The following is a 57,671-nucleotide window of genomic DNA, read 5'->3' as shown; positions in this document are numbered from 1 at the left end:
CGTAAAATGTCCGGAACCGGAATCATCATTTCTCGCGATCATCGTTGAACCGTCATAAGACGCGTTTTTTCCTACAAGAATCGTTGTGCATGCCATGTCAAATACCCTCCAAAACTATAATATGCGGCCGTCACTGTCCGCCAGCCGCGGATACGTCCAGTTTAGTACGCTTCGGAGTTTCTGTCAACTAACTGAGGTACCGCGGCAAAGCAGCACCTCACACAGAACCTCCTGTCAACAGTCTCTTTCAGGTTCATGGTAATCGGCAGCTTCTTCCGAATGCACAGCAGCGCAGAACGCCCCAGGGGAATTTTCTCTCCCTGGGGCATTCTCTTATTTCTTCCAAATATTCAATTACTTAAAGTACTTCACACCACTCTCAAACAGCTTCAGATCCTGCTCGCCTGTGATGTTCTTTGCAACATAGTCGCCGCGTCTCTCAGCATGACCCATCTTACCGTAGACACGTCCATCCGGGCTTGTGATACCTTCGATCGCCATGAAGGAGCCGTTCGGGTTCCAGTATTCGTCCATGGTCGGAACACCGTTAAGGTCAACGTACTGGGTCGCAACCTGTCCGTTTGCGAAGAGCTTGTCGATCCATTCCTTCGGAGCCACGAAACGTCCCTCGCCGTGGGATACCGGGTTTGTGTAAACGCCGCCAAGTTCTGCGCCTGCAAGCCACGGGGACTTGTTGGAAACGACCTTTAAGTTCACCATCTTGGAAACGTGGCGTCCGATGGTGTTGTAGGTTAAGGTCGGGGAATCCGGCTTCTGCTCTACGATCTTTCCTTCCGGCACAAGACCAAGCTTGATGAGAGCCTGGAAACCGTTACAGATACCGAGCATTAATCCGTCACGCTCATTTAAGAGCTTCATGATCTCGTCCTTTAATGCCTCGTTGCGGAACGCAGTAGCGAAGAACTTTGCGGAACCTTCCGGCTCATCGCCTGCGGAGAAGCCGCCCGGGAACATAACGATCTGGGACTCTTCGATGCTCTTTCTGTAGACTTCTACGGAATCGCGGATGTCCTCGGCGCTCATGTTCTTGAATACCTTTGTGATGACCTTTGCTCCGGCGCGCTCGAATGCCTTCGTGCTGTCGTACTCGCAGTTTGTTCCCGGGAATACCGGAATGAATACGGTCGGAGTACCGATCTTATGATTGCAGATCACAACGTTCTCTGCCTTAAATACTTCGTTCTTAACTTCTTCTTTCTTTACCGCGCTCTCTGTCGGGAATACATCCTCGAGAGCTGCGTCCCATGTCTTTAATGCCTCGTCGAGCGCAATGGAGACATTGCCGTACTCGAAGGCTGCCTTGTCGGTAACTTCACCGATGACACGGTAGCTCATCTGAAGATCTCCAACCTTGCCAGCCGGAACCTCGCAGACGATATTGCCCCATGCCGGTGCAAAGAAGTCTCTCGGATCCACGTCATGCTCGATCTTGACACCGAGGTGGTTTCCGAAGGCCATCTTGCTGACTGCCTCTGCGATTCCGTTTGCCTCTGCGGCATACGCGGAGATCACGCGGCCCGCCTTGATATCCTCATGAAGTTTATCGTATCCAGCCATGATCTGGGAATAATCCGGAAGATCATAGGAATCTTTTTTAATTTCAAATACAACGATCTTATTTCCGGCCTTCTTGAATTCCGGGGAGATCATGTTCTTCGCGCTTGCAACGTCAACCGCGAAGGAAACCAGGGTCGGCGGGACGTCGATCTCTTTTCCGCTCTCCTCATCAAAGGTACCGGACATACTGTCCTTACCGCCGATGGACGGAAGTCCGAAGCCCAGCTGCGCATTGTAGGCACCGAGAAGTGCTGCGAACGGCTGGCTCCATCTTGCCGGCTCGCTGCTCATTCTGCGGAAGTACTCCTGGAATGTGAAGCGAATCTTCCTGTAGTCGCCGCCTGCTGCCGCGATCTTAGCGACAGATGTGAGGACTGCATAGATCGCGCCGTGATACGGGCTCCAGCTGGAAAGATACGGATCAAAGCCGTAGCTCATCATGGTCACAGCGTCGCACTTTCCTTCCAGAACCGGAAGCTTAGCGACCATGGTCTGGATCTCAGTCTGCTGATATTTTCCGCCGTACGGCATCATAACGGTAGATGCGCCGATGGAGGAGTCGAACATCTCCACGAGACCTTTCTGGGAGCAGACATTTAAGGAACCGAGCATCTTCAGCCATTTTTCCTTAACGTCTCCTACTTCTTTCTTTTCAAACGGAGTTCCCTCATGGTTCGGAACCTCCAGGGTAACGTCTGTCTCCTGATGAGCGCCGTTTGTGTCGAGGAACGCACGGCTTAAGTCAACGATGGTCTTTCCCCGCCATGTGAGGACGAGTCTCGGGCTCTCTGTGACTGTTGCGACTGTGACAGCCTCAAGGTTCTCCTCTTTGGCGTATCCTAAGAATGTGTCAACATCTTTCGGATCAACGACAACTGCCATTCTCTCCTGGGACTCAGAGATCGCAAGCTCTGTTCCGTCAAGACCTGCGTACTTTTTCGGTACTTTATCGAGATCAATCAGAAGTCCGTCAGCGAGTTCACCGATCGCTACGGAAACTCCGCCTGCGCCAAAGTCGTTGCACTTTTTGATCAGTCTGGAAACTTCCGGACGGCGGAACATTCTCTGGATCTTTCTCTCGGTCGGGGCGTTACCTTTCTGGACCTCAGCGCCGCAGACCTCGATGGATGCCTCTGTGTGTACCTTGGAGGAACCTGTCGCACCGCCGATTCCATCACGGCCGGTACGTCCGCCGAGAAGGATGATCACATCACCCGGATCGGATGTCTCACGGATCACGTTCTTTCTCGGAGCTGCCGCCATAACAGCACCGATCTCCATTCTCTTCGCAACATAGCCCGGATGGTAGAGTTCTTTTACATAACCGGTCGCAAGACCGATCTGGTTTCCGTAGGAGCTATATCCATGGGCAGCCTCTGTAACGATCTTTCTCTGCGGAAGCTTGCCCTTTAATGTCTGATTTAACGGCTTTGTCGGGTCAGCGGCACCTGTGATGCGCATTGCCTGGTATACATAGGTACGTCCGGAAAGCGGGTCACGGATCGCGCCGCCAAGGCAGGTTGCCGCGCCGCCGAAGGGTTCAATCTCTGTCGGGTGGTTATGGGTCTCGTTCTTGAAGTTTACGAGCCACTCCTCGGTCTTTCCGTCGATCTCCACCGGAACGACGATGGAGCAGGCGTTGATCTCGTCGGATACCTCAAGATCTTCTAACTTGCCCTCTTTGCGGAGTTTCTTCATACCCATGATCGCAAGGTCCATGAGACATACGAACTTGTCGTCGCGTCCTTTGTAGATCTCCTTGTGGTCAGCAAGGTACTGGTTGTAGGTATCCTCGATCGGTTTCTTGTAGTCGCCCTCTGTGAATGTCACATTCTTGAGTTCTGTGGAGAATGTGGTGTGGCGGCAGTGATCGGACCAGTATGTATCAAGCACGCGGATCTCTGTCACGGACGGATCTCTGTGCTCTTCGTTCTTATAGTAGTTCTGGATGTGAAGGAAGTCTTTGAAGGTCATTGCAAGGTTTAAGGAACCGTAGAGTTCCTTTAAGGCCGCCTCGTCCATATCCTTAAATCCGTCAAAGACCGCAACGTCTTCCGGCACATCAAATACGGTGACAAGTGTCTCCGGGATCTCCTCGGACGCCTCTCTGGAGTCCACCGGGTTGATACAGAAGGACTTGATTGCTGCGATCTCCTCCCCGGAAAGCTTTCCGGAGATCACATAGGTCATTGCGGAGCGGATCACCGGCTCCTCGTTCTCGTTTAATAACTTTACACACTGCTCTGCGGAATCGGCTCTCTGGTCAAACTGTCCCGGCAGATACTCAACGGAGAATACCACATCCTCCGCGCTGTGCGGGAATGTCTCCTCAAACACATCGTCTACCGGCGGCTCGGAAAAGATCGTTCCGAGTGCCTCTTTATATACGTCCTCAGAAATATTTTCAATATCGTAGCGGACTAACACACGGACGCCCGTTACCCCTGTAATGTCAAGATAGCTTGCGATCTCCTCGCGAAGCTCTCTTGCCTTGATTGCATATTCCGGTTTTTTCTCAACAAATACGCGCTTTACGCTCATAGTCTCTCCTCCTGGAAAACGGCTTTGTCAGATGGTTTTCATTTTGCCTTAATCATAGCACAGGTCAGTGTGATTAGTAAAGTTAATATATTTAATTATTTTTATTATTTATACTTATATATTGATTTTAACTCTGTAAGCTCTGGTTGATCTTGCTCATGCTCAGCGCCTCCATGGTCACCTTCATGATCTCCCGGACCTCGTCCTCGGTCATCTTCATGCGCTCCGCAAGCTCGGAAAGCTTTGCCTCGCGTCCAAGCTCCTCCGCCATGGATTTCGATACCTCCTGAAGCACATTGACGCGGGCTAACATCTCCTCCTCGATATCCGCTTCCTTCTTCTGATCGTTGATGATCTCCTCCATACGGACACGGATCCGGCTCTCCAGAAGTTTTTCAAAACTACCCTCGAACCCTTCATCTGCCAGCATCATGAGCTCCAGACTGGCTTCCTGGATCAGGTCCGCCATCGGAACACCTTTGTTGATGTAATCCTGGACGAAGAACAGGGCGTTCTTTAAGTTGCCCTCGATGAGGCGCTCTCTCGCCGCCTTGTTTCCGTTCCGGATCTCGCCGAGAAGCTTCGCGTTCTCCGCCTCGCTGCATGGCGGGATCGCCGCGATCTCCTCCATATATACGCGGTAGATGTCCTCCGCGCTTAAATCCTCCTCGGAGTTGTTGAACTCGTCGTCAACCTTCGCGTTCTCTATTTCGTTCTCATATCTCATTTTTTCTGCCATAGCCTCTATAAACCTCTCTGATTTTTCTTGATTACTGCTTCAGCTTTCACAGTTATTCTCTCTTCGCAAAGCTTTTTGCTTCTCCTTTGCACCTGTTTTTCTTATTTTTCGCACGACGGATTTCTTCTTCCCGCCCCGCCGCCTTTCCGTAATCATACCATATTTTCCACACGGCTTCCAGACAAAACCACACTTTCTCGTTTTTTCCTCTTTTCAAATCCCTGTTCCTATGATAAAATAGCCTTGTTTCATTAGGAGGACTAATAATGGATATTAACTATGAATTATATAAAGTATTTTATTACGTTGCAAAAACTCTGAGCTTTTCCGAGGCATCGAAATGCCTCTATATTTCCCAGTCAGCCGTCAGCCAGTCTGTGAAGGTTCTGGAAAAAAAGCTGGGCCAGACGCTCTTTATCCGAAGCACGAAGCGAGTCCAGCTCACCCCGGAAGGCGAGATCTTATTTAAACACATCGAACCTGCAATGAACCTGATCCATAAAGGCGAGACCCAGCTCTTAGAGGCCAACACCCTGAACGGCGGCCAGCTCAGGATCGCCGCCAGCGACACGATCTGCCGCTATTTCCTTGTCCCATATTTAAATAAGTTCCATAAACTCTACCCGAACGTTCATATTAAAGTAACGAACTCCACCTCGATCGACTGTGCCCGCATTTTAGAGAATGGACAGGTGGACTTCATTATCACCAACTACCCAAATTCCGGTCTCTTGAACACCCACAGTGTCCGGGCGATCCGGGAATTCCGCGATGTTTTCGTTGCGAGTGCTGACCATTTTCCGTTGCAGGACAAGACCTTCACCCTCGCCGAGCTTCTCGATTACCCGATCATGATGCTGGACCGCAAGAGTACCACAAGTGAGTTCTTACACTCCATGTTCCAGAAGTCCCATCTCGATCTGGTCCCGGAGATCGAGCTCAGCAGCAATGACCTTCTGATCGACCTGGCCCGCATCGGCCTTGGAATCGCCTTCGTGCCGGATTTCTGTATCCCAAAGGACGAAAAGCAGCTCTTTATCTTAAAGCTCTCCGAGACACTTCCGGTCCGCCAGCTTGTTGTGGTCCATAACGAAAACCTTCCGGTCTCCCAGGCCGCGAAGCAATTCATGGATATGCTGTAAGACCTGCAGCAGCCCTTCACCAGACCTGCATATTCCCTGCACCGTCCCGGCAAACGACTGCCCGGATATCCATCTACCTGCCCCGTGACTCCCAGAAGTCCGAAAGGCACTGACCGACGTTCTTTCTGTTTACCATCTGGAAATGCTCCCATTCCCTTGGGAACAGTTCCAGATATTCTTTTTTCAGGAACCTGTCATCGAGAAGCAATATGATTCCCTCGTCCTCCGTCGTCCGGATCACACGGCCCGCCGCCTGTAAAACCTTATTCATTCCCGGATACTGATACGCAAAGTCAAATCCCGCTTCTTCTTTCTCCTCAAAATACCCCCTGAGAACCTCCTGTTCCACGCAGACCATTGGGAGTCCCGTTCCGACGATCACGGCACCGATGAGCCGCTCTTCCTTCAGGTCGATCCCCTCAGAGAACACACCTCCCATGACGCAGAATGCCGCAAGGGAGTGATCCCGGGGCTTTTCAAATTCTTCTAAGAATTCCAGGCGTTCCTGTTCCTTCATGCCCTGTCCCTGGACCAGGAGATCCGCTGGGAAGTCCATGTCCTCCACGGCATATTCCACCTGTTCCATATACTGGTAGGACGGGAAGAATATCATGTAGTTGCCGCTCTTAGAGAGGACCACCTCCCTGATATACTCCGCCACCTTCCGGTATTCGCTCTCGCTGCGCCTGGAGTAGCGGCTGCTGACGTCCGTCGCAACCATGAGAAGACGTTTTTCTTCCTCGAAGGGCGAGTTCGCATAGACCGCGTAGTCGTCCTCGTTTCCGGAGAGCAGTGTCTTGTAATACCGGATCGGCAGCATGGTTGCCGAAAACAGGATCGTGCTGTTTCCCTGGGACATGCAGAGGGAGAGGTTCGCCGACGGGTCCACGCAGAAAAGCCTTACTTTAAAGGAAGTGACTCCCACGTTCTCCGCGTAGATCCGGTAATGGTCATCCAAAAGCTCGTACACGTTTAAGAAATCCCTGAGACCAAAGTAAAAGTCCAGAACTGTATCCCTACCCTCAAACTCCGGAAAATCTTCCAAGAATGTCTCCATATCGGAGAACACTGCCATCGCAGCTGCCGCTAAGGATGTCACATCGGAGAGCAGCTGCCATGTCTCGCACTCCCGCTTCATTCCCAGCATCACCTGGCTGCATTTTTCCAGATTTTTCTCCAAGCGGGGCGCTTTCTGCTTTACGAGGCGCTTTACGGTGAGGAGATCTTCTTTTTTTAATTCGGCGCTGTACATCTCCCTCGCGCGGGAGACCAGATTGTGGGCCTCATCCACGAGGAACAGATAATCACCTTTCTGTCCGTCCGCGAAGTAGCGTTTCAAGCGCACATTCGGGTCAAACACATAGTTGTAATCGCAGATGATCCCGTCGGTCCAGCTGGAGATGTCCAGACAGTATTCAAATGGGCATACCCGGTACTTTTCCGCGTACTGCAGGATCTTCTCTCTTGTCATCTCCTGTTCCAGGTGGAGAATATCGAATACCGCCTCATTGACCCGGTCAAAGTGGCCTTTCGCGTATGGGCATGCGTCCGGGTTGCACTCGCACTCGTCCATGGGACAGAGTTTTTCCTTTGCCGTTATTGTCACCGAGGTGAAGATCAGGCCATGATCCCTTAAGATCCGAAACGCCTCCTCCGCCACGGTCCTCGTCACGGTCTTTGCGGTGAGGTAAAAGAGCTTGTCTCCCTTTCCTTCCCCGATGGCACGGACCGCCGGGAATACAGTGGAGAGCGTCTTTCCGATTCCCGTGGGAGCCTGGATAAACAGGCGTTTTTTCCGGCTGACGGTCCGGTAGACGGATACTACAAGGTCACGCTGTCCCGCCCGGTAAGGGAACGGGAATTCCAGGTGCCCGATGGAGGCGTCACGGATCAGCTCATGGTGGTAGAGGTACCTCGCCCACTTAAAATATTCGTGAACCACGCCGGAAAACCATGTCTCCAGCTCTTCTCTCGAGCGGTCGGTCTGGAATCTTTTTATTTCCTCTGTTTCAAGGTTACAGTAGGTCATCTGCAGGCGGATCCCGTCGAGATCTTTGTCGCAGCAGTAAAAATATCCGTAGCACATGGCCTGGGCGAGATGGACCTCGATGGGCTCCTCCAGCCTTGAAATGTCCGTGTACATGCCTTTGATCTCGTCGATCACCGGGATCCCGTTTTCCGCGAAGATTCCATCGGCGCGTCCCTCCACGAGAAGCGTGATCTCCTGCTCCTCGTCCTGGACCTCATGCTTTAAGGGGACCTCCGCCCGGTAGCCGGCTCCCATCCGCTTCTGGATCTTCCTGTGGATCCTTCCTCCCGCCAGCATGGCATCCTTCTGGGCGTTTCCGGAACAGCGGTTGTCGATATCCCCGGAGCGCAGCACGAATTCCACCAGGTTCCGGACCGAGATCCGGATCGCTTTCCTGTTTTCTTCGCTCATGAGACGCTCCTTTCCTGTGGATATGCTGATCGACCACCGCTCACCACCCCACATATGTTCCTCTTTTTCCTGAATCCTGCTATATGCCGCACATATCGCTCCCGCAAGTATAACATTTTTACAATTTCCTGTAAAGTAATGCCGTGTGTTCACAGAACATATGGCAGGTCATCTGTCAGAAGCTTTCCGTGCTATTTTCCCGTGCTGCCGGAATTTTCACGCTTTGTGCCGCCCGCCGCGCGCAAAAAAAGACAGCCTGCCGTACTTTCATACAGCCGCTGCCTCTTTCTTTATCTTTATGTATATTTTTACGCTACCGCGTGCATCGGATTCTTTCTCTCAAGAAAAGCTTCGAACGGCGCATTCTCGCCGTTATATTCAACGGTGAGGATCTTTGTCAGATCAAGGCTCAGTACTCCGAGAAGAGACTTCGCGTCGATGATCATACGGTTATAAAATACATTTACATCAAAATCGCAGCCGCTTGCGATGCTGACAAACTCCTTCGCCTCGTCTGCGGATACAAATTTTACTTTTTTCTGTTTCATCATGATTCCTTAACTCCTTTTTTGTTAAACCCTTTGATGTCAAATCCTTTATATTTTTACGATTCTACATTTATACCACATTCAAATTCAAGCGTCAATCGACAATTATCACCATCTTTTTGATAGTTTTATGACAAATTTTGTCATTTGTTACAGAAAAGCAGCCAGATTTGTCTGATGTCTCCGTCAACTCCGGATGTTTTCACACAAAAATCCGGCAATCTGCCCGACAACTCCTATTCTCTGTGGAATACAATCAAAAAAGCCGGATGCACAGCGGCAGTCATCTCTGACATTACCATACTATGCATCCGGCAGTCTTTGGCATTTACATATTTACATTAAAATATACTTGAGGATGAAGAGCACCGCCAGGATATACATGACCGGAGTGATCTTCTCCTTCTTTCCGGCAAAGAGGTTCATGACAACATAGGCGATAACTCCCATGGAGATTCCCTCGGAGATGCTGTAGAAGAACGGCATCGCGATGATGCAGAGGAATGCCGGGATTCCTTCTGCCGGATCCTTGAAATCGATCTCCGATACGGAGCCGATCATGTAGAAGCCTACAACGATCAGGGCCGGAGCCGTCGCAAAGGACGGGATTGCAAGGAAGATCGGGGATAGGAACAAGGATAACAGGAACAGGATACCGGTCGTTAAGGATGTAAGACCGGTTCTACCGCCCTCTGTCACGCCGGAAGCACTCTCCACGAATGTTGTAACTGTGGATGTACCGAGGCAGGCACCGCAGGTCGTACCGACCGCATCTGCAAGGAGTGCGCCCTTGATCCGCGGGAGTCTTCCCTCGGAATCCAGCATATCCGCCTTCGCGGACACACCGATCAGGGTTCCAAGTGTGTCGAAAAGGTCAACGAACAGGAACGCGAATACGATAATGATGAATTCCAGTACCGGAACACCCTTTAAGCTGAACTTGAACATGATCGGCGCCAGGCTCGGGATGGAGATTCCGTTGGAAAAATCCGGGAGCAGGTTGTAGAAGCCGAGATCCGGATTCGGGATGTAAATGCCCGCAAACTGGCAGATGATTCCGAGGATCCAGGTGATCAGGATACCCCAGAGAATATTTCCTTTGACATTCTTTACGATCAGGATTCCAGTGATCAGAACACCAAAGATCGCAAGGAGTACGGTGATCCCCGCGTCGCTCATGGACGCTGTGAGACCGTCAGCGAGAGTTTTGTTGTAGCCGTCAACAGAGAACAGACCTACAAGCGTTGCTCCACCGATCACGATCTTCGCATTCTGAAGACCAAGGAATGTGATGAAGAGACCGATTCCAACGCTGACCGCTTTCTTTAAGTTAAACGGGATCGCGTTGAAAATCGCTTCCCTGATGTTGAAGCAGGACAGGATGATAAAGATGATACCTTCCGTGAGAACTGCCGCAAGAGCAACTTCCCAGGAATAGCCCATACCGAGAACGACCGTGTATGCAAAGTAAGCGTTCAGACCCATTCCAGGTGCCAGAGCGAACGGGTAGTTCGCGAACAGTGCCATACAGAGTGTTCCGATAAAGGATGCCACCGCTGTCGCTGTGAAGACCGCTCCGTGGTCCATTCCGGCTGCCGCCAGAATGTTCGGGTTTACCGCCAGGATGTACGCCATCGTCATAAACGATGTCACACCGGCCATGATCTCAGTCTTAACAGTTGTGTTGTTTTCCTTGAGATGGAAAATTTTTTCGAGACTCATTTGTTTCCCTCCAATTTGTTTTATCAGTTTTTGTTATAAAACCGCTACTTTCTATTATACGTGGTACTAATAGAAAAGGCAAGGGAAAGAAATTGGGGGTTCCGAATATGGTTACAGTTCAGCCATGCGCTGGTTTGAATGAGAAAGTGTGTTGCAAGCTTGCTTGCATAAGCACTTTTTCATCCAAATCAGCATATGGTGGAACCACCAAGCTTCTTGTTTTCATGAATATGAAAACAAGAAGATGTAATGGCTGAACTGTAACCGAATATGGCATCTGCTCCACAGGGAACTTTCCCCGCTTCTGCCTCCTGCATCTTCGAATTACTTTCTCATAATGATCTCGTCTCTTCCCGGACCATTGGAAACCATCGTGATCGGCACTCCGATCTCCTCCTCGATGGTCTCGATATACTTCTTACAGTTCTCCGGAAGATCCTCGTAGTTCTTGATTCCGCGGATCTCGCACTTCCAGCCCGGAAGAGTCTTGTATACCGGTTTTGCTTTCTCAAGCTCCGGAGTTGTCGGGAAGTCTTTTGTTACCTTTCCATCGATCTCATAGCCTACGCAGATATGAAGCTCGTCAAGATATCCTAAAACGTCGAGAACCGTGAGGGCAACCTCTGTGGATCCCTGGATCTGTACGCCATATCTTGATGCGACTGCATCGAACCATCCCATTCTTCTCGGGCGGCCTGTCGTCGCACCGAACTCACCGCCGTCACCGCCGCGGCGTCTTAACTCGTCTGCCTCTTCACCGAAGATCTCGCTGACAAACGCACCTGCGCCGACTGCGCTGGAGTAAGCCTTAACGACTGTTGTGATGTTCTTGATCTCGTACGGCGGGATGCCTGCGCCGATCGCGCCGTATGCAGCCAGTGTGGAGGAAGAAGTAACCATCGGGTAGATACCGTGATCCGGATCCTTTAAGGAACCGAGCTGGCCCTCTAAGAGGACATTTTTTCCTGCCTTGATCGCATCGCGAAGGTATTTGGATGTGTCGCATACATACGGAGCGACCATCTCCTTATACTCCATAAGTGTATTGAAGATCTCCTTCGGATCAAGAGCCGGCTGATGATATAAATGCTCTAACATCACATTTTTCAGTGTGCAGACATTTTCGATCTTATCCATCAGTTCCTTCTCATCACCGAATAACTCGTTGACCTGGAAACCGATCTTTGCGTATTTATCAGAATAGAACGGAGCAATTCCGGACTTTGTGGAGCCAAAGGACTTACCTGCCAGACGCGCTTCCTCATAAGTATCGAATAAAATGTGGTACGGCATTAAGATCTGTGCTCTGTCGGACACAAGGATCTTCGGCATCGGAACGCCCTGGCTTGTCAGGTCGTTTAATTCTTTAACAAGGAACGGGATGTTTAATGCCACGCCGTTTCCGATGATGCTTGTTGTATGATTATAGAATACACCTGACGGAAGAAGATGAAGGGCAAATTTTCCGTAATTGTTGATAATTGTGTGACCAGCGTTACTGCCGCCCTGGAAACGGACAATAATGTCGGATTCCTTTGCAAGCATATCTGTGATCTTACCTTTTCCCTCATCGCCCCAGTTGGCGCCTACGATTGCTCTAACCATGTTCTAATATCCTCCTTTGGACGTTTAAACGGAATGCGCGTTCCGCATCCCGGCGTCTTACGCGGTTGTACGTGTCATACTCATGACACTCCCATAGTTTACAACAAAATCATCCATAAGTAAAGACAATATTTATTATGAAGTCCATAATGTCTAATTATGGTTACAGCACACGGGCACTCCATGCCCGCGTACTGTAACAGGATTTTGCCGATGCTTCGCATTCCGAATCGGCAAAATCCGCGGCCATAACAGTATCTTACGGAATTTTCAGTTCAGAAAATTCCTACCCATGAAAAGTAACTAATTATGCACTGCAATTCATACAGGGCACGAACTACAGACGGAAAACATTTTATCCTATACTTTTCGTTCCCTTAAGACCTCTAAGAACCTCTCCCCTGCCGGGGAAATCGGCACCTTCTTATCCGTCACGACGCAGATCTCCCGCTCCGGCATCATCTCCCGGAAGGCGAGCTCGAAGAGCTCCCCGCTCTCGATCTTCTCCTTTGCGAACTCTTCCATCACGCAGCCGATCCCCATGTTCCGGATCGCGAACTGGACGATCATATCGCTGGTGGCCAGCTCAAACTCCGGTTCCAGAATGATCCCCCTCTGTTCCAAAAAACGGTCCATGAACTTTCTGGTACTCGTATCCTTTTCCAGGAAGATACATGGCAGGTGTTCCAGCTCCCTGTACTCCATTCTCTTTCCCTTTAATGTCCAAAACTTATTTCCAGCCACAAAGGTATTCCGGATCTTCTTCACCTCGAAGGATTCCACCTCCGGTCTCGCGTCAAATGGCGTGCTCACCACACCGAAATCGATTTTTCCCTCGTACAGGGACTCGATGGTCTCCGGTGTCGGCGCGTTTGACACCATGACCTTGATATTCGGGTAGCGCTCATGGAAAGTCTCAAGGTACGGGAGCAGGTAAAACTGCAGTGTCATATCGCTGGCACCGATCCTCACCTCTCCCATGTCCATATCCACAAGACGTTTTAACATCTCCTCACCGTCCATGAGGTTTTCCATCCCGCGCTCCACATATGGATACAGAAGCTTTCCCTCTGTGGTGAGCCGCACACCCTTCTGGGTCCGAAGAAAAAGCTTTGTGTTCAGCGCTTTTTCCAGCTGCTTGATCGCCTGACTCGCCGCAGGCTGGGAAATGCAGAGCGCCTCTGCTGCAGCGGTAATGCTGCCGAGGCGCCCTACATAGTAAAATACTTTATAATATTCCGTACTGATGCTGCTCGCATGATCCATTATACGTTGATCTCCGCTTTCACTCCGAGAAGATCCGCGTTTTCCTTTAAGATCGGGCGGACAACCTCATCCAGGAACTCATCTACCTGCTTCGGTGCGCGTCCGACGTACTTCTTCGGATCCATCGTCTTCTTTAACTCATCAAGGCTTAAATTGAAGGACGGATCTGCCGCGATAAGCTCTAAGAGGTTGTTGTCCTTTCCTTCTACCTTCACATTCTTTCCTGCTTCCATGGAAAGCTCGCGGATACGCTCGTGAAGCTCTTGTCTGTCTCCGCCGGCCTTTACCGCATCCATCATGATGTTCTCAGTAGCCATAAACGGAAGCTCGGCCATTAAGTGCTTCTCAATCACCTTCGGATATACCACAAGACCATCCACAACATTTAAGTAGAGATCCAGAATACCGTCGATCGCAAGGAATCCTTCCGGAACGGAGAGACGCTTGTTCGCGGAGTCATCCAGAGTACGCTCGAACCACTGGGTGGAGGCAACAAGCATCGGGTTCATCATATCAGACATCACATAGTTCGCCAAGGACGCGATACGCTCACTTCTCATCGGGTTTCTCTTATATGCCATAGCGGAGGAACCGATCTGGTTCTTCTCAAACGGCTCTTCCACTTCTTTTAAGTGCTGGAGGAGACGGATATCGTTGGAGAACTTATGGGCGCTCTGGGCGATTCCGGCAAGAACGGAAAGCACACGGCTGTCGATCTTTCTGGAATATGTCTGACCGGATACCGGGTAGCACTGGGAGAATCCCATCTTTGCGGCGATCCGTCTGTCTGCCTCGCGGCACTTCTCATGATCCCCGTCAAAGAGCTCTAAGAAGCTTGCCTGAGTACCTGTAGTTCCCTTGGAACCGAGTAATTTCATGGAACCGATCACATGGTCAAGATCCTCAAGGTCAAGGCAGAGTTCCTGCAGCCATAAGGTCGCACGCTTTCCTACGGTTGTCGGCTGGGCCGGCTGGAAGTGTGTGAATGCCAGTGTCGGGAGCTCTTTATACTTATCAGCGAAATCAGAAAGCTCTTTCATCACATTGATGAGTTTTTTTCTGACAAGCTTTAATGCCTCCGTCATCAGGATGAGGTCGGTGTTGTCTCCAACGTAGCAGGATGTGGCACCGAGGTGGATGATTCCCTTTGCCTTCGGGCACTGGAGTCCGTAAGCGTATACGTGGGACATCACATCGTGGCGGACAAGCTTTTCTCTCGCCTTTGCCTCCTCGAAGTTGATATCCTCGGCATGTGCCTTTAACTCTTCGATCTGCTCATCTGTGATCGGAAGACCGAGTTCTTTTTCTGTCTCGGCTAATGCGATCCATAATTTTCTCCATGTGCGGAATTTCTTCTCCGGAGAGAAAATGTACTGCATTTCCCTGCTTGCGTATCGCTCAGAGAGCGGGCTCTGGTATCTGTCGTTCATGACAAAATCCTCTTTTCTAATTCAATGTTTTTGTAGTTCAATATATTTTCACGAATTTTCAGCTAACTATGGGGTTTTGTGGAACATTAAAATTCCCCTTGTTATTTCTCATAACTTCCGCGGATATCTTCTTCCGGCGGATCCACCGGATACTCTCCGGAGAAGCATGCCGTACAGATCGGAAGTCCGTTTGCCATTTCACTTAAGCGCTCCATCTTTAAGTACGCTAACGAATCTGCTCCGATCACCTTGCAGATCTCATCCACGGTACGTTTGTGGGCGATGAGCTGCTCGCTGGACGGGATATCGGTTCCGAAATAACACGGATAGAGGAACGGCGGTGCGGAAATTCTCATATGTACTTCCTTTGCTCCTGCCTCACGCAGCATATCCACGATCAGGTTGCTGGTGGTTCCGCGGACGATGGAGTCGTCAATCATAACGACGCGCTTTCCTTCCACGGCCTCTTTCAATACGTTTAATTTAATACGGACTGCAGACTCACGGCTGCTCTGGCCCGGCTTAATAAAGGTTCTTCCCACATAAGAGTTCTTTACGAAGGCCATCGCGTAAGGGATGCCGGATTCCATGGAATATCCAAGGGCTGCTGCGTTTCCGGACTCTGGAACGCCCACAACGATGTCTGCGTCCACCGGTGAATCCTTTGCGAGGCAGCGGCCTGCGTAGATTCTGGAGTGGTATACACCGACGCCGTCAAAGACGCTGTCCGGTCTTGCAAAGTAAATATATTCAAAAATACATCTTGCCTCTTTTTTCGGGTCATGCATCATGAGATTGGACTTGATTCCATCCTTATTGATCGTTACGATCTCGCCCGGAAGCACGTCGCGGACGAAGGTAGCACCGATCGTGTCAAGCGCGCATGTCTCGGAGGTCAGAATATAGGCATTATCACGCTTTCCGATACAGAGCGGCTTGAATCCCTGCGGATCGCGGGCACCGATGAGTTTTCTCGGGCTGCTGATCACAAGGGAGTACGCACCCTTGATCTTCTTCATAGCGTTTGCCACGGCTTCCTCAGCGGTTCCCACCTTACAGCGCTCTCTCGCGATATGGTAGGCGATGACCTCAGAGTCGATCGTGGTCTGGAAAATCGCTCCGTCGTAAGCGAGTTCTCTGCGAAGCTCCGGCGCATTGACAAGGTTTCCGTTGTGTGCCAGTGCCAGCGTTCCCTTCACATAATTTAAAACGAGCGGCTGTGTATTCTCGATTGTGCTGCTTCCGGCAGTCGAATACCGGACATGGCCGACACCGATGTTTCCTTTTAATTTTTCCAGCTTCTCTGACGTGAATACTTCGTTGCAGAGTCCCATCCCCTTACAGGCATTGACAACACCTTTCGGTCCGTATGTATCGCTCACCGCAATTCCGCAGCTTTCCTGTCCACGGTGCTGTAATGCGAACAATCCGTAATAAATGGTTGATGCAACATCATTTCCGTCCAGATCGTACATTCCGAAAACGCCGCACTCCTCATGCAGCTCGTCTGTTCCCCAGTCTAAAGTAAGTGATTTCTCCATAAATGCTTTTCATCCTCTGATTTATAAGTTTTTGCGATAAAACAGCAGTGTTTCAGTAGAAATTATAATACATACCCTATGGAAAATCAAGAAGAAGTTCCTCTCTCAAGGAGTCCTGTGGACTTCTTTGTGAAACCAGAACAAATTTCCGGCCCCTTTTTCGATCCCGATACCATAAATTTCCCCCTCCGTCTCAGAGGCGGTCCCATCTGGAATCCCTGTTTCAATATCCGGCACCAGGTATGTCTTCTCTGTCATCCTGGAGCACGCACAGGAATACGCGAGCCAGAGGAGTTCCAGCAGTAAAAGGATCCTCGCTGTCTTTACAGCAGCTCTTCTTATCTTTTCCCTTCGGTACCCGTGTCTCCACGGATGGTATGGATGGTACAGATAGCGGATGGCGTTCACTCCTTTCAAAATTCAGGCTGATACTTTTCCACGACTTTTGATAAGTTTTTTCAAGATGTACTCTTATTATATCTGTTTTCGCATATTTTCACAACAGGAAAACTTGTTATCGTTACATTTTAGTTGCTGTGACGGGTAGGAATTTTCTAAACTGAAAATTCCGTACAATACAGTGATAGCAGTGGATTTTGGTGATTTGGAGTGCGAAGCATCGGCAAAATCACGATGCAAAAGAAACAGGGAAATGATCTTCATACCCGTCCTGCAGATCATTTCCCCGCTGTCCTGTCTTTCCGGCTCTTTCTGCCGTGTTGAGTTTCATTCCCCGGCAGTCCTGGATTCCGGTCCGGATATTTAGTTTGCCTTGGTGGTCTCCCCAGCAGTGCCGTTCGCTCCCGCCGCAGTAGTTCCTGACATGCCGGTGACATCGTCCGTCAGGTTGTGGATGCCGTCACCCACGTCATCCACCATATCCCGGAGCACACCGCCACTCTCCCCGGCTGTCTGGGACGGCGCGTTCGTGCTCTGGTTTGTGCCGTTTGTCTGTCTCTCCATTGTGGTTCCCGCTCCCGCGCTCCCCGTATCCGGGGCTGTGGTCATATTATTTCCGTTCCCTCTTCCGCAGGCCGTGATGATTGCCGCGGTCATAATGAGAAGCGCGCATGCTCTGATCCATCTGATTTTTCCCATAAAAATAATCTCCTTTCTACGGCTATTATGTGCCATAGAAAGGAGAAGTATTTTGGAAAAAAATGTATAAAACTTTAACCTCTATCAACCGACCACATCAGCCATATCGTAAAGTCCTGCCGGCTTTCCTGCGAGGAATTTTGCAGCCTCCACAGCTCCCTTTGCGAAGATCTCGCGGGAATAAGCGGTGTGTGTGAAGGTGATGACCTCGTCGCGGCCCGCGAACATAATATCATGCTCACCGACGATGGTGCCGCCGCGCATTGCCTGGATTCCGATCTCCTTTGGATCTCTTGCGACACGCTCGGAGGAACGGTCATATTTATAATGATAGCTGTTGTCGAGGCTCTCATTGATGGCATCAGCAAGGGCGATGGCGGTTCCACTCGGGGCGTCGATCTTGCGGTTGTGGTGCTTCTCTAAGATCTCGATGTCAAATCCTGCTGCCGCAAGGACCGGAGCGACCTCTTTCAATGTCTTCATGAGAAGGTTGATTCCGATGGACATATTTGCGGAGCGAAGGACTGCGTCCACCTTGCTCGCCTCTTTCACATGGTTTAACTGGTCCTCGGAAAGTCCTGTGGTGCATAAAACCACAGGAACTTTCTTCGTCTCGCAGTAGTCCAACAGTCCGTCAACCGCCTTTGCGGTGGAAAAATCGATGATGACATCTGCCTCCGGGCATTCGTCGAGGGACTTAAATACCGGGTATCCGGCATAGTTTTCTGTGTTCATATCCACGCCTGCAACGATCTCGATCGCGTCATCCTTGGAAATAATGTCCGTGATCACATGACCCATCACGCCGTGGCAGCCATTCATAATTGCTCTGATCATGTTTTTCTCCTCGTATTTTATTACAGGATACCGAAATCCTGCATTGCTTTCTTTAATACTTCCTGGTGCTGCGGCTCCATCACTGTAAGCGGAAGTCTCGGCTCGCCTACGTTCTTGCCCATTAAGTTAAGCGCAGCTTTTACCGGAATCGGATTTACTTCGGAGAACAGGGCCTCGATCAGCGGCATTGCCTTTAACTGAATGCGTCTGCTGGCCTCGATATTGCCCTTGAAGAACTCTGCGCACATGTCATGTGTCTGCTTCGGAGCCACGTTGGAGAGAACGGAGATCACGCCCTTTCCGCCGAGAGCCAACATCGGAACGACCTGGTCATCGTTTCCGGAGTATACATCCACATAGCCGCCGGAGAGCTGAAGGATCTTCGCTGCTGCGGAGAAGTTTCCACTCGCTTCCTTGACACCCACAATATTCTCCACATGCCTGCAGAGATCAACGATGGTCTCCGGTGCGATATTCACGCCTGTACGGCTCGGTACGTTGTAGAGGATCGCCGGGATCTTGATGGAGTTGGCGATCTTTGTGAAGTGGGCCTTTAAACCGTTCTGGGTCGCTTTGTTATAGTACGGGGAAACTAAGAGAACGCCGTCTGCTCCTGCCTCTTCGGCCTCAACAGAAAGCTCAACTGCTGTCTGTGTGCAGTTGGAACCTGTTCCGGCAACCACCGGGATTCTTCCGTTTACGACCTCACATACGAAGCGGATCACCTGAATGTGCTCCTCCTCAGATGTTGTCGCGGACTCGCCTGTTGTTCCCATTGCTACGATACAGTCTGTTCCAGCCGCGATCTGTTCCTCGATCAGGCTTTCCAGTACTTCATAATTTACCGTTCCATTTTCCTTAAATGGCGTTACAAGTGCTACGCCGGCTCCTTCAAAAATAGCCATCATGCGTCCTCCTCTTTATTATGTAAAAATTAAATGTCTAAGATAGATTGCGCTCTTTTGCGGAACAAAGAATCCTGTTTCACAAAAAAAGGAGCTGAAATCAAATAAGATGTCAGCTCCCGGATCTTTCAGATTAAGCAGCCCTCCATCTTTTTTCTAAAGATGACAGTCATACGGTTCTTCGCCGCATGCCCAGAAACGGGAGCCTTAGGGATTCACTTCCTGTCTCTTCGGCGCCATCCCCTTTTCTCCGGCAGCCATTTCCCATTATCTGCCGGTCTACTCATGTCAGGCGCAACCTCTACTTATCATTTATGGTATCATCATTCCTGATGATTGTCAACGTCAATGTTTTCCATCCGTGAAATATCGGTTACATATTCTTCAATACCTTCCGGACACACGCGCCCGGTCATGACCAGCTCAGTCTCCTCATCTCTTGACTCAAGAAAACTCTGGAATTCTTCCTTCGAGATAATTCCCTGATCCACGATTCCAAGAATCTCATCCAGGATCAGGACATCGCACTCACCGGTCGTCATCACCTTTCTTGCGAAATTGAAGCCGTTTCGCATGTTCATCAGTTCCTCGTGCTTCTGATCTTCCGGAAGGTCCTCAAACCGCTCTTTGGAGTGCTCAAAACGGAAGAATTTGAGATCCGGCTCGAGACGCTTCAGGACGTCTGCCGCTCCTTCTCCCAGCATACCTTTCAAGAACTGTACCATAATGACCCTTTTTCCGCGGAAAACGCCCATCATCGCGTATCCCAATGCCGATGCGGATTTTCCGTATCCCGGTCCGCAGATCACACGGACTCTGTCACTTGCCATGATCATTCCCTCACTTTGTGTATACCGTTAGCTGAAGCTTTTTAAGGCTTCTATTATGCTATATTATCACATCTCTATCCTGTTTGCAAGAGATTTGCCTGTCTGTCAAAGTTGCCCTCCCTGATGTCTTTAATATGTATTTCTACGACTCCGCATGATCCGCACATTCAAGCTTACTGACGGAGACTTCATAGGCCACACGCTTCTCGCACTCCGTCTCGCTGACCTTTTTCGTGTACTCCCTGCTCTGGACACGGCCCCAGATGAGGATCCTTGTTCCGACGCCAAATCCTGAGGCGTATCTGGCATTGCGGCCCCAGGCGATGCATGGGATATAGTCTGACTTGCCATACGGGCGGTTCACTGCTACTAAAAGGTCTGCGATCTCCCTTCCTAATGGCGTCTTCCGGTAGACCGGTTCTTTACAGATATATCCGTCCAGAAAGATCTGGTTCGTTTTCGTGTAGTCCGTGAACTCCTCCATAAAGCGGACCTCTCTGACAAACACGGACAATACCAGACGGTTCTTCGTCCCCTCGTGGCGGTTGTAGGACCGGAACTGACCGGAGGCCTCCATGGTGCAGCCCTGGTAATCCTTCGTCACATCGATCAGACGCTCTGATATCATAAGCGGAATAATGTCCGCCTGCTCACTCAAACGGTTCACGAGAAGATCCACAAGATAAAAGCCCTCCCCAAACACGGCATGGCTGAATGTGAATCCTGAAACGATCGTTCCAATTACGGTTACTTTGTTGTTTTCCATTCCTTTTTCTGTCATAGTATTTTCTCCTTTTTGATTGTTTTTTCCGCTATACGGCTTTTACCGTATATCTGTATGTAATTAGAACGTAAATTAGAACGGCTTTGTGTCATGTCTTTTCAGGTTTTTATCGACGGAAATCCCGGATTTTTTCGGTATTTCGGCATGATCTTCTATTTTTTCTCAATACAGTGGTGGCAGTGTTACTGTACACGGGTAGGAATTTTCTGAACTGAAAATTCCGTACAATACAGTGGTGGTAGTGGATTCTGCCGCATGCTGTTTTTTTACCACTCTTGTTATTTTTCTCTCTTCATGTTAATATTTTATGATGTTGAGGTCAAAAAGTCTTTTGACCTCTCTGATATAGAAAGAAAGGGCATGACCGACAGGATACCTCCTTCGCGGTTATGGAAAGGTCAGGATCTTATGCTTCGCCTGCTACTCTTCGGACGACAGGTCTATTTGAAATATTCCATGGACGAAATGTCCGTTTATGCCGCACAGGCCTCATTTTTCATCATCATGGCGGCGTTCCCGTTTTTTATGGTGCTTCTGGCCCTGATCCAGGTGGCCCCCATGATCCATGAGGCAGATCTTCTGCGTTTTCTGCTGCCTGCGATCCCGGGCCGGTTCCAGGGGCTTTTGATCTATCTCCTGGACAGCCTGCACTCCGATTCCCCGGCAGCGCTGATCTCTGTGACTGCTCTTGCGGCGGTCTGGTCCGCGGCAAAGGGAATGCTCGGGATCGAAAAGGGCTTAAACCGGGTATTCGGCGTCACATCGCCGCGAAATTATATCCTTCGCAGGGCCCTCTGCAGCGTTTATACCCTGGCATTCTCCCTGATGTGTGTGACGAGCCTTGCGCTCCTCGTATTCGGAAGCTTCCTGCAGGAGATGCTGTTAAAATGGTTCCCGGCCCTGTCCTATCTCTCCGGGATGATCTCCCTGGGACGCGGACTTGTGATGTTTATCATGCTGATGATCTTTTTCACCGCCATCTACACGGCACTTCCGCACCGGAGGCTCTCGATCTGCGGCCAGATCCCGGGAGCCATGTTTTCCGCCGCCGGATGGGCACTCACTTCCCTGGCATTTTCCGTTTACTTCCGGTATTTCGGCACATACGCTGTCACGTACGGAAGTTTGACTGCGGTGATCCTTTTTATGCTGTGGCTTTATGTCTCGATCTGCATCCTGTTTGTGGGGGCGGAGATCAACTGGTTTTTGCTGTTTTATAAAGAAAAGATCATGTCGATAAAAGAAAACGGACTGCCCTGATCAGGCAGTCCATTTTCTTATAATCCGTAGATTCTTTTCGCATTTTCATAAAAGACCTTCCCCCACTCCTCCTCAGGAATCAGCCACTTTACGACTTCGATGTAGTCTCCGTAGTTGGCTAACGGCCAGTCTGTTCCGAACATGAACTTTTCATACTGGCTGCAGTAGGAGATCCAGGTCTTTAAGGCATCAAAATATCCTCTCTGCTGCTCTAAAAGCTTCGGGAAATGGATCTTCCCCTCCAGAAGGCCGGAGAGATCCGTCATCACGTTCTCATTTTTCTCCACGACAGCCGCCGCGTCCAGGAGCCACGGATTGCCGAAATGGCACATGACAAAGTTTACATCCGGATGACGGACTGCCGCCTCGTCCAAGGTCAGCGGATGACTGTATTTTAAGTAGGCGCGGGAACCAGCTGTCTGGCCCATGTGGATCGCCACAGGCTTTTTGTACGCCTTTGCGAGATCATAGAGCGGCTCGTACACCTCATCCGTCACATACATCTTGTTGTATCCGGGATAGAGTTTGATTCCGACACAGGTATCCCGCTTTAAGTTCTCCTCCACCTGATCCAGGCTCTTCTTTTTGTCCTCGCTCACGAGAAAATCACGGTCGATCCCCACACAGTACCTTAGGAATTCCGGGTAGGAATGATCCACCGGGTCCACGCCCCGGTTTCCCATGACGACTCCTCCCTCAATATTGTATTTCTGATAGACCGCCCTTAAGTCTTCCTCTGTATTTTTATGTTCCGCCCGCACCGCGATCTCCTGGAAGTAGGGATTTTCCGGCACAAAGTGAAGATGTGCGTCGATGATCTTCATAGTCTCGCTCCTTAAGTCAATATACAGGAAAAACCCCTGTTTTAAGGGGTTTTCCTCCGTTTACGGGGCCTAGAAGTATTTCTTACTGCCCCACAGATTACACCGTTTCAGATCCAGATATTCGTGATAGGCTTTCTCCAGAATCTGCTTCTCATTTGAGAATTTCAGAAGGTGGTACGCCTCATAATATTTGTAATATCCGGAATCTACGAAGTATTCTTCGCGCTGTGGTTTACTGTAATAACTGTCCGCCATCATTAAATACCAGTGGACTTCCTTTTCCACCGTATCCTGCGGCGTGTTAAATGAATACTGGCTCTTTCCGATGTACTTAATGATCTGGGCCTGGACCCCGGTCTCCTCCTTCACCTCTCTGAGAGCCGTTTCTTTAAACTCTTCTCCTGCTTCCACAGTTCCTTTCGGTAAGACCCAGCCTTCGTACTTGTTTCTGTAGTTCTTATAGAGAACCAGGATCTTGCCGCGAAATATAACCACACCGCCGCAGCTCGTTGCTTCTATCATTGCAATTCCTCCTGACAGGCATTCAAGGGATTCCGCCCGAAAGCAGATTCCGCAGGTGTGTTTTTTACTGAGTTTAGTATACTTCTTTTTACCCGTGTTTGCAACCACGTTTTCACTCGCAGAAATTTCCATAATGTGTTACAGTACACGGGCACTCCATGCCCGCGCACTGTAACAGGATTTTGCCGATGCTTCGCATTCCGAATCGGCAAAATCCACTACCACCACTGTATTGTACGGAATTTTCAGTTCAGAAAATTCCTACCCATGAAAAGTAACCATAAGATATCTTCAGAAGGCCGATCATATATTTCACTGCGGTCCACACCTTACGCCGAAACAGAAAAACTCCGGCAGACCATACATCCGCCGGAGTTTCCTGTCTATGACCAAAGTTCAGTCATTCATTTTTTATGAACGATAACCATTCGGATTCTTGGACTGCCAGTTCCATGCGTCACGGCACATATCGTCGAGGTTTCTCTTTGCCTCCCAGCCAAGCTCCACCTTTGCCTTTGTAGCATCGGAATAGCATGTCGCGATATCGCCTGCACGGCGCGGTTTGATCACATACGGGATCTCTTTTCCAACCGCCTTGGAAAAAGCGTGGATCACGTCAAGAACGCTGTATCCGTGACCTGTTCCGAGATTATAGATATATACCGCCGGCTTATCATCAAATTTCTTTAATGCCTTTACATGGCCTTCCGCAAGATCCATCACATGGATATAGTCGCGGACACCCGTTCCGTCCGGTGTATCGTAATCGTTTCCGAATACGCCCACCTCTTTCAACTTTCCGATGGCAACCTGGGTGATGTACGGTGTCAGGTTGTTCGGGATTCCCTCCGGATCCTCTCCGATCAGACCGCTCTCATGAGCTCCCACCGGATTGAAGTAACGGAGCAGGATCACATTCCACTCCGGGTCTGCCTTCTGCATATCGGTAAGGATCTGCTCCAGCATACTCTTTGTCTGTCCGTACGGGTTTGTGCACTGTCCCTTCGGGCACTCCTCTGTGATCGGAACGAAAGCCGGATCTCCGTAAACGGTAGCGGAGGAGCTGAAGATGATCTTCTTCACGCCATGTTTTCTCATCACATCGAGAAGGATCAATGTACCGGTAATATTGTTGTGGTAGTATTCCCACGGCTTTGCGACTGATTCGCCAACAGCCTTTAATCCAGCAAAGTGGATCACTGCGTCGATCTTCTCCGCATCGAAGATCTTTTCCATCGCATCACGATCCAGCATATCTGCCTTGTAGAATGTCAGATCCTTTCCTGTGAGCTTCTTTACACGGTTTAATGCTTCTTCCGACGCATTGTAAAGATTATCAAAGACAACGACCTCATGTCCCTGTTCCAGAAGTGCCAGGCATGTATGGCTTCCGATATATCCTGCGCCGCCGGTTACTAAAATTCTCATGATGAACCCTCCCATGAATTTTGCCGTTCTGAGATACGGTTATTATTTCGGATCCTTTTCCCCGGATCCTGTCCTCGTTATCATTTTAACACTGCCCGTAATAAAAGAAAATATCATTTTTCTTTTATTCAATACAGATTTCTTTTTTTTACAGTAATTTTGTTACAGTTCAGCCATTACATCTTCTTGTTTTCATATTCATGAAAACAAGAAGCTTGGTGGTTCCACCATATGCTGATTTGGATGAAAAAGTGCTTATGCAAGCAAGCTTGCAACACACTTTCTCATTCAAACCAGCGCATGGCTGAACTGTAACGTAATTTTCTCCGCATACAGCACTTTTTCAGTTCCTCAGACACGTCCCGTATCTTACAGGCACATTTCCAAAAAGCACTCTACTGAAGCCATGCATCAAACAATTTCGCCGCGATCGGTGCTGCCGTATGCCCGCCGGAGCCGCCTTCCTCCACGATAACGCATACCGCGATCTTCGGATCATCCGCCGGTGCGAAACCGACAAACCATGCGTGAGTCTCTTTTCCCTTGTCGAATTCTGCGGATCCTGTCTTCCCTGCCACCTGGTAGGAATCCCGTTTCAGTGCGGATCCCGTTCCCACATTGACCACCTGTACCATCAGGTTCTTTAAGGCATCCGCCTCATTCGGGACCATCAGCTCTCCTGCCACAGACGGGGAAAACTTCCGGATCACATCACCGCCGGAATTTTCCACATGATCCATCAGATACGGTTTCATTAAGATTCCGCCGTTTGCGATCGCCGCGGTGATCAGAAGATTGTGCATCGGGGACATCAATGTCTGTCCCTGTCCGATACTTGTCTGAAGCACTTCCCATATCTCCGCATCCGGCTGCATGGAGAAGGTACTCTTATTGTACGGAATATCGAGAGGCAGGCTTCTGTTGAATAAAAGCTGCTCTGCAAGGTTCCGGTAGCTCGTCAGCTCAAGCTCTGTGCCGAGGTTCGCGAACGCTCCGTTGCAGGAATTTGCAAATGCCTGGGTGAAATCCTGGGATCCGTGTGCCTTCTTGTGATAGCACTGGATCTTGTTGTTCTCGAATGAAAAAAATCCACTGCAGTCATAGTGATAGTCATTGTACGCGCTCGGATGTTCTCTCATATACTCCAGGGCTGTGACGATTTTAAAGGTGGATCCCGGCGGGTAGAGTCCCTGAGTCGCGCGGTTTAACAGTCTCGCCTCCGTACTGTCCCCGTTTACGAGATCATTCCAGTTTGCCGCCACCTTATTCGGGTCGAAGGACGGCTTTGAAACCATGCAGAGGATCTTTCCGGTATCCGGCTCGATGGCGATGACCGCGCCCCGGTTCTTTCCGAAAGCATCCGATGCGATCTGCTGCAGATTTACATTCAGGGTCGTCACCACGTTGTCCCCGATGCTCTTTCTTCCCATGATCTCATCGGCGGTCTGCTCGATGAGGTTCGTGTGAGATCTCAAAAGGTCAAAGTTTGCAAGGGATTCGATTCCTGTCTTTCCCACCGTCGAATATCCTACCGCATGGGCAAACAGGCTGCCGTATGGGTATTCCCGCACCTCGGTACCGTTGGAATCCGTCACCGTAACGGTCTTTGCAAGCACAGTCCCGTCATCCGCCAGGATCTTGCCGCGGGTGACCCGGTCCTGGAAAATAGTGGCTCTGGCGTTATACGGATTATCGATCACCGTATCGCTCTTTACCACGAGAAAATATCCCACATAGATTCCCATTGCGAGAAATAAAAATATTGCTGCATACACAAACCAGAGGATATTCCGGTTTGCCTTCGGATTCGGTTTACTCTTCTTCACTGGAATTCTCCTCCTCCTCTTCTTCCCCGCGTTTTAAGACATAAAGTCCCTGGATGACCTGGAATATGATAAAGGTCGAGACGATGGAGCTGCCGCCGTAGCTCACAAGGGGCAGCGTCACACCGGTGGACGGGATAAACTTCGTCACCCCGCCGATAGTCAGAAATACCTGGGTAATATAAACACTTCCAAGTCCAAACGCGATCAGTTTATAGAACATCGCCTGCATCTTCATCGCGATCAGCATAAACTGCATATAACAGCCAAGGCATAAAAACAGGACGCAGAGCGCATAGAGTGCCCCCATCTCCTCGGAGATCGCCGCGAAAACGAAATCCTTGTCCACAACCGGGATCTTCTCCGGCATGCCCCGGTAAAGACCCATTCCGAACCATCCGCCTGTTCCGATGGCAAACAGCGCCTGTGCCACCTGGTAGCCCTTGTTTGCGATATCAGACCAGGGATCCGCCCAGGCCTCCACACGCCGTCTCACATGTGGGAACAGATAGTAAGCCGCAACCGCCGCCAGGGATCCGCCCGCAATGCCCGCACCGAACCAGAGATAGCTGGATGTGGCAACAAAAAGCATCGTCATGTAGGCGACGAAAAAGATCAATGCACTTCCAAGGTCCTTTGAAAGCACAAGCACCAACACATGAAGTGCCGCCACGACGGTGGTCTTTATGATCGTCTCCCTGTCCGTGGACTGGTAGAACATGGCTGCCACGAAGAACACAAAACTGATCTTCACAAACTCAGACGGCTGTACTGTAAATCCACCGAAGGAGAGGGAAAGCTGTGCGCCGTAGGAAGTATTTCCGATGACGCAGACCACTCCCAAAAGTACCAGCCCGAGTATTCCATAGACCCATGGGAACGTCACAAGCTGCCATACCCGGTCGATGATAAACGGGATGATCCAGGTGATCACCGCTGCCGCCGCCACGATCACGAACTGTCTCATAGCCCGGTCAGGGTTCAGCCTTGTGAGGATAATAAATCCCGTCGCCAAAAGCGTACACATATTGTTGACGAGCAGTCTGGAACTGTTCCTGTAAAACAGTCTCGTAAGGTAAATGTACAGCAGGAAAAATACCACCTGCGCACCGTAAAAGGCTAACATCGTCACAGATTCCGTGTTCAGCCAGATCAGGATATTCGCCAGAAAGTGCAGCATAAACATGCACACAAGCTGGCGTCCGCAGACGCGGTTTTTTCCCTCCTCATCCCGCATGGAAAAGAAGCGGAAATTGTAATAGGTATCCATGGCGATCAGAAGGATCATCAAGTATCTGGATATCTGTATGATCAGATTAGTCAATAATTATCACCTACTCCACTCCGCGCTTAAAGTGTCCGCGCGTAAACTGATTCCTTAAAACTGGCGGCTCCGCCGCTTTTTCACTCATTCCGTATTCCTCAAAGAACGCGTCCAGGATCTCGCCCGCCGCAGCTGGTTCCTCCACCGTGAAGTTCAGGCGGACCGCATTCGGCTTAAGCCCTGTGACCTGTTCGGAGAGTCCTAAAAGGGAAAGCGGCGCAGAATTGTAGATCGTATTGTAACAGAAACGACACTGGTTTACCACCGGGAACCGCATGTCCTTGCGGTCCTTTAACCACATGATTTCCGACTTTCCGGAACATCCAAGCGTTGTTTTTCTGATACACTGGGCGGAGATCATCATCGGAAGATACCCGTATACGATCATCTCTCCCTGAACACCAGAATCCCGGATCTCTCTCTCGTTTAACTCCACAGGGATCGTCAATCGGTCTGCCCCATACCGCTCCATCGCCGCTCCCGCAAGGTGGTTCCAGGAATACATTCCCTGGTCGAAGTACATAGGAAGTTCAATTCCTGCTTCCCGGAGGAATCCCGGTTCTTCCATGGAACCGATACCAAGCGCGTCAAAACCGGCACTCGTTAAAAGCTCCATCTGCTTTCTGAAGTACTGTTCCGCCTCTTTCCGGAAGATCCTCGGCATCATAAGATAACACCGGACTCCCGCCTCATGACAGCGGTCCGCAAGCTTCTTCCACTCCTGGGCGTCAAAGCTCTCCGCCGCAAGATAAATTCCGTATGATCTTTCGGACAGCTTCCGGTACATCTTAAATTTCCCGAGAACCATCTCAAACTGCTGTTTCGTCTGGACAAAGACAGTAAATTCCGGTCTTTCTTCCAAATCAGCCTTTTCAGGCGCTCTCTCTTCTTCCTTTGTCGGTGGAACGGAACTGTTTCTCCGGTATCCGGAAAGGATCTCGTCCTGAAGCTTCTCCAGGACCTCGCGGCGCATCTTATTTAATGCCTGCACCGGCATAAACACATTTCCCTCACACTCCACGGTAAGGTCCGTGAACGTAAACATGGAATCACCGGTCTTTGAGAGCTGTTTTCTGATGCGCTCCGCGTCCATCGGGGCATTCTTTGCCTCCTCGGCGGGCTGGGATTCCTCCCAGGCTGTATTTCCCGCCGTATCCGACACGGAGCAATATCCCGGTTTTCCGACCGCGATGTACGCGCTTCCCGTCACAGGGATCTTCTTTTCCACATTCACATACGTGCGGTCCAGATAGTCGAAAAGTTCCTGGTCCACGTCGCGGTACTCCGGCTTTTCCTTTAAGACCACCATGTCCCGTCCGTTGTGGGTGTGGTAATAGCCCTGGGACTGTCCGCCCCGGTCGAAAAGAGCCAGCAGGGCATCCCTGTCTGCCTTCTCCACATGGTATCCGGCACGCCCCTCCTTCAAGTAGAGGTCCACGTATTTCCGGTAGATACTTACAACTCCTGCCGTGTAGCGCGGACTCTTCATGCGTCCCTCGATCTTTAAGGAACAGACACCCGCTTCCAGGATATCCGGGATCAGATCCAGGGTACAGAGATCCTTTAAGCTTAAGATATATTTTTCATTCTTTTTATTGACATATTTTCCGTTCTGCTCTGCGTCAAAAGGCAGACGGCAGGTCTGTGCGCACCGGCCCCGGTTTCCGCTCCGTCCGCCGATCAGGCTGGAAAACAGGCACTGGCCGGAATAGCAGTAACAGAGGGCACCGTGAACGAAGGTCTCCACCTCCAGACCCGTATCATCATAGATCTCACGGATCTCCTTTAAGGAAAGTTCTCTCGCCGGAACCACACGGACAGCGCCAAGGGCTTTCAGGTCTCTCGCGCTGTATTTCCCTGTCACCGTCATCTGGGTGCTGATGTGGACCGGAAGATCCGGGAAATGTTTCCGGATGTAGGTGAGCGCTCCCATATCCTGAACTAAAACGGCATCCAGTCCCGCCTCATAGTACGGTTTCAGATAGGAATACAGATCTGACATCTCTTTTTCCTTCACGAGCGTGTTGACCGTCATATAAATCCTGCATCCGTGAAGATGCATGAAGTTGATGGCTTTCACCATCGTCTCCTCATCCAGGTTGTTCGCGTAGGCACGGGCACCGAACCGGCTTCCGCCGATATAGACCGCGTCCGCTCCCGCGTTCACCGCCGCCACCATACTCTCGTAGGAACCGGCCGGTGCGAGTATCTCAACCGTTCTGTTTTTCATATTCTCTCCTTTATTCCGCCTTCTTCTCCGCGGATTCCTGCTTCATCTGAAGACCGATCAGCTCATGCTTTAAGCTGTAGATCTCCTTCTCCATCTCATCCTTCTGGCTGCGCAGCATCATCGCCTCCTGAAGTGTCTTAAAATAATCGTCCGCCAGGTTCAAATAGATCATGACTTCCTGGTAATCCTTATTCTGTCTCGTAAATCCCGGCTGTGCCTTTAAAACGGCGATCTTCTCATTAATATAGGCAGCCACCTTCTGCAGGTACTCCGGATCCTCCGCTCCTCCCAGCGTGTAGACATTTCCATTGATCAGCACTTCCGTATAGTTCTTCTCATCCATTTCTAATTCCTCACTTCTTTTGCATAACCGTCCGCCTGTTTTCCAGCCTGTACTCCCTCACGGCTCCACACGATCGATCCACAGATCCGCCGGACAGTTATCATCTATATAAAAATTGTCATTTTTTCTCTATCGTACAGATTTTTCAATTCAGAAAATTCCTGCCTGTATACTGCAGCAAATGTTTTTTTCTATTTCGCCGCATCCAGCCCAAGGTGCTTGTAGGCCAAATCCGTCGCCATCCTTCCTCTCGGCGTGCGCATAATAAGTCCGTTCATCAATAAATACGGCTCATACACGTCTTCCAGTGTCCCGGAATCCTCTCCGATAGACGCCGCCAGCGTCTCAAGTCCCACCGGACCACCGGAAAATTTCTGGATCAGGGTGAGAAGCAGGGTCCGGTCATTATTGTCGAGACCAAGCTTGTCCACATCCAGGATATCCAGGGCAAAATCCGCCACATGTCTCGTGATCACACCGTCGTATTTTACCTGTGCAAAGTCCCTCACTCTCTTTAAGAGGCGGTTTGCCAGTCTCGGCGTTCCCCTGGACCTTCTTGCGATCTCAAAAGCTCCTTCCTCGTCGATCTCAACGCCCAGGACCTTTGCGGAGCGTTTTACGATCACGCAGAGTTCCTCCGGTGTATAAAATTCCAGCCTCTGGATCACACCAAAACGGTCCCGGAGCGGAGCTGTTAAAAGTCCCACTCTCGTTGTTGCTCCCACAAGTGTAAATTTCGGAAGATCCAGTCGGATCGAGCGGGCGGATGAATCCTTTCCAAGCATGATATCGATGGCAAAATCTTCCATCGCCGGATACAGGACTTCCTCCACCTGGCGGTTCAACCTGTGGATCTCATCCACAAACAGGACATCTCCCTCCTGGAGATTGTTTAAGATCGCAGCCATCTCTCCCGGCTTCTCGATCGCCGGCCCGGAGGTCACCTTTAAGTTCACCCCCATCTCGTTCGCGATGATTCCGCAGAGCGTTGTCTTTCCAAGGCCCGGCGGGCCGTAAAAAAGCACATGATCCAACGCCTCCCCGCGGCTCTTTGCCGCATCGATAAAGACCTTCAGCGTGGACTTTATCTTCTCCTGACCGATATAATCTTTTAAGTACTGTGGGCGCAGGGTCCCCTCTATTTTTTTGTCTTCCTCAGTTTCTTCGGTCGTAATGATTTTTCGGCTCATAACATTTCCTATCTATTTCTTCTATCAGACAGCCGTCTCCGGCTGCCATTTTTACAAAGTTTCGTAACGATTCAGTACCCTCACAGTTACGCGCAAAAATCCATTCTAAATCGGCTGTGCCGATAGGATTTTTGCCTTCTAGTCTAAGTTTTCTTACGGTCAGCGCAGTAAATGCGCAGACCTACCGAATAGTTACAAAGTTTCATCCTATAAGAATGCCAGATGCTTTAACGCGCCCTTCAGCACGTCCTCGGAAGTCATACCTTCTGTGATCGCAACCTTCTTTACTGCGGTCTGCGCCTCGGACGCGGAATAACCGAGGGCCGTAAGCGCTTCCACAGCCTCTTTTCCAGCTTCCGCCATTCCAGAGAGATCCGTTTTCGGGCTCTCCTCCAGATCTGCACCTGCAAATAATACGTCTTCTGCTTTTATTTTATCTTTGAGATCCAGGATGATCCTCTGGGCTGTCTTTGCCCCGACGCCGGGCGCCTTCGAGATTGCCTTCGCGTCACCGGAGATTACAGCCAGACGCAGCACATCCGGTTTCAGCGCGGAGAGGATTCCCAGGGCACTCTTCGGACCGACCCCGTTCACCCCGATCAGCTGGCGGAACATCTCAAGATCCTGCCTTGAGAGGAATCCGAAAAGACTCATTCCATCCTCACGCACGGAAAAATACGTGTAGATCTTCACTTCCTCCCCAAGACCCGGAAGCTCCCCGAGGACCGATGACGGAATAAAGATCCGGTAGCCAATATTTCCCGCCTCAACAACGACGGAATCTTCCCTCTTTTCTTCCAAGGGACCGCGTATATATGAAATCACTGAATGAACCTCCCTTTTCCTCATCATGTCATGATGCATGTCGTAATCATACCATAGCCGCCATTTAAGTGCAAGTGGAACCGCCGCGGGAATCGAACATATTTTCGATTTTGCTGTTTTTTGAAATATCTTCCCGGAAAACGCCGCCAGGCTTCTCCTTCGTTGACTTTCCATGTTTTCGCGGGTATAATCAGAAAACACAGAAGCAAAAATTCTGCCGCCTGTTCCATTCATGATTTGCCATATGCAGTTTTCCGAGCAGTCACCAGCATTTTTATGAACCCCAGGCGGATCAGCAATATAAGTATAAGGACTATCACATGATCACTATAGAAAAAACATTCCCTGGCACCATCGCCTATCCGTTGGAGCGCCTTGGCGATCCGGAAAAGCTTGTCTTTTTTGATATCGAGACCACCGGCTTCTCCGCCGACTACAACACCGTATATCTCATCGGCTGTATCTGGCCGGAGGGAGACCATCTCCGCTTCATCCAGTGGTTTGCAGACACGAAAGCCGCGGAGGCCGATGTCCTGACCGCATTTTTTTACTTTATAAAGGATTTTCGCACTCTCGTCCACTTTAACGGGGACATGTTCGATATTCCTTTTGTCACGAAGCGCGCCAAGGCCTTAAAGCTCACCCCCGCCTTTGACAGCGTGGAAAGCGTCGATATCTTCCGCCGGATCAAGCCCTTTAAGAAGCTCCTTGGTCTGCCGGACATGAAGCAGAAGACCATCGAGCGCTTTCTTAAGATCGGACGCAAGGACCTCTATAACGGCGGCGAGCTCATCGAAGTCTACCTGGACTATCTGAGGACTCACGATCAGGAAGAAAAACATCTTCTTCTCCTCCACAATGAGGACGACTTAAAGGGAATGCCTTCTCTCCTTCCCGTCCTCTTCTATCCTGACTTTTTCGCCCAGGATTTCACCCTGGACGCGGTGCGGGAAACTCCCGGCGAGACAGACCGGCTGATCCTCTCCCTCTCAGGGGACCCGGTGACGATCCTTCCGTCCCCGGTGGCTGCCTCCGTCCCCGCCTACGCTTTCCGGGCAGACAAAGACCGGATGGAGCTTTCCATCCGGGTCTACAAAGGTACATTAAAATATTATTATCCGAACTATAAGGATTACTACTATCTGATCTACGAGGATACCGCGATCCACAAGAGTGTCGGCGAATTTGTCGACAAGGACGCCCGGATCAAGGCGACAAAGGAGACCTGCTACACAAAGAAGGACGGCACCTTTCTCCCCCAGCCCGCAGATATCTGGGTGCCGGAATTCAAGACCTCCTGCAAGGATAAAACAGGATTCTTCGAAGTCCGGGAAGACTGCTTCTCCGATGCGGAAAAGCTGAACCGGTATATAAAAGAGATCTTCTCATTTCTCAAATAAAACCCGCTAATCCAGTATCTTCACACATCAGCCCTGCCGCCTGCGTCAGCTGCAGACGGCAGCGGTTGTGCTGCAAATCTCATTCAATGCGAAAACGTGCTTAGACACATTCCAGCACCGGGCGCGAGTGCTTATTTCTAGTAATCCCCGTCCTTAAGAAGCTTCCTGATATATGCAAACGTCTTTCTCTCTCCCTTTTCCTTCAACATCAGCAGGATCTTATCCAGACATGCCTTCGTCTCCGGATGCATGACGATATATTCCTTATTTCTAGAAAAATATGTGTAGGGTGCCGCATCCGTGTAGTTCCTTCCCTGGTAGATCTTCGAGGCCGCGATCCGGTCCATGACCATCTCCGCCAGGTAATTCACTGGCATCTTCACGCCGACGATCTTCCAGTGGTCCTCCGCTGTGGACACATCGGTCCAGTACTCGAAGTGATGCTTATTTCTCCCCTTGTGATGGAGCCATGCGGAGGAATATCCCTTTTCTTCCTTCTCCGCCGCGTTTGGACTTCGCGTTCCCTGATAATACTTCACGCCGGTCTTAAATTCCTCCCAGGAATACTTCGACAGATCGTGGAGCAGCCCCTGTTTAAAAAGTCCAACCTGAAAGCAGCCTTCCATGACCACCAGCTTGTGATGGGTGATGGTCAGAAAGTGATGCCAAGCGTTGTGGAGCAGCCGTTTTTCTTCCTCATTCAATTTAACAGAACTCATATTTTTACTCTCTCGTTGCCCTCTTAAGCATATCTTCCAGCTCATCCACAGAGAACTTATAATGCTTGTTGCAGAACTGGCAGTTGACCTCGATCTCTCTGCCCTCGTTGATCATGTCCTGGATCTCTTTTTTTCCGATGCTGATGATCGCCTTCTCCACTCTGGAGCGGTCGCAGTCACAGTGGAACTGTACCGGCATCTTTGATAAGATCTCAAGTCCGAACTCGCCGAGGATGTCTGTCAGGATCTCCTCCGGAGTCTTTCCCGCATTCAGCAGTGCTGTGATGGAAGAAATTCCGGAAAGCTTCGCCTCGAGCTTGTCAATGATCTCATCGGAAGCGCCCGGAAGAAGCTGGATGATAAAGCCGCCTGCCTGACGGACCGTGTTGTCCTTATTCATTAGAACACCGAGGGCAACGGAGGACGGAACCTGCTCAGATGTGGCAAAATAGTAGGTCAGATCTTCCGCGATCTCACCTGTGACGAGCTGTGTCTGTCCCACATACGGCTCTTTTAAGCCAATATCCTTGATAACGCTCAAAACGCCAAGGTCCAGGGAACCGCCGACATCGAGTTTTCCCTGTGCATTCGGCGGAAGCATTACATCCGGATTGAACGCATATCCTTTCACATCTCCATGACCGTTGGCTGTGACAAGAAGTCCGCCCAGCGGACCGCTTCCCTCAATTCTAAGTGTTAAAAGGTCCTTCTCCCCTTTTAAGTCAGCGCCCATCATGGCAGCTGCTGTCATGAGACGTCCTAAGGCAGCCGTAGCCACCGGGCTTGTGTTGTGGGCATTCTTTGCGTTCTCCACCATATCTCTTGTCGTTGCAGCAAAGGCGCGGATCTGTCCCTCCGCAGCCGTCGCACGGATCATATAATCGTTCATGCTCTATTTCCTTTCTTTTCCATATTCTCTCGCGATCACATAAATACGTTCGCTGTCCTCCCGCGGCGGATTCTTCGTAAATGCATCGTAGGCGGCAACAAATTCCATTCCCGCTTCGTGGATGGCACTCTTCACCTCTTCCAGGGAATAAGCCCGCTGATAATGTGTCTCATGGTACTTTCGGAAGAGATCCCCGTCCTCACGGACAAAGATCGACAGATCATAGATATTGATCTGCTCCTCCTCATCGTACTGGTTGTCCCAGATAAAGCTGGAGTCATCCCGGTCTTCCGCGATCGTGTTGTCTCCCATGATCTCCCGGTATTTGTACTCCGTATTCATGTCGAAGATAAACACTCCGCCCGGATCCAGGTAATTGTTAACCAGGCGGAATACTTCTGTCAGATCCTCCGGCTCTAAAATATAATTCATACAGTCACAGATGGAGACCACCGCCGCCACCGTGCCATAAAGTTCAAATTCCCGCATATCCTGACAGAGATACAAAATATCTTTTCCGGACTGTTCCTTCTTTTCCAGGGCAAGCTCCAGCATCTCCTCGGAGTTGTCCACGCCGATCATATCATAACCAGCGTCCGCGAGAAGCTCCGTGAGACTTCCCGTTCCACATCCGAGATCGAGAAGAATTCCCTCCGTAACCCCCTGTTCCTTTAAAAGCCCTGTCAGATATTCACACCATTCTTCATATGGAATATTATCCATGAAAGTGTCATAGACAGCTGCAAAACCTGTATATGCCTGCATTTTATCTCCTTGATCAGCCTCAGTCCGCGTACAATAATGAAAAAGCCACTACCCGCAATAGGTAATGGCTTACGTTTCATCTTATGCGTTGCGGCCGCAGCACTTTTTGTACTTCTTTCCGCTTCCGCACGGACACGGATCGTTCGGGTAGATCTTGTGGCCTTCGCGGCGTACGGTTCCGGAAGCTTTCTGCTTCTTGTAAAGCTCTGTTCTTGTCTCAGCGGAAAGGATCTCAGACCACTGCGGAAGCTCATAGAGCCAGGAAGCCTTAGCTTCTACCATATTGTAGTAAAGCTTTTCCGGATCGATCTCAATCTTAACAACGGTATCCTCTGCCATTGTGTCGATCGGGTTCTCATATCCCTTTAAGCTCTCATTGATTCCATCAAGGAAACCAGTCATAACGAGAACTTCTGTGCCATACTTCTCAGCAAGTTCTTTTACAGTTCCCTCAACAACTTCTGTCGGGTTGGAAAGGATCTTCTCGTAGATGCCTTTTTCGATCGTAAAATACTTTGTCCAGAGTTCTTCTTTCTTTTTATCATCGAGACCATCGCCGTAAGCGAGGCTTCTCCATGTTTCAAGTAATGTTGCCATATCAGTTCCATCCTTTTCGTATACTGTTTCTATTTCTTTTCCGCACCATCCATTTTCAAAAGGGCAGACTGGTACAGAAAACGTCTAATGCACATTATAACATAGGATATTTTTTCTGTAAACAGGAAAATTTTTTGTGCATTGGAAATATTAAATGTGACAGGTCCGGTACGTGTTCTGTACCATTACTGGGCATTCTGCTTCGTAATATACCCCTCATCATCGATCACCGCCTCCGGAGAGATGCTTCTCATGTAATTGATGATCCGCTCCTTCTCCGCTCCTTCTGCCTTCGCCACGCGGCAATTCGACTGCTTCGCCGGAATAAACCGCAGGGATTCCAACCCCTCATCTCCGATCACCGCCTCCACGAGGCAGGAATCGAGCGTCTTTGAGTTGAAGAGATAGTTCCCGAGACTGTACACCACCGGGACATCTCCCTGGTAGCCAATGGGCTGCAGCACATGGGGATGGTCTCCAATGATCAGGTCCGCTCCTGCCGCCGCGATCTGGGGCGCCTGCTCCTGCTGCCAGTGATCCAGCTTATCGGTTCCTTCTGTCCCCCAGTGGATGTATACAATGACGAAATCACTGTCCGCCTTCGCCGCGGAGATCACCTCCAGAAGTTTATCGATCTCCAGGCACCGGAATACCCCCGGAGTTGTCTCCGTTGCCCCTTTGGTGTCCGGCGGAAGTGTCCGCTCGATCTGGGTTGCGGAGACGAAGGTGATCTTCCTTCCGTTTGCGATAAAGGATACCGGTTTCACCGCTTCATCCAGGTTTCGTCCCGCTCCCACATAGGGCATTCCGATGGCTTCCAGGGTGTCCAGGGTGTCTGTCAGGGACACTTCGCCGTAATCATAGGCGTGGTTGTTCGCCAGGGACACGAGATCCGCTCCCATGTCAAAGAGCCAGGACGCGTACTTCGGATCCGCACGGAACGTAAATTTCTTTCCCGCCGTGGGCGCTCCGCCCGTCGTATACGGAAATTCGTTGTTTACCATAAAGATATCGGCGCTCCGCATGATGGATAAGAGATCCGCGGAAATTCCACCCTCGATCCCCTGCCCCCTCTTTAAGAGGGATGCCATGATCGCGTAATGGGAGTCGAACAGGATATCTCCCGCAAAGACGATCCGCGTTTTTCCCGTCTCCGCTGTCTCTTTCACGTAGATCTTGTTCGCCGCCATGACTTCCGGGTCCTTTAAGAGGTCCGCGTAAGGATCCGCGGATCCTGTCTCCGCCTCGGAAGATTCCGTCTCATTCTGCTGCAGGACAACATGAGGTTTTTCACCGCCTGTTTTGCTGTCCACGCTCTCCTGTGTAGTATCACTATCCTCCGCAGGCTCAGCCGTTTTCGTCTCCTGACTTACCTCAACCGCAGCCGTCGTCCGCACGGTCCCCGATGCCACACTGCTGCATCCGCCAAGCAGAACGACCGCCAACAGGACCGCTCCGCAAATTACCGCTATTTTTCTTCTCATCATACACTCCCATAAGCAGAATTCCTTTAAATTCCACCATTTTCCCTTTTGTTTTTTCTCCCTAAAGCTTACCAGATTTTTTCCTGTTCCGCAACATTACTATATAGAGAAAAAGGCGGCAAAGCCGCCCATTCGCAGCTCCACCGCCTTTATCCATCCTTTTATCGTAACTATTCAGTACCTTCATAGTTACACGCAAAAATCCATTCCAGATCAGCTTCGCTGATGGGATTTTTGCCCTCCAGCCTATGTTTTCTTACGGTCAGCGCAGCAAGTGCGCAGACCTACTGAACAGTTACCTTTTATCCTAACTTTTATCCTTTACTGCTTCTCAGCCTTTCACCGCAAGACTACCAGCTGTGATCGCCTTTCCAGACTTTCTGTCAAACAGAAGAATGTCCGTTCCCGCGATATCAACACCTGTCTCTTCGCCAAGTTTAAAAGTAACACCGCCGAAGATAACGCCTGTCAGCAGGTACTTTCCGATCCTGAGCTTCACGGTAGATTCCATGCCGGTCGGCATCGCACCGTAGATCGTGGATGCGATGGATCCGTCCTTTGAGAGTTTCAGCGTCTCCGGACGGATCGCCAGAACGAAGTCCTCGTTGGTGATCTCCGGCTCTTCCTCCACCGCATAGTCAGACTCGTCGACCTTCGCGATATGGTACTTGAATACCTCATCCTTATTGCTCTTCTCAACGGCCTTCTTATCCTTTAGCATCTCAATCCTCTGAGCTTCCAGATCAGCCGCGTCTTTATCTCTCTTTGCGAACCATGCCGCCATATCGATAGGCTCGTTCGGTCGGAATGTCGCTTCGAGATCATCCAGAATCTTAAATCTGAAACTTCCATCAGCCTGTTCTTTTCCCTTCGCCTCCACAAAGTTGATGGACGGATTTCCGACGAAGTCCGCTACGAAAAGGTTTGCCGGCCTGTTATATACATCAAGCGGAGCATCATACTGCTGAAGCACACCGTTGTTGATCAGACAGATCTTTGTCGCCAGTGTCATGGCCTCCATCTGGTCATGGGTGACATACACAAAGGTACTTCCCGTCTCAACATGAAGTCTCTGCAGCTCATATCTCATCTCGAGACGGAGCTTCGCATCAAGGTTTGACAGCGGCTCATCCATGAAGAGAACTGCCGGTTCCGGTGCCAAGGTTCTCGCGATGGCAACACGCTGCTGCTGACCGCCGGAGAGCTCTGCCGGGTAACGGTTCATGAACATGCCGATCTTGACGATCCGGGAAACTCTGCGGACGGATTTATCGATCTCTTCCTTCGTGAGTTTTCTGTCTTCTGTCAGAACTTTTCCACCGGACACAACGGCATACTCCTCATTTAAGGACTGCCCCTTTGACTCGTAGGATTTTTTGATCCCGTCAAGCTTCTTTGTCAGCTCCTCCAACTTCGCCTTTGCGGCTGTGTCCGGATCTGCCGCGTCCTGAATCCCGTATCCGTAGAGGATCTTCGCGGTATAAATAGAGAGGATGAATGCGTCGATAAATTTCAGATAGACTTTATCCGTGTCGAGCTTACCTCTCTTATCGCGGCACTCTTCCACTAACTCTTTAATCTTCTTTCCGCTCTTCAGCGCCCGGATCAGCTCCCCCGTCGTCATGGCATCAAAATCGTATTTCGGAAGTTCTTCCTTGATATTGCTTAAACCAAAAGAAATATTCTGGTAAACGGTCATGTTCGGCCACAGCGCGTAGTTCTGGAACAGGAATCCGACCTTACGCTTATTGGCCGGAATGTTGATTCCCGCCTCGCTGTCAAACACAACCTTATCTCCGATCTTGATCTGACCGGTGGTCGGTGTCTCGAGCCCCGCGATCATGCGGAGGATCGTTGTTTTTCCGCATCCGGACGGTCCGAGCAGTGTGATAAAGGAGTTATCCGCGATGTCAAGATCCAGATGATCGACTCCGAAGAATTTTCCCCAGCGTTTTGTTATATTTCTCAATGTGATTTCCGGCATATTAATTTCCTCCTATTCCATCGTCAAGGCTTGCACCTGTCAGCTTATTGACTAACGTATTGAAGATCAGGATCGTAACGATCAGGATCAGGTTGATCGCGCTCGAGAACGCGTACAGACCCATTTCATCGAAATAGTCCAGCGTCGTCGAGAGGATGAAGCCCTGCGTACATAAGAGCAGGAACAGTGACAGTTCACGGAGACATGTCATAAACGGAAGCATGTATCCACTGATGATCGCGGATTTCTGGATCGGAATAATGATCCGGAACATTCTCTTCGTCCATGGAATGTCCTGTATGATCGCCGCTTCCTCGATCTCATTGCTGATCTGCAGCATGGAGTTTAACGCACTCCGGCTCGCAAACGGAATGTACTTGATCGTACCTGCGATGATCAGCAGCGTATATGTATTGAAGAGGTTGATCTTCTCGTTGGAGAACAGGATGAAGAATGCAGCACCGACAGCGATGGAGGGCATCAGATACGGAAGGAAGGCCACGCCGTTTACATAGCTTGCCCAACGGCTTCTGCGGTTCTTCGCGACCGCGTATCCGATCAGGGTACCGATGGTACCTGCGATCAGCGCACAGCAGACAGCAACTAAAAGTGTACCGGCGAACGCATGCCAGATCGTACTGTTATAGAGGATACCGTGCTGTCCGTACATACCGTTCTCGGTGATATTCTCTTTCGTGATCCACCATTTCGTGGTCAGGTTGCTTAAGTCTTTCGTGTAGAGGAAGCTGTAGTCGCCCGGGTTCGGGAGGAACGTCTCAAGGGCGAAGGAAAAGATCGGGAAGATACTTGTGAAGAAGGTCAGAATGATCATCACAACTGCAATCGCGTATTTTCCGACTTTTCCAAGGTTCATCTTCGATAACTGACCGGATTTGCCGGTGACGGTCGTATAGTTCTTCCGGCTCTTTAAGCTCACCTGATTCATCGTGAGGATCGCCACACCGAAGATCATCATGATGATGGCTAAAATACTCGCCTCACCGGTGTACTTGGAGTTTAAGGAAATGTACTTCGTGGAAAGGGTGGTAAGTCCAAGATAATGCGGTACCGGGTAGCTTCCCATGGCGCTTCCGAATACGAGAAGGATCGTCGAGAGGATCGCCGGTTTTACCATCGGAAGCGTAATGCGAAACATCGTCTTCCATTTCGGTGTATCGAGGATCGTTGCCGCTTCTTCCAGATTTGCGTCCATATTCCGGAAAATTCCGCCGATCAGGATGTAAGCGAATGGCGCGTAGTGAAGTCCCAGAACCACAGAGCTCGGGAATAATCCCAGACACCACCATTTCGGCATGCAGATGCCGGTAAGGGATGCAAGGAGTCCGTTGGATGTACCAACGACTGCGTTGCTGTTAAATACGTTCTGCCATACAACCGCTAACGTCCACTGCGGCATGATGTACGGGAAAATAAAGATGGAGCTTAAATACTTTTTGAATTTCAGGTTCGTTCTTGTTACCAGAAACGCAAAGGTTCCGCCGTAGAGGATAGAGATCGTACAGGTAAAGACTGCTAAGAGGATCGTATTCCACAACGGCTTCCAGAGGTTTGTCTTCGCCAGACGGCTTGTAAAGAGGTCCACATAGTTGATCAGCGTGTAACCGGACGCCTTTCCGGCGAGATGGGCGTCAATGGTTCCCGGATGGATCGTGATCGTATCTTTTACGATGGCGATGATCGGCGCAACAGTGGAGAACGTCAGTACGATGCCGAACAGGAGAAGGATGATGTTCTGCGGTTTTGAAAAATATGTTTTTACACGATTGTATCTGTTCACAGAATTGTCCGCTCCTTTCATTTAAAACATGGATGCCGTTTTTCTCTCACGGCAGATGCCATATGTAACATGAGGGCGCCGCACACATGTACGGCACCCTCGAACTATCTTGTTTCATGCAACTGTTCAATAGGTCTGCGCATTCACTGCGCGGACCGTAAGAACGCGTCGCGCAGTAGGCAAAAATCCCATTGACGAAGTCAATTTGGAATGGATTTTTGCATGTAACTGTGAAGGCACTGAACGGTTACAGGTTCATTTACTTTGCAGAGTCGCTGTACTTCGTGAGAAGCTCGATCCAGCTGCCGACTGTAAAGGAAACAGATGCACAGTAGTCCGGATCTTCCAGAACTAATTCGCCGTCTGTTGTCCACCAGTCATATCCACGGTCGTCCTTGCACGGGAACTGGTCTTCGCCGGCCTCGTTGTAGCCGCCCTTGCTGTGCTGGTAAGTTTCCTCGATCGCTGCTGCAACTTCCGGGTTAGCGGAGTAGCCGCCCATATCTTTGCCCCATGCGGAGAAGCCGTCCTCTGTACATGTCATGTACTGGATGAATGCGCATGCGGTCCACGGAAGCGGGCTGTTGTTTGTAACGAAGAGATAATGGCAGTAACCGTAACCACCGATGCCTTTGTAGCCATCCTGATAAGCGGCAACCTTAATGTTATTTAAGGAAACGCCTGCGGACTCTTCTACGGAACGAAGTTTGGAATAAACTAATAATCCGGCCTGGTCTGTTGCGGAATCCGTTACAAGTGTGTTGCAGATCGGGCCATCGTCTGTCTGCTCATTGTAGTTCTCAACCCAGAGCTTGATCCATGCGAGGGCATATGCGCCGTTCTCACCAAGTCCAAGATCCTCAGCATCTGTTGCCATCTCGTCGATAACCGGTTTGAAGTATGCCTTCTTTGTGTCATCGAGAGCATCGTAAGCATCTTTTAACCATCCGGCATACTTATCTTCTGTCAGCATATATAAGAAGTTTTTGCCGACGATCTCGGAATCGATATCCATATATAACGGGTGAACGCCCTCTGCCACGAAATCCCAGCAGTTCTTATATTCAGCGCTTCCTGTGCTGTTATACATAAATACTTTGTTTAATGTCTGTAATGGAAGGAATCCTTTATATGCGTCCGGTGTTGTTCCGTTTGCCTCTGCCCACTCTTTCGGGATGTAGGTCTTTAAGATTCCCGGCTGAACCATCTTTGACTCGATCTGGTTGCCATCCTGGATCAGGGTCATCGCGAAGGTTCCTTCTGTCTTTAAGGAGTCTGCGGTCAGCTGCTCAAAGATCTTGTTGTTCTTCGGCTGCTGCCACTCATATTCCATTTTGTAGGACGGATCGATGGACTGCAGGTATTCGATGAATAACGGCAGCGCGCTCTTTCCGCGGCTGGAGTTACCAACACCATAGAAGGTCTTTCCGTTGGACTCTTCGATAGCTTTCTTCGCTAATTCTTCCATGGACATTCCTTCTGCTTCCTTGATGATCTTTTCTACATCAGAAAGATTGGAATCGTCTGTGGACGCAGCTTCTGTTGCCGCCTCGCTTGCCGCCGCTGTGGTCTCACCGCCGGCTGCTGCTGTCGTAGCTGTCGTTCCGCCACCGCCACATCCCGCGAGGGACATCGCTGCCATGGAAACTGCAAGTGCCAATGACAAAGTACGTTTTCTCATAAAACTTTTCCTCCTTCATTTACTGGGTCATCTTGTTTCTCTCACGACTCATTTTATACTTTTATTATACCGGCGCGCAGAAATTTTTAACAGTGGACAAAACTGCGATAGTTTGTGGAATCCTGTGAATCTGTATAATTTTGTTCCATATTTCTGATATTTTTGTGCAGTTTCGACATATGTTTTTCTATGGCAGAATTGGAAGCACAGGCATTTTGCTGTATATTTATTTGAGCATCATTCGTCCGCACACATTTTTCCCCATCATGCTGATCTGCAGGATCCCGTCAGTTCCGGACACCGGAGTTCAAAGTCGTCCATGTCTTTCTTATAACTGGTCGCGTACTTATTGGTATAGCTTATTTATAAATATTAGCACAACTTTTATATATTTTATCAAAAGCCTGTAAAATTCTTTATGCGATCCTATTTCCAAAACATTTATTTTTTCTTATGTAAATATTGTGCAAATTGAACATTGACAGAAACCGCCATTTAATGGTAACTTTACTGTAAGTTCGCTCAGCGTTTTTATGATACGACAAACGCTGCATAAGAAAATATAATGAAGAGGTGTAGACATGCAGGAATTAAAACCGATCAAAGAAGGAAAAGTACGTGAGATCTACGACAATGGTGACAGCCTTATCATGGTTGCTACCGACCGTATCAGCTGTTTCGACGTGATCCTTCACAATGAGGTTACCTCCAAAGGTGCTGTTCTGACCCAGATGTCCAAATTCTGGTTTGACCTGACAAAAGATATTGTTCCGAACCATATGATCTCCGTCGACACAAAGGATATGCCGGAGTTCTTCCAGCAGAAAAAATTTGAGGGCAAAACCATGATGTGCCGCAAATTACATATGCTCCCGATCGAGTGCATCGTCCGCGGTTATATCACGGGAAGCGGCTGGGCAAGCTACAAGGAAAACGGTACCGTCTGCGGAATCCGTCTTCCGGAAGGTTTAAAGGAATCCGACAAGCTCCCGGAGCCGATCTACACCCCGTCCACAAAAGCTGAGATCGGTGACCACGACGAGAATATCTCCTTCGAGCAGAGCATTGATCATCTCGAGAAATATTTCCCGGGAAAGGGCCGTGAATATGCAGAGCTCCTTCGCGACACAACGATCGCTTTATATAAGAAATGTGCAGAATATGCACTTACCAGAGGCATCATCATTGCTGATACAAAATTCGAATTCGGTCTCGATGACGAGGGCAATCTCGTGATCGGCGACGAGATGCTCACACCGGACAGCTCCCGCTTCTGGCCGGCAAAAGGTTATGAGCCGGGCCACGGTCAGCCGTCCTTCGACAAACAGTTCGCCCGCGACTGGCTCACTTCCCATCCGGGCAACGACTGGACACTTCCGCAGGAGATCGTCGATAAGACCATCGCGAAATATCTGGAAGCATATGAGATGATCACCGGGAAAAAATTAGAGGCATAACCCCCACAAACCTCCGCCTCTGAGTTTTTCCATTTAGTTCCTCATTTTTACGGAAAAAGCGTCCGGAATCCATTCCTATGGATCCGGACGCTTTTTTCTGTTGTTCTTTCTTCACCTGCCTGAGGGACACTGCCGTTTTCGGGTCCCTGTGATCTTCTTATTTTAAAATATCCTGTCTGCAGATATGGCGGATCTTTTCCGCGTCAAGTCCCCGGATCACTTCCACAGCAAGATCTGCTGCCGCTTCAAGGTCGGACTTCGCGCAGAAATTATAATGGGTATGAACATACCGGCTCGGGACGCCGAGAACCAGGACCGGAACCGCCTTTGCTGTCAGGCTGATCTTTCCCGCGTTCGTACTTCCGCCGCGGCGGACCGTCTCCTGAAATGGGATTCCGAATTTCTTCGCAAGCTCCTCCGCATACTCGATAAACACCGGATTTGAAATATAGCTCTTGTCCATCCTGCGGATCTGGACACCGCCCCGCATATGCCCCTGAGTCTGGGCTGCACTGAAATAGAAATCATCCGACGGGGAGCCCTCAAAGACAATCGCCAGGTCCGGACGGACAATCTGGGATGTGACTGTGGCACCTCTTGTTCCAACTTCCTCCTGAGCCGCAAACGCTCCGGTCACCCGTACCGCCAGCTGATCCTTCTCCCCGCACAGACGGGTCATGGTGTCGATAATGCATGCACAGCCTGCACGGTTATCAAACGCTTTTCCAAAGCAGAGGTCACGTTCCTCATCGTAGGAAAATGAAACTTCCGGGACTGCCGGATCTCCAATGGAAATACCGAATACTTCTGTCACTTCTTTCCTGCTCACTGCGCCGACATCCACGCTCAGCGTCTCAATACTCAGCGACTGGGAGGCCCGCTCTGCCTCAGTCATAAAATGGATCGGCTTGGACGAAATAATTCCCCGTACAAGTTTCCCGCTTCTGGTCCGGATCATTACTGTGTGTGCCGGAAGGTTCGTGAGGATCACTCCACCGAGCATGAGGATCTCCAGGCTTCCGTTTTCTCTGATGCTCTGTACCATAAATCCACATTCATCTGTATGGGCATCCAGCATCACGACCGGTTTCTCCGGATCCTCACCGGGCATACGCGCATAAAGGTTATTCATCGCGTCATTTTCCAGCTCCAGACCTTTGCAGTACTTCGCAACCGTGCGGATTACATCCTCCTCAAATCCGCTCGGTCCAAACGCATCGCAGATCTCCCCAAACATCTTTACATTCATACTGATTCCTCCTATATTTTCATTTTAATTCTTACCTTTTTCCATTGATGGCCTCCAACGGCTTGTTTTTTCAGGATCCAGATTATTTTTCCTGTATCTCCGATGGAGCAACACCCGCAATTTTTTTAAATGTGTTAGAAAAATACGCAATATCTTTATATCCGACTTTTTCTGCCACTTCGTACACCTTGTTTCGGTGGTCCGAAAGCAATTCCACTGCCTTTTTCATCCGGTACCGTGTGAGCCACCCCATCACCGTATATCCTGTCTCTTTCTTGAAACAGTGGCTCAGGTGGCCTTCGCTGATCCCCACCGCACCTGCGATCTTCGCCACATTGATCGTACTTTCCCCGTAATGAGATGCCATATAAAGCACCGCGTCCCGGACATATCCGGTAAGGCCCGCGGTATTCTCATCGAATGGCAGACAGAGCCGGATCACCGCGGCATTGATCTCTGGTCCGTCACCTTCCAAAGCTCCCGGATATTGCTCCTTTACCGGTGCCTTATCCAGGACAGATCTGCTCAGACCGGTATCTCTTTGCTTCCCCCGATCTGTCTCGATCCGCTCTTTCGCCCTGAGGATCGCGTTCTCCAGCTCCCCGTCCTCGAACGGCTTTAGCAGATAATCAAATGCATAAAGCTTCAACGCCTCTCTGGCGTAGGAAAACTCGCTGTACGCGGTCAGAAAGATCACCTGTACCGGATTTTTCTCTTCCCGAAGCTTCTTTAACATCTCAAGACCGTTCATCTTAGGCATCCGGATATCGCAGATCATCAGGTCCGGATTCTTTTCATGGACCAGTTCCAGCGCGTCTGACCCGTTTTCCGCCTCACCGACGACCTCACATCCCAGCGAGGCCCAGTCCGTCTCACCGACAATGCCCATCCGGACGAACCGCTCATCATCTACAACGATCACCTTGATCATAACAGCTCCCCCCTTCCCTTTTTCCATTCCCCATCGGTCATCAGGATCTGTTTTTCACACCTGGATCAGGCTCTCCGGAGCCATTCACCGGTATTCTTATCGTTACCTTTGTTCCGCCTGCAGCCAGCCGCTCTGCCCTGAGACCGTAGTCTTTTCCATAATGAAGCCGGATGATCGTATCCACATTGTAAAAGCCGATATGGCCATTCTTCTGTTCCTTGTCCCGGTTTCCGAGCCGTCGGATCACTTCATCGCTGATCCCGCATCCGTCATCTGAAATCTCGATCACAAGCTCCTTCCTTTCCAGATATGCCCTGACAAAAATATGCCCCTCATCCGCATCCGCCAGCCCATGGATCACCGCATTTTCCACAATGGGCTGAACGATGAGCTTTGGAACCAGGATCTCCTCCGTCTCAGGAGCGATCTCATAGCGGAAATCAAACTTTCCGTTAAACCGGATCTTCTGGATCTTTGCATAACTTTCCACCAGTGTCATCTCTTCCTGCAGCGTGATAAACTGGGCGCTTGAAATACTGGTCCTTAAGATCTTCGCAAGCTTTGCCGCCAGCGTCGCGATCTCCGGAATATGGTTCGCCTTCGCCACCCACTTCATCGTATCAAGGGTATTGTAGAGAAAATGCGGATTTAGCTGGGACTGCATCATGGCGATCTGGGTCTCGTTCAGCTCCTTTTCGCGCCGAACCCGCTCCTCCATGTAGGAGGAGATCCTCTTTGTCATGATATTAAAATTTTCCGCCAGCTCCCCAAACTCGTCCTGACGTTCCATGTCCACATGGGTATCCAGATTTCCCTCCTGAACCTCATCCATGGCATCATGAAGTACATGGATCGGCTTGGAAAGAAAGGAGCTGATCCCGATCGCGACACCAACACTTAAAAGAAAGCTTCCCGCGGCCATGAAAAGAAGAACTGTATACATGGATCTCGTGGTATCACTTGTAAAAACATGGGGACGGATCAGAACGCTGTAAAGCCCTGTATCCCCTAACTTTGAGACGTAGATACTGTTGTTGTTCCAAATCTCCGTCAGAGGTTCCCCCTGTAAAAAACGGTTTCTCAGAACATCTCCGACCGTCTCCCCCGATGCCGTGCCTACGCTGTACACAGTCTCCAGAAATCCATTGAGGATACAGATTCCGTCCTGACCGCTGTATGTACCGGAGAGCGCCTTCGCGAAATGCTCCGCCGTCATTGTGGCCACAAAATATCCGGAACATTCCTCTGAATTTCCGGTCACCGCTCTGGCAAACCGCAGGACCTCATCACCGCCAATCTCCAGATCACTCCGGATGATCAGGTCATTCGGATGGGCATGGGCCTCTCTCAGGATCCCCCAGTATACCGGCAGCGTCTGTCCGTAGGTACGGTTTCCTGTAGAATACAGGCAGGATCCGCCCGCATTGTAGAGATGAAATCCCGCCATCTCACGACATGCAGCGGTCGCCCCGTACAGACTGCGATACACTTCATTCTTCTTTCCAAAGCTTTCTTTTTTCAGCGCCTCGGCGACCAGCGGATCCGTACACAGTTCCTCCGCTGCGTCATGGTAAGCGTCAAACAGCGTCATCAGCTGCTGCTCTACCGCACCGGCAAGCTCCATATCCTTTTTCTCAAAATCTCTTCCGACCTTCACCTTAAACATCTGAATCAGAAACACACAGCACACGATCAGTGGAAGAACAGACACAGCGAGAAAACTCACAAGAAGCTCACGCCGGAAAGATCTCTGGATAAAGTTCTTCATGATCCACCTCCGTTTCCTGCCATGAGCGCCGCCCATCTTTCCAAAATGGATTTCTGGTTTTTTACTGCCCATCCAAGATCGAAGTCCATGATCGATCCCTCTTCCTTCTGATCCGGGGTAATATCATCGCGGACCGTCCGTCTGTAAAGCTTCTCGACAGCCAGTCTCTGGACATCAGGACTCACGATAAAATCCACAAAAAGCTTCGCGTTTTCTTCATGCTCTGTCCCCCTGATCACCGCGCATCCGTCTGCCACCGCGCTGGTTCCCTCCCGTGGATAGACGATCGAGATCGCCGCGCCGCGGTCGATATACTTTTTCGCAGTTTCCTCCAAAGTCAGACCAACCAGATATGTTCCCTCTGACACCTCATCGAGCACGGCGCCAGATCCTGCCGCCATCCGGCGGCCGAGCACTCTGGCAAACTGTTCCAGGACCTCGTTTTCACGCATCGGCAGGACCTGGATCATCGTCTCCAACATCGTGCAGCTGCTGCCGGATCTTCCCGGATCCGCAAAGGACACCTTTCCGTCCCAGTTCCCGTCAAACAGATCCTCAAATCCCCGCGGGGCGGAAGCCGCGTCCACCAGCTTATTGTTGTAGATCAGAACAATGGGAAGCTCCGTAAACGGAGTCCAGACATGATCCTCAGTCCGGTATATACTCTCGATATGATCGCTCTGGGTACTCTCGTATGACACGAAGCAGTCCTTAAAGACCTCATAGCTCTCCACACCTCCGCCGAACATCACGTCACAGGATCCCTTTTCCCCCTCTTCCCGGATCCGCTCCAGAAGCTCCGTCGTTCCCCCGGGAACCACTTCCACCCAGATTCCGGTCCGCTCCTCAAACTCCTTTATGATCGGCGCATAGACCTCCTGCTTGTGGGAAGTATACACCGTAAGCCTCTTCTCCTCACTCACCTTCTCCGGTCCCTGTCCGCTGCTCTCCCCTGCGCCACAGCCCGCCGCACTCATCGCTGCAACTGCAATTCCAAGGAACACCGCCCATAAGTTTCTCTTTCCCTTCACTCCCCCGAAATCCCCCTTTTGATTCCGTTCAGATTTTATTTATCCCTTTCATATCAGTTCTACTATTCGCTCTTTTCCACCCATTTTATCATATTTCTTATACAAAAGCCACAAAAAATAGCACTGTTGCTCTATAAAAAGAAACTCCCTTTTCGGAAAAGTGTTCCTACTGTATATAAACTCATTTTTATACGTTTTCCACGATTTTTATTTATTTTTCCATAATGGGGAGTTCGTTTTACTTAATGATTATACGCAATTCGTGAAATTGAAATTTTTGAAAGGCTACTTCACTTAGATGGTGAGGTAGCCTTTTACTTATCTATAGTCTTTGCTATATAATTCTCTTGCTAAATCATACATTTCAATCTGTTTGACAACTTCTTTCAGCTGACTTTCAGACAAACTATTTATGAAATCTAATTGCTCTTGTTTGGTTTTTCTATTTTCAAATCGACAGTCGCACTTATTTGAAATTTTATGCATTCTGCTTGCCAAAAAGCCTTTATCATTTTCTGATATGTTATTTGCTTCATATACTTCAATCATTTTATCAAGCATTTGCATATCGTATGATGTTATATTCAACTCATCAGGTCTGCTTGATTCACAGTATCCCAAAACAACATATCTAAAATCATCAAATTTACCATCTGTATAACGATACAAAAAGTTATGCCAATTCCAAATTCTTTTAAATACTTCTTAGGTCAGTTTACAAGGAACTACACGCAGACCACGAAACGGGGGCTGCTGACAACAAATAAAGGCTGAATATCAAGCACCGGGGAAGTGCGAGACATTCAGCCTGTTTTGTTGTCTGGGGTTTCCAAAGGGGCTTACCCCTTGGCACACGACTTTGCTTGCAAAGTGTAGTGTGTTATACGCTCTGTCGGCGTTGCTACGAAAATGCGGTTGCCACCGGGGAGGGCAAGGGCATTTGAAACGGCAGGAAAACAGGGCTGTGATTGCGTGACGTGGCGCCGCAAGTGCAGGACTGGTTTCATCAGCAGACAGGGCGTATATGAAAGCCCCGTCCCTCGTCCTATGCCGGACTATGGGACAAAGTGTCCCAGTCGGATAGCCACACCCACGAAAAAGCGGACGGACTTTCTTCTCAAAATCGGAATGGGCGGGAAAGCCATTTTAGGGCTTTCCCGCCTTGATTGCCCATTAGCAAAGGCGGGCGAGGCTGTCAACGGCGGCGCATTTATGCGCCGTTCATCTTGACCGTTGACTGACACGCTGGCTTTGCTATCCGTTCCTAATCTGTATGTAATCAATATAATTTACGAGGAAGATTTCCAAATAGACTGTCTAATTCTTCATGGGTCATTGCTCTAATAAGTGCCCAATTATCTTTTTTCATAAGAATAAATGGTTCAAGTCGTTTTATGGCTTCGTGGTATTCCATTTGCCCGATAATTCCACCTTGTGGATTTGTAAGGCTAACCATTGTAATAATCCATTCGCTAATTGTCTTGCCCTCTATTGCCCACTGCTCCTCCGGCACGATGGGGAAAAGAGAATCGGTATCTTCTGTAAGCGCAAGCCCTATCAAAAGTGTACCATCTTCCTTTTCGTAACACTTAGGATTAGCTTGATATGCTTCTTGTAAAAGTTTTTCAATATCCGGCTTTGTTAGCTTACTATTTGTCTGCGAGTTCTTTTTCATAAAGAAATTCATGTTTTTGATTTCCTCCGTTCTGTAATTTCATATTTATTACTTTCTCCCCCGCTGTGGGTTTGGATTTTTCAGCAAGTCCGATTTCTGTGCAATCTTTTTCAGCCACTTCTTTTCTTCCTCGGACAGCTTTTTCAAATTCAGCTTGAGCCGCTTACAGATAAACACCAAAGCCGCTTGCTCCGGGTCGCTGTCTGGACTGGCAGTTTCCTCGGCGGTCTGCAAGAAATCTTCCAGCGGGTGTCCTCCGGAACGCTGAAAAAATCGTCCTTATGGGCTTCCCGCAGGTCGAGGGCTATCTTGTTTATGTCCTGCTGTATCACATAGCGGCAAAAGCTGTCATCATCAATATGAGCGGCGATAAGCTGTCTTAGCTGCGGGTCAGTCAAGCCGGGATTGTGCTGCTTCATAATGGCTGCGCTCATAATATCCACAATGGCATTTGCGCTCTGTACCTGCTTGACTGCCGTTCCGTTCACATAGAGTTCAAGGTCAGCCATGAGCCGGGGAAAATCAGGGTGCGCCGCCAGCTCACACAAGAGGGAATTATCCACCAGCCCGCTTTTCAACAGGTCAATCATATCATCACTCAAACACAGGTCTGCAAGATCGGCGTTTGGGTGATTTTTTGTTTGAGAACGCCCCAGCAGATAATCGGCGGTCACGCCGTAAAACTTCGCCAGCTTGATAATGGCATAGTGGCTGATGTCCTTGAAGTCCTTTGCTTCATAACTGCCCAGCGCAGACTTGGAGAGATTTACCTGTTCTTCAAGCTGCTCCAGCGTCAGTCCACGCTCCACGCGCAGGTCTTTCAATCGCTCTTGTATAGATAGTTCCATGCGCTCCCTCCTTGCCTACTCGGTAAATGGGAATAGCTAAATCTTCTGATAAACAATAGTAATATCTCCATCCACAAAACCAACACCAACACCTGAGTAAGTCCTCATTTGTTCGGCGTATTTTCCAACTTCAATATATTTTTGAATTTTTCCTATCGCTTCTTGCAAAACATCTTCCCATGTTGTGTCCTGTACCCATGATAGCGTATTGTCCCTTGTGTCAAATACTTCATCACAAGCCCAATCAGGATCTTCAACATCGAAGCTGGCGCTTCCTATCATTTCGATAGACCACTGATTGGTTTCATCTTCATACAGATTGAATGCTATGCCGACTACTTCATTTGGAATTGTATTTTCAAATATGCTGTCTATCCACTTTTCAATATTGTTCATAATCATAAGCCTCCTGCAAACTCATGTTTGCTAATTAGTCTTCATCATCCCAATAACCATCTTCAGATATTAACCCTTTGATAAAATCCTCAAAATTATCCGCCAGAACAATAATTTGATAATCCATTTCTTGGTCAACATACGAAACCTTAGGTTCGCCCTGTGGTCCACACTCTCTGTAATCTAGGAAAATCATCTCATGTCCAGCTGATGGGCAATCGCAAATAGCAACACCTATATCTGGATACCCCCATTCTTCTTCCATGAATTTTGTTCCAAGATTACCACAAATAGTGCAATCTTTTTCTCTACCGATACCATAAATTCCCTGAATAGCAATATGATCATCAGCCCAGCTGGTAGGTTTCTTTGTTGGAAATGCAGTATTTCTTGGTTCACCGCCATTATGTTGCTTCATTAACCATATATAAGATTCGGGCAGTTTATATCCTAATTCTTCCTCAAGTTCAGCAATAAGCTCATCTGATGGTGTTGATTCCATATAGTCATCCCAATCATGAACCTCATCTTCAGTCCAAAAATCCGTAAAGTCAAATCCTTTAAACATTTTTATTATTTTCCTTCTCATTTTTATCTTCCAAAATGCCGATTTTCTCAATTCTCCAAACTTGAATTGACTGAGCTGATAGTTACCGTTTTCTAACACTCCATTCATCATCTTGAGCTTTTCTTTCAGCATAGTAACCGCAAGGCATATCCTTTAGAATACCAACAGAATTATCTAAGTCGAATACTGATTTTAAGGATACTAACTTTGCTTCGTCTGTTTCATGTGCTTTTCCACATAGAAATTGCCACATTCCATCATCTTCATCATGTGATACATACAAAATAGGTTCTCCATTCTCTAATATGTGGCAACAGGTTATTGTAGCTGTATTTGGTGCGTCATAAAATGGGAATTTCATATTTAACACTCCTTTCAAATTCTCGTTTTCCATTCGCTTTCTTCCATTCTATCACAATTCCGAGAGCGTGGAAATAGAGAGCTTTCCGAGCTGATTTCCGACCTTATGGATATACGGGGCGGGCGGTCTTTTAGGTGTAGACTTATGGTAGTTCATCGATGAGCTGCACCTTGAAAAATGAATAACCGTCCGAAAAGGAATACCCTGGCAGGGGAAGCACCGCAACGAGCCACTTCGGGACAAAATGTCCCGAAGTCCGGGGAGCGTGCCAACGCCGGAAATCCTTTCGGGGAGAACGGCTGAGGAAAAATGGAGGGAACACATGAGAGAAAACCCATATAAACGACTGCCGCCCATAGAGCGCAAGCCGGACGGCTCCCTTTACCGTATGACACCGGCACAGAGGAAACAGGCAAACGCCTTAATCCGCCGGGAGTGCTGCAACTATGAGGACGGGAACTGTATGCCCCTTGACGACGGGGACGCCCACACCTGCCCCCAGACCATTTCTTTCTCGGTCTGCTGTAAGTGGTTCCGCTGGTCGGTTTTGCCGCAAGTCGGAACGCTGGAAGCGGAGATTTTCCGGGATAAGGAGCTAAAACGCTGTGCGGTCTGCGGCAGAGTGTTCGTCCCAAAGTCCAACCGGGCGAAATACTGCCCCGACTGTGCCGCCAGAGTTCACAGGCGGCAGAAAACAGAAAGTGAACGGAAAAGGAGGTCTTGTGTGGACAGTTAGGGGCTGAAAAGTCCTTGATTTACAAGGCTTCGCAAGCACAGAACAGGGGCAGGCAATAGAAACTACCGTCTGCCCCCGGAAACGGGCTTCTAACCGTCCACAAAACACGATATGACAAACACCATTTATATCCATCAGCCGGGAAAGGCGGTCAGCTTTACCCGGCTTCCGAATTTCCTTTTTGAAGCCCACACATTCACGCCACTGTCCAACGAAGCAAAGGTTCTGTACGCCTTTATCCTGCGCCGGACAGACCTATCCTGAAAAAACGGCTGGGCGGACGAATATGGGCGGATTTACCTCTACTATCCCATCAACGAGGTAGTGGAGCTGCTCCACTGCGGGCGGCAGAAGGCGGTCAACACCCTGCGGGAGCTGCAATATGCCGGATTGGTAGAGATTCAGAAGCAGGGCTGTGGAAAACCCAACCGCATTTACCCAAAATCCTACGAAGCGGTTCCAAACACCGACTTCAAGAAATCCGGTTATGGAACGCGGTCGGACTGAAAACCGCACTCCACAAGTACGATAATCAATCCTCTTGAAGTACGAAAACCGGACGGTATATAGAAATACAGAGATTAAAACGATTTTATTTATATCTTATCCATTCCTATCCTATCTGAGATATTTTCTGCGGGATTTTCCTGTGGAAAAGTCACGGAATGGAAGGGCATGGGGAAAGGAGTTTCATGGCACAACACGCTATTTTGCGATTTGAAAAGCACAAGGGCAATCCGGCAAGACCGCTGGAAGCCCATCACGAACGGCAAAAGGAACAGTATGCCAGCAATCCCGACATTGACACCAGCCGGAGCAAGTACAACTTCCATATCGTCAAGCCGGAGGGACGGTATTACCACTTCATTCAAAGCCGCATTGAACAGGCAGGCTGCCGGACACGCAGGGACAGCACCCGGTTTGTGGATACGCTGATTACCGCCAGTCCGGAATTTTTTAAGAAGAAGTCCCCAAAGGAGATACAGGAATTTTTCCAGAGGGCGGCTGATTTCTTAATTGGGCGGGTAGGGAAAGAAAACATCGTGTCGGCGGTGGTACACATGGACGAGAAAACGCCCCACCTGTATTTGGTCTTTGTCCCGCTGACAGAGGACAACCGCCTGTGTGCAAAGGAGATTATTGGGAACAGAGCCAACCTCACAAAATGGCAGGACGATTTTCACGCCTATATGGTGGAGAAATATCCCGACTTGGAGCGTGGAGAAAGTGCCAGCAAGACAGGCAGGAAGCATATCCCCACCCGTCTGTTCAAGCAGGCGGTCAATCTCTCCAAACAGGCAAGAGCCATTGAAGCCACGCTGGGCGATATTACCCCGTTCAACGCCGGAAAGAAGAAAGAGGAAGCCCTCTCCCTGCTGAAAAAGTGGTTTCCGCAGATGGAGAACTTCTCCGGTCAGCTCAAAAAATACAAGGTCACGATAAGCGACCTTTTGGCAGAAAATGAACAGTTGGAAGCCAAAGCCAAAGCCAGCGAAAAAGGCAAGATGAAAGATACGATGGAACGGGCAAAGCTGGAAAGCGAGCTGAAAGACATTCAGCGGCTGGTAGACCGTATCCCGCCGGAGGTGCTGGCAGAACTGAAACGGCAGCAGCGGCACACAAGGGAACGGTGATTGATGACAGAAAACATTTCACGCCGCAGCATGGCGGCACTGCACTTTGAAAATTAAATACGGAGGTACTATGGAGCATATCAGATACAAGAAAGAAACCGAAGTCGTGACTTTTCAGGGAAAGGAAATCACGCTGGAAAATCTCTCTCCGGTGTTCACGCCGGAGCAGGAAGCGGCAAAACGCCGGGAGCTGGAACAGCAGCTTTATGAGGTGTTCCGCAAGTATGCCGACAAACGGCAGAGTGAGGAAGCCGGGGCATAAGGTTTTCCGAAGCCATCATTGATTTGCGGGGCTGCTGGCGGTATAATAAAACTGTCAGCAGCTCCGTTTCTTTTTTAAGAAAAGGAGCGACAATATGAATAATCGAATAGACGCAATCTATGCAAGACAATCGGTGGACAAAAAGGACAGCATTTCCATTGAAAGCCAGATTGAATTTTGCAAATACGAGTTGAAAGGCGGTAACTGCAAGGAATACACAGACAAAGGGTACAGCGGCAAGAACACAGACCGTCCGAAGTTTCAAGAACTGGTGCGGGACATCAAGCGGGGCTTGATTGCAAAGGTCGTGGTTTACAAGCTCGACCGTATCAGCCGTTCCATTCTGGACTTTGCCAATATGATGGAGCTGTTCCAACAGTACAATGTAGAGTTTGTGTCCTCTACGGAAAAGTTTGATACCTCCACCCCGATGGGGCGGGCGATGCTGAATATCTGTATCGTGTTCGCCCAGCTTGAGAGGGAAACCATACAGAAGCGGGTAACGGACGCTTACTATTCCCGCAGCCAGCGAGGCTTCAAGATGGGTGGGAAAGCCCCTTACGGCTTTCATACAGAGCCGATTAAGATGGACGGTATCAATACAAAAAAGCTGGTGGTAAATCCAGACGAAGCGGCAAATATCCGGCTGATGTTTGAGATGTA

General features: G+C 49.6%; 51 protein-coding genes, 2 pseudogenes and 1 riboswitch (1 of these 54 running past the window's edge). Of the genes and pseudogenes, 9 read left to right on the top strand and 44 right to left on the bottom strand.

Annotated elements, in window-relative coordinates; translation table 11 throughout:
• The 4 genes from DXA87_RS09310 to DXA87_RS17965 all read right to left on the bottom strand — a co-directional run.
• Window positions 1–96: the 5' portion of a C69 family dipeptidase gene (locus DXA87_RS09310; RefSeq protein ID WP_117504048.1), read on the bottom strand. The gene continues 1,401 nt to the left of window position 1, outside the view; 96 of the gene's 1,497 nt are visible here — the first part of the coding sequence; it begins with the start codon at window positions 94–96; its stop codon lies beyond the left edge, outside the window.
• 258 nt (window positions 97–354) lie between these two features.
• Window positions 355–4,119 carry a phosphoribosylformylglycinamidine synthase gene (locus tag DXA87_RS09305; RefSeq protein ID WP_117504046.1) on the bottom strand — a complete coding sequence of 1,255 codons (3,765 nt, stop codon included), beginning with the start codon at window positions 4,117–4,119 and terminating at the stop codon, window positions 355–357.
• A 127-nt stretch (window positions 4,120–4,246) separates the two neighbouring features.
• Window positions 4,247–4,858 (bottom strand): sigma-70 domain-containing protein, encoded by a 612-nt coding sequence (locus DXA87_RS09300; RefSeq protein ID WP_117504044.1) that lies wholly within the window; start codon window positions 4,856–4,858, stop codon window positions 4,247–4,249.
• A gap of 52 nt (window positions 4,859–4,910) precedes the next feature.
• Complete coding sequence (locus DXA87_RS17965) at window positions 4,911–5,075, bottom strand: hypothetical protein (protein WP_158553061.1); 165 nt, start codon at window positions 5,073–5,075, stop codon at window positions 4,911–4,913.
• Window positions 5,076–5,124: 49 nt separating this feature from the next.
• On the opposite strand from DXA87_RS17965, the gene DXA87_RS09295 reads away from it, so the two are divergent.
• Window positions 5,125–6,000 carry a LysR family transcriptional regulator gene (locus DXA87_RS09295; protein ID WP_117469445.1) on the top strand — a complete coding sequence of 292 codons (876 nt, stop codon included), beginning with the start codon at window positions 5,125–5,127 and terminating at the stop codon, window positions 5,998–6,000.
• Window positions 6,001–6,073: 73 nt separating this feature from the next.
• Here the strand turns inward: DXA87_RS09295 and DXA87_RS09290 are convergent, their stop codons facing one another.
• From DXA87_RS09290 to DXA87_RS09225, 12 genes are all read right to left on the bottom strand, one after another.
• Entirely contained in the window at window positions 6,074–8,440 is a 2,367-nt protein-coding gene (locus DXA87_RS09290; protein WP_117504082.1) for an ATP-dependent DNA helicase, read from the bottom strand.
• Between the two features lie 308 nt (window positions 8,441–8,748).
• On the bottom strand, window positions 8,749–8,991 hold the full coding sequence (locus DXA87_RS09285) for an HPr family phosphocarrier protein (protein ID WP_348982214.1): 243 nt from the start codon (window positions 8,989–8,991) through the stop codon (window positions 8,749–8,751).
• A 333-nt stretch (window positions 8,992–9,324) separates the two neighbouring features.
• Window positions 9,325–10,710, bottom strand: a complete 1,386-nt coding sequence (locus DXA87_RS09280) for an NCS2 family permease (RefSeq protein WP_117504042.1) — start codon at window positions 10,708–10,710, stop codon at window positions 9,325–9,327.
• A 324-nt stretch (window positions 10,711–11,034) separates the two neighbouring features.
• Complete coding sequence (locus tag DXA87_RS09275; RefSeq protein ID WP_021904264.1) at window positions 11,035–12,315, bottom strand: adenylosuccinate synthase; 1,281 nt, start codon at window positions 12,313–12,315, stop codon at window positions 11,035–11,037.
• A 360-nt stretch (window positions 12,316–12,675) separates the two neighbouring features.
• The gene (locus tag DXA87_RS09270; RefSeq protein WP_117504039.1) at window positions 12,676–13,581 is read right to left on the bottom strand and encodes a LysR family transcriptional regulator; all 906 of its coding nucleotides are present in this window, start codon (window positions 13,579–13,581) and stop codon (window positions 12,676–12,678) included.
• Window positions 13,581–15,011 (bottom strand): adenylosuccinate lyase, encoded by a 1,431-nt coding sequence (gene purB, locus DXA87_RS09265; protein WP_117504037.1) that lies wholly within the window; start codon window positions 15,009–15,011, stop codon window positions 13,581–13,583. Before purB ends, DXA87_RS09270 begins: the two co-directional genes overlap by 1 nt.
• 101 nt (window positions 15,012–15,112) lie before the next feature.
• On the bottom strand, window positions 15,113–16,552 hold the full coding sequence (gene purF, locus DXA87_RS09260) for an amidophosphoribosyltransferase (RefSeq protein WP_117469441.1): 1,440 nt from the start codon (window positions 16,550–16,552) through the stop codon (window positions 15,113–15,115).
• A 762-nt stretch (window positions 16,553–17,314) separates the two neighbouring features.
• A complete protein-coding gene (locus DXA87_RS09245) occupies window positions 17,315–17,650 on the bottom strand; it encodes a hypothetical protein (protein WP_015554237.1) in 336 nt (111 codons plus the stop codon).
• 84 nt (window positions 17,651–17,734) lie between these two features.
• Complete coding sequence (gene dapB / locus DXA87_RS09240) at window positions 17,735–18,487, bottom strand: 4-hydroxy-tetrahydrodipicolinate reductase (RefSeq protein ID WP_015554236.1); 753 nt, start codon at window positions 18,485–18,487, stop codon at window positions 17,735–17,737.
• A gap of 20 nt (window positions 18,488–18,507) precedes the next feature.
• The gene (dapA, locus tag DXA87_RS09235) at window positions 18,508–19,392 is read right to left on the bottom strand and encodes a 4-hydroxy-tetrahydrodipicolinate synthase (protein ID WP_015554235.1); all 885 of its coding nucleotides are present in this window, start codon (window positions 19,390–19,392) and stop codon (window positions 18,508–18,510) included.
• Window positions 19,393–19,522: 130 nt separating this feature from the next.
• Window positions 19,523–19,704, bottom strand: a riboswitch (Lysine riboswitch).
• Window positions 19,705–19,715: 11 nt separating this feature from the next.
• Entirely contained in the window at window positions 19,716–20,222 is a 507-nt protein-coding gene (locus DXA87_RS09230) for a cob(I)yrinic acid a,c-diamide adenosyltransferase (protein WP_015554234.1), read from the bottom strand.
• A 142-nt stretch (window positions 20,223–20,364) separates the two neighbouring features.
• The gene (locus DXA87_RS09225) at window positions 20,365–21,003 is read right to left on the bottom strand and encodes a single-stranded DNA-binding protein (protein WP_015554233.1); all 639 of its coding nucleotides are present in this window, start codon (window positions 21,001–21,003) and stop codon (window positions 20,365–20,367) included.
• Window positions 21,004–21,414: 411 nt separating this feature from the next.
• Between DXA87_RS09225 and DXA87_RS09220 the strand changes: the two genes are divergently transcribed.
• Window positions 21,415–22,266 (top strand): YihY/virulence factor BrkB family protein, encoded by an 852-nt coding sequence (locus DXA87_RS09220; RefSeq protein WP_117504033.1) that lies wholly within the window; start codon window positions 21,415–21,417, stop codon window positions 22,264–22,266.
• A 17-nt stretch (window positions 22,267–22,283) separates the two neighbouring features.
• Here DXA87_RS09220 and DXA87_RS09215 read toward each other — a convergent pair whose 3' ends face one another.
• The 9 genes from DXA87_RS09215 to ruvA form a co-directional block, all read right to left on the bottom strand.
• Window positions 22,284–23,090, bottom strand: coding sequence for an amidohydrolase family protein (locus tag DXA87_RS09215; protein WP_117504031.1), 807 nt, complete (start codon window positions 23,088–23,090; stop codon window positions 22,284–22,286).
• A 69-nt stretch (window positions 23,091–23,159) separates the two neighbouring features.
• Complete coding sequence (locus DXA87_RS09210) at window positions 23,160–23,612, bottom strand: NUDIX hydrolase (protein ID WP_117469623.1); 453 nt, start codon at window positions 23,610–23,612, stop codon at window positions 23,160–23,162.
• Between the two features lie 411 nt (window positions 23,613–24,023).
• Window positions 24,024–25,040: a UDP-glucose 4-epimerase GalE gene (gene galE, locus DXA87_RS09205; RefSeq protein WP_015554230.1), complete on the bottom strand. Its 1,017-nt coding sequence runs from the start codon at window positions 25,038–25,040 to the stop codon at window positions 24,024–24,026.
• A 395-nt stretch (window positions 25,041–25,435) separates the two neighbouring features.
• Window positions 25,436–26,866: a penicillin-binding transpeptidase domain-containing protein gene (locus DXA87_RS09200; RefSeq protein ID WP_242998030.1), complete on the bottom strand. Its 1,431-nt coding sequence runs from the start codon at window positions 26,864–26,866 to the stop codon at window positions 25,436–25,438.
• Window positions 26,853–28,187 (bottom strand): FtsW/RodA/SpoVE family cell cycle protein, encoded by a 1,335-nt coding sequence (locus tag DXA87_RS09195; RefSeq protein ID WP_117469436.1) that lies wholly within the window; start codon window positions 28,185–28,187, stop codon window positions 26,853–26,855. The genes DXA87_RS09200 and DXA87_RS09195 overlap by 14 nt, the downstream gene beginning before the upstream one ends.
• 10 nt (window positions 28,188–28,197) lie before the next feature.
• Window positions 28,198–30,417 (bottom strand): U32 family peptidase, encoded by a 2,220-nt coding sequence (locus tag DXA87_RS09190; RefSeq protein ID WP_117483227.1) that lies wholly within the window; start codon window positions 30,415–30,417, stop codon window positions 28,198–28,200.
• Between the two features lie 10 nt (window positions 30,418–30,427).
• Window positions 30,428–30,760 (bottom strand): cell division protein ZapA, encoded by a 333-nt coding sequence (locus DXA87_RS09185; RefSeq protein ID WP_015554226.1) that lies wholly within the window; start codon window positions 30,758–30,760, stop codon window positions 30,428–30,430.
• A 191-nt stretch (window positions 30,761–30,951) separates the two neighbouring features.
• Window positions 30,952–31,950, bottom strand: a complete 999-nt coding sequence (gene ruvB / locus DXA87_RS09180) for a Holliday junction branch migration DNA helicase RuvB (RefSeq protein WP_117469434.1) — start codon at window positions 31,948–31,950, stop codon at window positions 30,952–30,954.
• A gap of 207 nt (window positions 31,951–32,157) precedes the next feature.
• A complete protein-coding gene (ruvA, locus tag DXA87_RS09175; RefSeq protein ID WP_117469433.1) occupies window positions 32,158–32,775 on the bottom strand; it encodes a Holliday junction branch migration protein RuvA in 618 nt (205 codons plus the stop codon).
• A 320-nt stretch (window positions 32,776–33,095) separates the two neighbouring features.
• Here ruvA and DXA87_RS09170 point away from each other — a divergent pair, with 320 nt between their 5' ends.
• On the top strand, window positions 33,096–34,175 hold the full coding sequence (locus tag DXA87_RS09170) for a ribonuclease H-like domain-containing protein (RefSeq protein WP_117504029.1): 1,080 nt from the start codon (window positions 33,096–33,098) through the stop codon (window positions 34,173–34,175).
• Between the two features lie 137 nt (window positions 34,176–34,312).
• Here the strand turns inward: DXA87_RS09170 and DXA87_RS09165 are convergent, their stop codons facing one another.
• From DXA87_RS09165 to DXA87_RS09130, 8 genes are all read right to left on the bottom strand, one after another.
• Entirely contained in the window at window positions 34,313–34,894 is a 582-nt protein-coding gene (locus tag DXA87_RS09165) for a DUF5662 family protein (RefSeq protein WP_117504027.1), read from the bottom strand.
• Window positions 34,895–34,898: 4 nt separating this feature from the next.
• A complete protein-coding gene (hslO, locus tag DXA87_RS09160; RefSeq protein WP_117504024.1) occupies window positions 34,899–35,783 on the bottom strand; it encodes an Hsp33 family molecular chaperone HslO in 885 nt (294 codons plus the stop codon).
• Window positions 35,784–35,786: 3 nt separating this feature from the next.
• Window positions 35,787–36,548 (bottom strand): class I SAM-dependent methyltransferase, encoded by a 762-nt coding sequence (locus tag DXA87_RS09155; RefSeq protein WP_117469429.1) that lies wholly within the window; start codon window positions 36,546–36,548, stop codon window positions 35,787–35,789.
• An 81-nt stretch (window positions 36,549–36,629) separates the two neighbouring features.
• Window positions 36,630–37,145 (bottom strand): SEC-C metal-binding domain-containing protein, encoded by a 516-nt coding sequence (locus tag DXA87_RS09150; protein WP_117504022.1) that lies wholly within the window; start codon window positions 37,143–37,145, stop codon window positions 36,630–36,632.
• A 185-nt stretch (window positions 37,146–37,330) separates the two neighbouring features.
• On the bottom strand, window positions 37,331–38,632 hold the full coding sequence (locus DXA87_RS09145) for a CapA family protein (protein ID WP_242998029.1): 1,302 nt from the start codon (window positions 38,630–38,632) through the stop codon (window positions 37,331–37,333).
• Between the two features lie 328 nt (window positions 38,633–38,960).
• Window positions 38,961–40,613: an ABC transporter ATP-binding protein gene (locus DXA87_RS09140; RefSeq protein WP_117504018.1), complete on the bottom strand. Its 1,653-nt coding sequence runs from the start codon at window positions 40,611–40,613 to the stop codon at window positions 38,961–38,963.
• 1 nt (window position 40,614) lies between these two features.
• Entirely contained in the window at window positions 40,615–42,432 is a 1,818-nt protein-coding gene (locus DXA87_RS09135; protein WP_117469425.1) for an iron ABC transporter permease, read from the bottom strand.
• Between the two features lie 238 nt (window positions 42,433–42,670).
• Window positions 42,671–44,092 carry a hypothetical protein gene (locus DXA87_RS09130; protein WP_015554216.1) on the bottom strand — a complete coding sequence of 474 codons (1,422 nt, stop codon included), beginning with the start codon at window positions 44,090–44,092 and terminating at the stop codon, window positions 42,671–42,673.
• Between the two features lie 581 nt (window positions 44,093–44,673).
• Between DXA87_RS09130 and DXA87_RS09125 the strand changes: the two genes are divergently transcribed.
• Window positions 44,674–45,549: a phosphoribosylaminoimidazolesuccinocarboxamide synthase gene (locus DXA87_RS09125; RefSeq protein WP_117469423.1), complete on the top strand. Its 876-nt coding sequence runs from the start codon at window positions 44,674–44,676 to the stop codon at window positions 45,547–45,549.
• 157 nt (window positions 45,550–45,706) lie between these two features.
• Here DXA87_RS09125 and DXA87_RS09120 read toward each other — a convergent pair whose 3' ends face one another.
• The 11 genes and pseudogenes from DXA87_RS09120 to DXA87_RS09075 form a co-directional block, all read right to left on the bottom strand.
• Window positions 45,707–46,798: a M20/M25/M40 family metallo-hydrolase gene (locus tag DXA87_RS09120; protein ID WP_117504016.1), complete on the bottom strand. Its 1,092-nt coding sequence runs from the start codon at window positions 46,796–46,798 to the stop codon at window positions 45,707–45,709.
• 82 nt (window positions 46,799–46,880) lie between these two features.
• Window positions 46,881–47,729 (bottom strand): response regulator, encoded by an 849-nt coding sequence (locus DXA87_RS09115; RefSeq protein WP_117504014.1) that lies wholly within the window; start codon window positions 47,727–47,729, stop codon window positions 46,881–46,883.
• 40 nt (window positions 47,730–47,769) lie between these two features.
• On the bottom strand, window positions 47,770–49,497 hold the full coding sequence (locus DXA87_RS09110; protein WP_117504012.1) for a sensor histidine kinase: 1,728 nt from the start codon (window positions 49,495–49,497) through the stop codon (window positions 47,770–47,772).
• Window positions 49,494–50,528, bottom strand: coding sequence for an ABC transporter substrate-binding protein (locus DXA87_RS09105; RefSeq protein WP_117504010.1), 1,035 nt, complete (start codon window positions 50,526–50,528; stop codon window positions 49,494–49,496). Before DXA87_RS09105 ends, DXA87_RS09110 begins: the two co-directional genes overlap by 4 nt.
• A 318-nt stretch (window positions 50,529–50,846) precedes the next feature.
• Window positions 50,847–51,197, bottom strand: coding sequence for a hypothetical protein (locus DXA87_RS09100; protein WP_147326523.1), 351 nt, complete (start codon window positions 51,195–51,197; stop codon window positions 50,847–50,849).
• Between the two features lie 610 nt (window positions 51,198–51,807).
• A complete protein-coding gene (locus DXA87_RS09095) occupies window positions 51,808–52,215 on the bottom strand; it encodes a hypothetical protein (RefSeq protein WP_117504006.1) in 408 nt (135 codons plus the stop codon).
• On the bottom strand, window positions 52,178–52,321 hold the full coding sequence (locus tag DXA87_RS18145) for a hypothetical protein (protein ID WP_199537920.1): 144 nt from the start codon (window positions 52,319–52,321) through the stop codon (window positions 52,178–52,180). The genes DXA87_RS09095 and DXA87_RS18145 overlap by 38 nt, the downstream gene beginning before the upstream one ends.
• Window positions 52,252–53,051: pseudogene (locus DXA87_RS09090) on the bottom strand (helix-turn-helix transcriptional regulator). The gene DXA87_RS18145 and the pseudogene DXA87_RS09090 overlap by 70 nt, the downstream one beginning before the upstream one ends.
• 36 nt (window positions 53,052–53,087) lie before the next feature.
• Entirely contained in the window at window positions 53,088–53,447 is a 360-nt protein-coding gene (locus DXA87_RS09085) for a hypothetical protein (protein WP_117504005.1), read from the bottom strand.
• Window positions 53,448–53,481: 34 nt separating this feature from the next.
• The gene (locus DXA87_RS09080; RefSeq protein WP_343221153.1) at window positions 53,482–54,126 is read right to left on the bottom strand and encodes an SMI1/KNR4 family protein; all 645 of its coding nucleotides are present in this window, start codon (window positions 54,124–54,126) and stop codon (window positions 53,482–53,484) included.
• Entirely contained in the window at window positions 54,098–54,409 is a 312-nt protein-coding gene (locus DXA87_RS09075; RefSeq protein WP_242998028.1) for a hypothetical protein, read from the bottom strand. The genes DXA87_RS09080 and DXA87_RS09075 overlap by 29 nt, the downstream gene beginning before the upstream one ends.
• A gap of 289 nt (window positions 54,410–54,698) precedes the next feature.
• On the opposite strand from DXA87_RS09075, the gene DXA87_RS09070 reads away from it, so the two are divergent.
• The 5 genes and pseudogenes from DXA87_RS09070 to DXA87_RS09045 all read left to right on the top strand — a co-directional run.
• The gene (locus DXA87_RS09070; RefSeq protein ID WP_117504003.1) at window positions 54,699–55,112 is read left to right on the top strand and encodes a cysteine-rich VLP domain-containing protein; all 414 of its coding nucleotides are present in this window, start codon (window positions 54,699–54,701) and stop codon (window positions 55,110–55,112) included.
• 111 nt (window positions 55,113–55,223) lie between these two features.
• Window positions 55,224–55,619 (top strand): annotated as a pseudogene (locus DXA87_RS09065) (replication initiator protein A).
• 185 nt (window positions 55,620–55,804) lie between these two features.
• The gene (gene mobV / locus DXA87_RS09055; protein ID WP_117503995.1) at window positions 55,805–56,746 is read left to right on the top strand and encodes a MobV family relaxase; all 942 of its coding nucleotides are present in this window, start codon (window positions 55,805–55,807) and stop codon (window positions 56,744–56,746) included.
• A gap of 70 nt (window positions 56,747–56,816) precedes the next feature.
• Window positions 56,817–57,008 carry a hypothetical protein gene (locus DXA87_RS09050; RefSeq protein ID WP_002566025.1) on the top strand — a complete coding sequence of 64 codons (192 nt, stop codon included), beginning with the start codon at window positions 56,817–56,819 and terminating at the stop codon, window positions 57,006–57,008.
• A 94-nt stretch (window positions 57,009–57,102) separates the two neighbouring features.
• A partial coding sequence (locus DXA87_RS09045) for a recombinase family protein (protein WP_147326522.1) occupies window positions 57,103–57,671 on the top strand: 569 nt, incomplete at its 3' end.

Origin of the sequence: Desulfotomaculum sp. OF05-3 (assembly GCF_003435535.1) — a bacterium.
In the GTDB taxonomy this organism is placed as follows: domain Bacteria; phylum Bacillota; class Clostridia; order Lachnospirales; family Lachnospiraceae; genus Pilosibacter; species Pilosibacter fragilis.
This window is presented reverse-complemented; position numbering and strand designations above follow the sequence as displayed.

Bases quoted from the DNA above. Each gene is read 5' to 3' on its own strand.
- DXA87_RS09095 (WP_117504006.1), bottom strand. From the start codon at position 52,215: ATGAATTTCTTTATGAAAAAGAACTCGCAGACAAATAGTAAGCTAACA.
- DXA87_RS09130 (WP_015554216.1), bottom strand. From the start codon at position 44,092: ATGAGAAAACGTACTTTGTCATTGGCACTTGCAGTTTCCATGGCAGCG.
- DXA87_RS09230 (WP_015554234.1), bottom strand. From the start codon at position 20,222: ATGGCAAGTGACAGAGTCCGTGTGATCTGCGGACCGGGATACGGAAAA.
- DXA87_RS09140 (WP_117504018.1), bottom strand. From the start codon at position 40,613: ATGCCGGAAATCACATTGAGAAATATAACAAAACGCTGGGGAAAATTC.
- DXA87_RS09150 (WP_117504022.1), bottom strand. From the start codon at position 37,145: ATGGCAACATTACTTGAAACATGGAGAAGCCTCGCTTACGGCGATGGT.
- DXA87_RS09170 (WP_117504029.1), top strand. From the start codon at position 33,096: ATGATCACTATAGAAAAAACATTCCCTGGCACCATCGCCTATCCGTTG.
- DXA87_RS09275 (WP_021904264.1), bottom strand. From the start codon at position 12,315: ATGGTTAGAGCAATCGTAGGCGCCAACTGGGGCGATGAGGGAAAAGGT.
- DXA87_RS09210 (WP_117469623.1), bottom strand. From the start codon at position 23,612: ATGATAGAAGCAACGAGCTGCGGCGGTGTGGTTATATTTCGCGGCAAG.
- DXA87_RS09085 (WP_117504005.1), bottom strand. From the start codon at position 53,447: ATGAACAATATTGAAAAGTGGATAGACAGCATATTTGAAAATACAATT.
- DXA87_RS09305 (WP_117504046.1), bottom strand. From the start codon at position 4,119: ATGAGCGTAAAGCGCGTATTTGTTGAGAAAAAACCGGAATATGCAATC.
- DXA87_RS09110 (WP_117504012.1), bottom strand. From the start codon at position 49,497: ATGAAGAACTTTATCCAGAGATCTTTCCGGCGTGAGCTTCTTGTGAGT.
- mobV (WP_117503995.1), top strand. From the start codon at position 55,805: ATGGCACAACACGCTATTTTGCGATTTGAAAAGCACAAGGGCAATCCG.
- purF (WP_117469441.1), bottom strand. From the start codon at position 16,552: ATGGAGAAATCACTTACTTTAGACTGGGGAACAGACGAGCTGCATGAG.
- DXA87_RS09295 (WP_117469445.1), top strand. From the start codon at position 5,125: ATGGATATTAACTATGAATTATATAAAGTATTTTATTACGTTGCAAAA.
- DXA87_RS09075 (WP_242998028.1), bottom strand. From the start codon at position 54,409: ATGGAAAACGAGAATTTGAAAGGAGTGTTAAATATGAAATTCCCATTT.
- DXA87_RS09290 (WP_117504082.1), bottom strand. From the start codon at position 8,440: ATGAGCGAAGAAAACAGGAAAGCGATCCGGATCTCGGTCCGGAACCTG.
- DXA87_RS09050 (WP_002566025.1), top strand. From the start codon at position 56,817: ATGGAGCATATCAGATACAAGAAAGAAACCGAAGTCGTGACTTTTCAG.
- DXA87_RS09280 (WP_117504042.1), bottom strand. From the start codon at position 10,710: ATGAGTCTCGAAAAAATTTTCCATCTCAAGGAAAACAACACAACTGTT.
- DXA87_RS09190 (WP_117483227.1), bottom strand. From the start codon at position 30,417: ATGAAAAACAGAACGGTTGAGATACTCGCACCGGCCGGTTCCTACGAG.
- hslO (WP_117504024.1), bottom strand. From the start codon at position 35,783: ATGAACGATTATATGATCCGTGCGACGGCTGCGGAGGGACAGATCCGC.
- DXA87_RS09185 (WP_015554226.1), bottom strand. From the start codon at position 30,760: ATGGATGAGAAGAACTATACGGAAGTGCTGATCAATGGAAATGTCTAC.
- DXA87_RS09220 (WP_117504033.1), top strand. From the start codon at position 21,415: ATGCTTCGCCTGCTACTCTTCGGACGACAGGTCTATTTGAAATATTCC.
- DXA87_RS09300 (WP_117504044.1), bottom strand. From the start codon at position 4,858: ATGGCAGAAAAAATGAGATATGAGAACGAAATAGAGAACGCGAAGGTT.
- DXA87_RS09245 (WP_015554237.1), bottom strand. From the start codon at position 17,650: ATGGGAAAAATCAGATGGATCAGAGCATGCGCGCTTCTCATTATGACC.
- DXA87_RS09115 (WP_117504014.1), bottom strand. From the start codon at position 47,729: ATGATCAAGGTGATCGTTGTAGATGATGAGCGGTTCGTCCGGATGGGC.
- DXA87_RS09155 (WP_117469429.1), bottom strand. From the start codon at position 36,548: ATGCAGGCATATACAGGTTTTGCAGCTGTCTATGACACTTTCATGGAT.
- DXA87_RS09135 (WP_117469425.1), bottom strand. From the start codon at position 42,432: ATGAAAGGAGCGGACAATTCTGTGAACAGATACAATCGTGTAAAAACA.
- galE (WP_015554230.1), bottom strand. From the start codon at position 25,040: ATGAGAATTTTAGTAACCGGCGGCGCAGGATATATCGGAAGCCATACA.
- ruvB (WP_117469434.1), bottom strand. From the start codon at position 31,950: ATGAGCCGAAAAATCATTACGACCGAAGAAACTGAGGAAGACAAAAAA.
- DXA87_RS09125 (WP_117469423.1), top strand. From the start codon at position 44,674: ATGCAGGAATTAAAACCGATCAAAGAAGGAAAAGTACGTGAGATCTAC.
- DXA87_RS09120 (WP_117504016.1), bottom strand. From the start codon at position 46,798: ATGAATGTAAAGATGTTTGGGGAGATCTGCGATGCGTTTGGACCGAGC.
- DXA87_RS09165 (WP_117504027.1), bottom strand. From the start codon at position 34,894: ATGAGTTCTGTTAAATTGAATGAGGAAGAAAAACGGCTGCTCCACAAC.
- dapB (WP_015554236.1), bottom strand. From the start codon at position 18,487: ATGATCAGAGCAATTATGAATGGCTGCCACGGCGTGATGGGTCATGTG.
- purB (WP_117504037.1), bottom strand. From the start codon at position 15,011: ATGAACGACAGATACCAGAGCCCGCTCTCTGAGCGATACGCAAGCAGG.
- DXA87_RS09070 (WP_117504003.1), top strand. From the start codon at position 54,699: ATGAGAGAAAACCCATATAAACGACTGCCGCCCATAGAGCGCAAGCCG.
- DXA87_RS09145 (WP_242998029.1), bottom strand. From the start codon at position 38,632: ATGATGAGAAGAAAAATAGCGGTAATTTGCGGAGCGGTCCTGTTGGCG.
- DXA87_RS09285 (WP_348982214.1), bottom strand. From the start codon at position 8,991: ATGATGAAACAGAAAAAAGTAAAATTTGTATCCGCAGACGAGGCGAAG.
- DXA87_RS09225 (WP_015554233.1), bottom strand. From the start codon at position 21,003: ATGACAGAAAAAGGAATGGAAAACAACAAAGTAACCGTAATTGGAACG.
- DXA87_RS09215 (WP_117504031.1), bottom strand. From the start codon at position 23,090: ATGAAGATCATCGACGCACATCTTCACTTTGTGCCGGAAAATCCCTAC.
- dapA (WP_015554235.1), bottom strand. From the start codon at position 19,392: ATGGCTATTTTTGAAGGAGCCGGCGTAGCACTTGTAACGCCATTTAAG.
- DXA87_RS09080 (WP_343221153.1), bottom strand. From the start codon at position 54,126: ATGATGAATGGAGTGTTAGAAAACGGTAACTATCAGCTCAGTCAATTC.
- DXA87_RS09270 (WP_117504039.1), bottom strand. From the start codon at position 13,581: ATGGATCATGCGAGCAGCATCAGTACGGAATATTATAAAGTATTTTAC.